We start from the raw sequence: 55,209 nt of genomic DNA, 5'->3' as shown, positions 1-55,209 counted from the left end.
AGCCACAGGGCGACCTTCTCCTGGCCGTCCTCGATCATGAATTCCCCGCCGAAGCCGTCGCGCTGCACTGCGTCACTGTGTTCCATGTCGTCTCCTCCGGCCTGCATCAGCCACTCGATCACCCGCGCCTTCAGAAAGCGCCACTCCCGCCCGACCTTGCGTCCGGGCACCGCTCCGCCGCGCACCAGCTGGTACGCGGTGGTCTCGCTGACCTTCAGGAAGGCCGCCAGTTCCTCCAGCGTGAACACTTCATCCATCCGATCCTCCCTGATGTCAGGTGCGGCTATCTTGCGGCAAATGATACCAGATGTCAATAGATAGTGGTGGTTGGTGCCAGATGTTTTGTTGCAAACCGCGAGGGCAGAGGCGGAGGTCAGCCCTCGGCTCTCTGCCCTCCGCTGTCCGCTCCCTCAGTACAGCTTGTCCAGCACGTCGTCCTTCATCACGAAGGAATTCTCCCGCGTGGGGAAAGCCCGGGCCCGCACGTCGGCGGCGTACTGCTCGATGGCCTCACGCGAGAGTTTCCCGATCTCGGCGTAGCGCCGGGCGATCTTCTTGTCCTCGCCCTCGTACACGCCCAGCAGGTCATGCGTCACGAGCACCTGCCCGTCGCAGTTCACCCCCGCGCCGATGCCGATGGTCGGGACGTGCAGGCGGTCACTGATCAGCTTCGCCAGCCGGGCTGGAATCGCCTCCAGCACCACCGCGAAGGCCCCAGCCGCTTCGAGCGCCACGGCCCCCTCCAGGGTGCGGCGGGCGGTGTCGTCGTCCTTGCCCTGCACGCGCAGTCCGCCCTGTGCGGTCGCGGTCTGCGGCATCAGGCCCACGTGGCCCATCACGGGAATGCCGTTGCGGGTCAGGTTGTCCACGACCTGAAGGATCTCGGTGGTCGCGCCCTCCATCTTCACGGCGTCCGCGCCCGTCTCCTGGATGACCTTCACGGCCGCCCGCATCGCGTCCTGGGTACCCGTGTGGTACGTCCCGAACGGCAGATCCACCACCATGAAGGTGTCCGGTGCCCCCCGGCGCACGGCGCGGGCGTGGTGGATCATGTCGCCCAGCGTGACCGGCGCGGTGCTGTCGTAGCCCAGCACCACGTTGCCCAAGGAGTCGCCCACCAGGATCAGGTCAACGCCCGCCGCCTGCGCGTGCCTCCCGCCGGGATAGTCGTAGGCGGTGACCATGACCAGCGCCTGCTCGGAGTGCTGCAACTCCGGAATGCTGCGTTTCATGAGGGGAGGGTAGCAGAGGGGGAGGGGAGAGCCGGTTGGGGGCGGGGGCGATGAAGCGACCATCCAAAGAGCGGGAGTCGAGCCGACGCCGCTTGATGGCACAATCAGAGGATGCCACCGGCGCTTCACGAGTTGCTGCTCAGTCTCGACGATCCAAAAGCCTGGGAAGCGCCGCTAGACTTCGACCGTGACGCCGGATTGAGGCGAGTCAAGGTCTTGTCTGATAGCGTCCGAGAGACCCTCAAACTGCACTTCACGCTTGACGAGCAGGTACAGGATGCTTCCTTCTTCGCTGACCTCTGGACAGAGCGGCCCGGTCAGAGAGCGGTGGGCCTACGGTTCTCAAGCTTTGGCATGATGGTTCTTGGTTTCACGGACAACGTACGAGCACTCACCAGCCAAAGTTTTCCGCCTGAATTGCTCACTCTGTTGCGCGAACATAACTACGTCGCATTACATCCGGAACAGGTGGATCATCCCTATGATGGAATCAACAGTCACTTACGAGGCTGGGCAGATACCACATGGTTTCAACGGTATTTCGACTACTTGTGAAAGCAAAATCAGATCGTATGCGAAGCTTGGAAGTGCAGCTGGGCCGCGTGCCAACCCCTCCGCCCCTCCGGGGCACCTCCCCTTAAGGGGAGGCAAGGAAATAGCGCTGCCACGCCTTCTTGGCTCCCCTTGAGGGAAGCTGGCACCGAAGGTGACTGAGGAATTCTACGTCGCCCCGCCTCAGTCCTCCGCCACATCCGTCAGATCCATGGCCCGCAGTTCCGGGGCCAGATACGCGGTTACGCCGACGACGATCAGGGTGACGATCCCGCCCAGCCATACGCTGCGGGCGGTGCCCAGGAGTTTCGCGGCGATCCCGCTCTCGAAGGCCCCCAGTTCGTTGCTGGCCCCGATGAACATGCCACTCACGGCGTTTACGCGCCCGCGCATGTGATCCGGGGCTTTCAGTTGCAACGTGGCGCTGCGGATGACCATGCTGATGCCGTCGAACACGCCGGCAAAGATCAGGGCCGCCACACTCAGGGCAAAATTGCGCGACAGGCCGAAGGTGACCATGCACACGCCGAAGCCGGCGACGGCCAGCAGCAGCGTGCGGCCCGCGTTCCGGCCCGGTGGATGCTTCGTGGCGTACAGCATGATGACCAGCGCCCCGACGCTGGGGGCCGCGACCAGCACGCCCAGCCCGACCGGGCCGACCGCCAGGATGTCCGACGCGAAGATGGGCAGCAGGGCGACCGCACCGCCGAACAGCACCGAGAACAGATCCAGCGCCATGCTGCCGACCAGCACCTGCCGCTGCACCACGAAGGCCAGTCCGACCTTCACGCTGTCCCACACGGGCTCACCGGGCGTGAACTTCGGCCGGGGCTTGGGCTTCACGGTCATCACGGCGGCCAGCGACACCAGAAACAGCACGAAGGCGAAGACGTAGGCCCCGGCCGCGCCGACAGACGCATACAGCACGCCGCCCAGCGCCGGCCCGATGATCGCGGCGGCCTGCCACGCACTGGATCGCCACGCGCTGGCCCGCAGCAGCAGCTCGCGCGGCACGACCTGAGCCTGGAACGCGGGAAGGGCCGGGTCGGAAAAGCCGCGAGCGACCCCCAGCGTGAAGATCAGGGCCAGGATCGGCCAGATGCCGAGCTGCGCGGCATGCGGCGCATACAGCGCGAAGCCGCCCGCGCACAGGATCTCGACCGTGATCGTGGCGAGTAGGATCCGGCGGCGGTCGTTCCGGTCGGCCACCACGCCCCCCAGCAGCGCGAGGCTCAGGGCCGGGATCGCCTCGACCAGCCCCAGCACCCCCAGCGTCAGCGGGTCTTTGGTGATCTGGTACAGCTGATACGCGACCGTCAGGGCGACCGCACGCCCGGCCAGGGTGCTGGTCACGGCGGCCAGCAGCATGGCGCGGAATTCGGGAAGTTGCAGGACAGCGCGGCTGGACGTATCAGGCAGGGGGGACGCGCTCACCGGCGCAGTCTAGGCCCGTGCTGCGGGCACCCCGCCCTTCCTGAATGCCCGCTCAACAGCCCCGTGGCGCTCCCCAGGCCTCATCCCTGTCCCTACCCGTTCTTGATCACTTCGCCCCAGCGGCCCAGCAGGAGGTAGATGATCCACCCGGTTACGGCCACGTACAGCCACACGGGCACCGTCCAGCGCACCCACGCCCGGTGTTTGTTGAAGTAGCCACGCGCGGCCGGCAGGTCGATGTTGCCCAGGTTCCCGGCGGCCTTCAGGCCCTTGTAGGCGTTGAACAGAGCTCCCAGCGCGAGCGGCAGGTTCGCGGCGGCCAGGATGATGTGGCTGATCAGCAGCGCGAAGTACGCGCCCCGGTTCGGACCGATGTACTTCTTCTCGTAGCCCAGGCCCAGCCGGGTCAGGTACAGCACCAGAAAGATGGTGGCGAGACTGGACGCCACGATCATGGCCCGCATGTGCGCCTCGCGGTTGCCGTGGCGGATGAAGTAGACCCCGGTGAGCAGGGCCACCCCACTGAGGATGATGGTGATGACTGCCCACTGGTTGACCGTTTCCGCCATATCCCGCGCAGTCTATGGGGACAGGTACGGGGCAGGTGTCCACGCCGGACGCGGGCCGCCCGAGGGGACAATCGGCCGGAGGTGGTGCCTACAATGGCGGAGGTAGACCGGTGCCGCCCGCCCTCCGTCTGGTGACGGAGGGCGTGACGCGGGGGCGGGCAGGGGGGCGGTGGATGATGAGTGGAACGCTGACGGTTTCCCGCGCGGGTGCGGGCCTGTGGCTGCCACGGCTGGCGTGGGCCGCCCTGGCGTACAACGTGCTGGTGATCCTGTGGGGCGCGGTCGTGCGCCTGACCGGGGCCGGGGCCGGCTGCGGCGAGCACTGGCCGCTGTGCAACGGTGTCGTGGTGCCGCAGAGCCCCACGCTGCACACGGTCATTGAGTTCAGCCACCGGCTGACCAGTGGGCTCTCGGGGCTGCTGGCGATCGCGCTGGTGGCGCTGGCCTTCCGCGTGACCCACCGGGGCCACCCGGCCCGGCTGGGCGCTCTGCTGAGCCTGGGCCTGATCATTCTGGAGGGGCTGGTGGGCGGCGTGCAGGTGCTGCTGGGCCTGACCGCCGACAGCACCGATCCGGCACGCGGTTTCGTGCAGGGCGTGCACCTTGCCAACACCTTCTTACTGCTGGGGGCGCTGCTGCTCACGGCGCTGTGGGCGTCCGGGTCACCGCGCCTGCGCCTGGGCGGGCAGGGCGCGGTCGGCGGGTGGAGTGCGCTGGCGCTGGGGCTGCTGCTGGTGCTGGGCATGGCGGGGGCGGTCACGGCCCTGGGCGACCTGCTGTTCCTGCCCGCCGACGGCACGCCCATCGACACCGTGAAACGGGATTTCGGGGCCACCGCCAGCGTGATCGAGAACCTTCGTGTGATCCACCCCATGCTGGCGATCGTGGTCAGCGCCTTCCTGGTGTGGCTGGGCGTCTTCTTTCGCCGCGAGCGGCCGGGCACGGACGTGACCCGCTGGAGCGCGGTGGTCTGGGGCCTGATCGCGGCCCAGATGGTGCTGGGCTTCCTGAACGTGGCCCTGAAGGCCCCGGCGTGGCTGCAACTGTCGCACCTGCTGCTGGCGTGTGCGCTGTGGCTGGCGACCGTGCGTGTGGTGTACGCCGCGCTGATCAGCCTGCGTGTGACGGCTCCGGCCAGGGCGCGGAGCGTGGGCGCATGACGGCCTCTGATAGCGTGACGCCCATGTTGCCCGCTGCCCCCGTCCGGGCCACCTGGCGCGATTACCTGGCGCTCACCAAGCCCAAGGTCATCAGTCTGCTGCTGTGGACGACCGTGACCGCCATGTTCATGGCGCAGCGGGGCTGGCCTGGGCTGTGGCTGCTGATCGTGGTCAGCGTGGCCGGATATGCCTCGGCAGGTTCGGCGGGCGTGTTCAACATGATCATCGACCGGGACATCGACCTGAAGATGGCCCGCACCGCGAAGCGCCCCACCTCCAGCGGCCTGATTCCCCTGCGCGACGCCGCCGCGTTCGGCGCGGCGCTGCAGGTGCTGTCCTTCGCGGCGCTGTGGATCTGGGCCACGCCACTGGCGGCATGGATGAGTCTGGCGGGCTTCGTGACCTACGTGGGGCTGTACACCGCCCTGCTCAAGCGCAACACGTGGCACAACATCGTGCTGGGCGGCGCGGCCGGGTGCTTCCCGCCGCTGGTCGGCTGGGCCGCGGTGACGGGCGACCTGAACCTGTTCGCGTGGTTCCTGTTCGCCATCATCTTCTTCTGGACCCCCGTGCACTTCTGGGCCCTGGCCCTGATGATCAAGGAGGAATACCGCGAGGTCGGCATTCCCATGCTGCCGGTGGTACACGGCGAGAAACTCACCGTGGCGCAGATCGGGCTGTACGCGATCTATACCGTGGTGCTCTCGGTCATGCCGGTCTTCTTCCATGAGGTCGGGGCGCTGTACTTCGTGGCGGCCGCCGCCCTGGGCGCGTGGCTGCTGGTGCTGTCGTGGCGGCTGTACCGGCACGTCGCGGCGGGGCAGGTGGTCGAGCGCCGGGTGGCCGTGCCGCTGTACCTGTACTCCATGCTGTATCTGGCCCTGCTGTTCGTGGCCGGCGCGGCCGACCGGATCCTGTTCGCGGCGCTGGCCTGACGGACGTGCGGGATGGTCTGGCAGGACACTTGCCCGCCCCTCATGGTGTCTCATGGGCATCATGCCTGAACGAGCGGTAGGGATGGAGCACGGTGCTGCGCCGCCAGCCGGGACGCACGCGGCACATCGGCCCGCACGACGCACTAAACTGTGGGCAAGAGGAAAGGAGTGATGTTGAACACCATCCAAGACCGCTCACGCGGCATCCGGGGACGCGCTGGCCGACTGGGTGTCCTGGCCGCCGTGCCCCTGCTGACCCTGCTCAGCGGCTGTCAGCAGACCCGGCAATCGCTCTCGATCGGGGATTTCGCGTCCGCCTACAACCGCGAGATCTGGTGGATGAGCCTGTGGGCCATCGCCCTGTCGATCATCATCTTCATCGGCGTGTCGTACGCGCTGTTCTACACGGTCAACAAGTTCCGTGAGGACAAGCACGACGCCGCGCCCGCGCAGTTCCACGGCAACAACCGACTGGAGGTCGCGCTGGTCGTCGTGCCCGTGCTGATCGTCTTCGGTCTGAGCGTGCTCGCGGTCAAGAGCCTCGCCGTGGTGAATGCCGTGGACGCCCAGGCGCCGAAGATCGATGTCCTGGCGCGGCAGTTCTGGTGGAACTTCTCGTATCCGGCCGCCACCGCTGCGGCGGGCGGCACCGTCACCAACGGCAACGAGATGATCATGCCGGCCAAGCAGGGCGTGACCCTGACGATCACGAGCGGTGACGTGATCCACGGGTTCTGGGCCCCGAACATCGGGGGTCAGCGGGCCGCCATGCCCGCCGTGAACAAGGTCTGGACGGTGGACTCCGACCGGGCCGGCGCGTACCAGGGCAACTGCTCGCAGCTGTGCGGGGCGAGCCACGCCAACATGCGCTACAAGGTCGTCGTGCTGGAACAGGATCGTTACGCCTCCACTGTCAGCGCCATGCAGGCCTACCGTGCGCCCGAACCCGCCCCCGGCAGCGCCGAGGCGCGTGGCTACGCCCTGTTCATGCAGGGCAAGGCCAGCACCCGCGCCCAGGCGTGCGCGGCGTGCCACCGCGTGCAGGGCACGACAGCCGCCGGAGCCGCCGGCCCCGACCTGAGCTTCTTCGGCACCCGCCGCACGCTGGGGGCCGGCATGTGGGAGGCCATGACCGAGGAGCGCTGGGAAGACGAGCAGGCCGCCGAGCAGCTGCACGCGTGGCTCAAGCACGCGCCCGTCGTGAAGCCCGGCGCGCTGATGCCCCGCTATGACGGCGGCGACTACATGATCCAGGGCAAGGTGCAGAAGGGCGGCACGCTCACGGACACCGAGATCGACGACATCGCCGCGTACCTGCGCAGCCTCCGGCTGCCCGAGGCGGCGGACTACTGGAGGGACACGCCTGTGCAGGGTGCGCCCACCGCAGGAGGATCGCAGTGACCATCCAGCACGCTCCTCAGCCCCAGACGGTGGCTCCCCGGCACTCCGTGTGGGAGGTCATCAAGGATTACATGATGACCACCGATCACAAGAAGATCGGCACGCTGTACATCGGCACGTCCATCCTGGGCTTTGCGATCGCCGGGCTGCTCGCCGTGGCGATCCGCCTGCAGCTCGCGGTGCCGGACAACACCTTCCTGGTGGGCAACACCTACAACCAGGTGCTGACCCTGCACGCCGCGCTGATGATCTTCTTCTTCCTGATTCCCATCGGCCTGTTCGGCTTCGGGAACTGGATCCTGCCGCTGCAGCTCGGGGTGCGCGACGTGGCCCTGCCGCGCGTGAACACCTTCGCGGTGTGGCTGTTCATCTTCTCGCTGATCCTGGTGATCCTGGGGCTGGCGAACGGCGGCGCGCCGGGCGTGGGCTGGACGTTCTACTACCCCCTGTCGGTCGACGCCAATCAGACCGGCGTGTCGGTGCTGATGGTCGCGCTGACCCTGAACGGGATCGCGTCGCTGCTGGGCTCGGCGAACTTCGCGGCCACGGTCGTGAACATGCGCGCGCCGGGCATGAGCCTGTGGAAGATGCCGATCTTCGCGTGGAGCATCTTCGCCACCTCGATTCTCCAGCTGATCTCGCTGGGCGGTCTGACCGCCGCCGCGCTGGTCACGTACCTGGAAATCAAGCTGGGCCTGAGCATGTTCAACCCGGGGATCGGCGGCGTGCCGGTCATGTTCCAGCAGTTCTTCTGGTTCTACTCGCACCCGGCCGTGTACGTCATGCTGCTGCCCTACCTGGGCATCGGCGCGGAGATCGCCTCGACCATGGCCCGCAAGCCGCTGTTCGGGTACCGCGTGATGGTGTACTCGATCCTGGGGATCGTGCTGGTGTCGCTGCTGGTGTGGGTGCACCACATGTTCGCCGTGGGCCTGCCCGAGTCGTGGCAGATCGCGTTCATGATCGCCACCCTGATCGTGGCCGTGCCGACCGGCGTGAAGATCTTCAACCTGATCGGCACCCTGTGGGGCGGCCGGATCATGATGCGCACGCCCACGTACTGGCTGGTCGGCTTCATCTTCAACTTCCTGATCGGAGGCATCACCGGCGTGGCGCTGGGCATGATTCCCTTCGACTACCAGGTCACCATGTCGTACTTCGTGGTCGCGCACTTCCACAACGTCATGATGTTCGGCACGGCGTTCCTGGCCATGGGCGGCATCTACTACTGGTGGCCCAAGATGACCGGCCGCTTCCTCAGCGAGAAGCTGGGGCTGTGGCACTTCTGGCTGTTCATGGTGGGCTCGTGGATGACCTTCCTGCCGCAGTACATCCTGGGTCTGCTGGGCATGCCCCGCCGCTATTACACCTACCCCTCCGGCAACTTCGCGTGGACCGAGCTGAACTTCATCTCGACCCTGGGGGCGCTGACCCTGCTGGCCGGCGGCGTGGTGTGGGTCTGGAACATGTGGCAGAGCGTCAAGGTGCCTGCCACCGCGAGCCCGAACCCCTGGGGCGGCTTCACGCTGGAGTGGACGGCCGCGAGCCCGCCCGCCGCGTACAACTTCGCCCATGACTTCCCCCGCACCTTCCCCACCGAACGCCCCCTGTACGACTGGGAAAAGAACGGCGACACCCTGACCCCGGTCGATCCCAAGACCATCCACCTGCCGCAGGACTCGTGGGGCCCGTTCATCACCGCCGTGGGCCTGCTGCTCATGGGCTATGGCCTGAGCTTCGGGTGGTTCACCAACTACACGCCGGCGAATGGCCTGCAGCCGTTCTTCAATGCAGCCCCCGGCCACGTGTTCGCCTCGATCGTGCTGTACCTGAGCATCCCGCTGTTCCTGTACGGGCTGTTCAAGTGGGCCGGCACCCCCGAATACAAGGAGCCGACCGAGCACCACTTCCTGACCAAGTACGACAACGGCTTCCTGGGCATGGCGTGGTTCATCATCTCGGAAGTGGGTCTGTTCGGCGTGCTGATCGCCGGGTACGTCTACCTGCGCGTGACCGGGCTGGCCGAGCCGCCTGCCCTGCGCCCGAACATCTGGCTGGCAGCGCTGAACACCCTGATCCTGGTCAGCAGCTCCTTCGTGATCCACCGCGCCGAGCAGGACAACCACCACGGCAAGCTCACCCGCTTCCGCATCGGCCTGTTCGTGACCCTGGTGCTGGGCGCCCTGTTCATGCTCTTCCAGGTGTACGAGTTCGCGCTGTTCGGGGCCGAGAGTGACTGGAAGCAGAACCTGTGGCAGTCGTGCTTCTTCACCATCGTCGGCCTGCACGGTCTGCACATCCTGATCGGCGGTACGGGCGTGGCCCTGCCATACTTCCAGGCCATGACCGGCAAGATGGACAAGCACAACCACGGCTCGATCACCCCCGCCAGCCTGTACTGGCACCTGGTGGACGTGGTCTGGCTGCTGATCGTGGCGATCTTCTACGCCTGGTAACCCTGCCTTCCCGGTGCGGGAGTAGACCCGGCGTCAACGGGCCGGCCGCCCGGCCCGGCGGAGTCTGACAACGATACGAGCAGAGAGCAGAGGGCCACTCCCTCTGCTCTTCTCTTTTGCTGTTGGCTCAATGCTCTCTGCCCTCTGCCTCTCGCAGGGACACCCCGCCCCCGCCCGCGCCCTAGCCTGGGCGCATGAAAGTGCTGACTGCCGCGCTGCTCGCCGTGGCCGCGATCCTGGGGGGACTGCTGCTGTACCGGCAGGCGAACCCCGGGCTGACGGGCGGGGACGCGCTGGACGTTCCGAAACCGCTGCCGGCGGTCGCCCTGCTCGACGACCGCGGGCAGGCGACCACCCTGGCTGCCGGGGACGGCCGGATGCGACTGGTCTTCTACGGGTTCGTTCGCTGCCCGGACGTGTGCCCGGCCACGCTTGCCAGTCTGAAGAACACCTACGCGGCCCTGTCGCCTGAGCAGCGGCAGCGGGTACAGGTGCAACTGGTGTCGGTCGATCCGGCGTATGATCGGCCGGCCGTGCTGCGCGGGTACCTCGACCGCTTCGAGCCGGCGTTCACGGGCCTGACCGGCACCACGGAGGCCGTGAATCAGGCGGCGCTCGCCATGTTCGTCAGCGTGGTCACGCCGGTGCCGGACGAGGGCCACGGCGCAGGGACACACGGCGACCACGGTGCCACTCCGGTCGCCCAGTCGGCGGCGACCGCCGCGACCCTGCACGGCGATCAGGTCAGCGTGGTCGACGGTCAGGGGCGCTTCGTGCGGGTATACGGCAACGGGGCCGTGATCGACGGCACGCTGCAGCGCGACCTGCCGGGCCTGATCCGCCAGTACGGCAGCTGAGGCCACGCGTCAGGTCAGGCCGGGAGCTGCACCACGCTGAACACCGCGCCGCCCGGATCGTTCAATACGGCGATGGTGCCGTAAGGTGTCTCGAAGGGTGGCACGCTGACCGTGCCGCCGCTGGTGGGCACGAGCTGCACTGTGGCGTGCACGTCGCTGACTGCGAAGTAGGGCATCCAGTGGGCCGGGATGGATGCGGGCCAGTGCGCGTCGTCCATCTGCATGATGCCGACGACATTCGTGCCGCTGCGCTGGAGCATGTGGTACGTGACGTCCCCCGGTACCTGTTCGCTCTGGAGGTTCAGCAGGCCTGTGTAGAAGTCCAGCGCCCGGCCGCTGTCGCGCGTCACGATTTCCTGCCACGTGGGTGCGCCGTGCTCATCGGCCACGGTGAAGCCGTGGAAGTCCAGCGGCTGCCACATCCCGAAGACTGCACCGGTCGGGTCAGCCGCGACCAGCATGTGCCCCAGTTCCATGACCTGCATGGGCTCCACCATGACGCTGCCGCCCCGTTCCCGGATGTGCCCGGCGTCGGCCTGCGCGTCGTCGGAGCTGAAGTAGACCGTCCACGCGCTGGGCATACCGGGCGACGCGGGGACGAGCCCCGCCACCTCCTGACCGTCCTTGCGGGCACGGTGGTAGTGGCCCAGCGCAGGGCCGTAATCCTCGAAGGCCCAGCCGAACAGCGCCGTGTAGAAGGCCTTGGTTGCCTCCGGGGCGGTGGTGGTCAGGTCGTACCACGTGGGTGTGCCGGCAGGGTGGGCCTGGACGACTGGCATGGGAAACCTCCTTCTGCGGATGGCAGGGCATGCGGCGGCCTTCCCGCGTGGCGGGCGGGGGCAGGGACGGCGGATCACCGGGGCCAGAGCGTCTGTTTCCTTACACTTCCACTGTACGGCGGCTGTCGTCTGCTGTCAAATTCTCGCCACCCGGTTCCGCTCACAGCGAAATTGCGCTACACTTCCGGCATGACCGATGCTGCCCCCGGACTCGACGCCGCGCTGCGGCCCAAGACCCTGGCCGAATACGTCGGGCAGGAGCGGCTCAAGGACAAGATGGGCGTGTACCTCCAGGCCGCCCGTGGCCGCCGCGAGGCCCTCGACCACACCCTGCTCTTCGGCCCGCCCGGCCTGGGCAAGACCACCCTGGCGCACATCATCGCCGCGGAACTCGGCGTGAACATCCGCGTGACCAGTGGCCCCGCCATCGAGAAGCCCGGCGACCTCGCCGCCATCCTCACGAACTCGCTGGAGGAGGGGGACGTGCTGTTCATCGACGAGATCCACCGCCTGGGCCGCGTGGCGGAGGAGCACCTGTACCCCGCCATGGAGGACTTCAAGCTCGACATCGTGCTCGGGCAGGGGCCCGCGGCGCGCACCATCGAGCTGCCCCTGCCGCGCTTCACGCTGGTCGGCGCGACCACCCGCCCGGGCCTGATCACCGCCCCCATGCGCAGCCGCTTCGGGATCATCGAGCACCTCGAGTACTACACGCCCGAGGAGATCGCCACGAACCTCCTGCGCGACGCCCGCCTGCTCGGCTTCGGGCTGGACGAGACGGCGGCGCTGGAGGTCGGCGCGCGCTCGCGCGGCACCATGCGCATCGCCAAGCGGCTGCTGCGTCGCGTGCGCGACTACGCCGAGGTGGCCGGCGAGAGCACCATCAGTATCGAGCGGGCGTACAGCGCCCTGGACAAGCTGGGCCTGGACTCCGCGGGCCTCGACGACCGCGACAAGAAGTACCTGGAGACCCTGATCCACCGCTTCGCGGGCGGCCCGGTCGGCGTGGACACCCTGGCGACTGCCATTTCCGAGGACGCCCTGACGCTGGAGGACGTGTACGAGCCGTACCTGATCCAGCTGGGCTTCATCAAGCGCACGCCGCGCGGCCGGGTCGCCACGGCGCACGCCTACGACCACCTCGGCCTGCCCGTGGGCGGCGGGGACGGCGATCTCGGGCTGTACGTGAACTGACGCGGGGCGACCTGCGGCGGGCCGGGCCACCTCGACGTGGGGCCCGGCCCGCCCTGTCCGGTCAGCGGGCCTCCGCTTCCAGCGCCAGCAGCTGCGCCTTGCGCTCCGGGCCCCAGCGGTAGCCGCCCTGCCCGCCGCCTCTGGGGACGATGCGGTGGCACGGCACGACCACGCCGACCGGGTTCGTGGCGCACGCCCGCGCCACTGCCCGCACCGCCGACGGCTGCCCGATCATCTCGGCCAGCTGCGCATACGTGCGCGTCTCGCCGCGCGCAATGGTCTGGAGGGCCGCCCACACGCGCCGCTGGAAGTCGGTGCCCGGCACGTCCGTGGCCAGCGGCCGGGCGCGGCCCGCGAGGTGGGCGTGGACGCCCGCGATGGACGGCGCGAGCACCGCGGCGTCCTCGACCAGTTCAGCCCGCGGGTACTCGGCCCGCAGTTCCATGACCAGCGCGCCGGGCTCGCCGAAGCGCACCGCGCACAGGCCGCGCGGCGTGGCGGCCACCAGCATCGGCCCCAGGACGCTGTCCGTGACGGCGTAGTGGATGGTCTGCCCCTGCCCGCCACGGCGGTACGCGCCGGGGGTCATACCCAGCTGGTCGGTGGCAGGCGCATACACGGTGGCGGGCGAGTCGTGTCCCGCGGCGTACAGGGCGGTCGTGACGGTGGGGGTCATGGTCAGTGCCTCCTTGAGGCGCTCCGTGCGCCGCCGCAGCGCGTACTGCTTGGGGCTCACACCCACGCGCGCCGTGAACACGCGCTGCAGATGAAAGGGGCTCAGGCCGGTGGCAGCAGCCAGGTCGGCCAGCGTCGGCGCGGTCTCGGCGGTGTCGAGCAGGTGCTGGCCCTGTGCCACCGCGCGCGCCGCGGCGTCCACGCGCTCCGGCGTGCAGCGCTTACAGGCCCGGAACCCGGCGGCCTGCGCCGCGTCCGGCGAGGCGTGGAAGCTGACGTGCTCGCGCCTCGGGCGACGCGACGGGCAGCCGGGCCGGCAGTAGATCCCGGTGGACGTCACGCCGTACCAGAACGCGCCATCCGCCCGCGCGTCGTGCGCGAGGACAGCGTGCCAGCGCTCATCGTCGGTCGTCGGTGCGTGTGTCATGTCCGCAGGCTACGCGCCGTGCGGCGGGGCCGTGACCGGATTCTTGCGGCCAAATTCCCACGCCCGTGCCCGCTACACTTCCCCCATGTCCGACCTTCAGGTGCAGGTGTTCGGCACGCGCAAGAGCAGGGAGACCCGCGCGGCCGAGCGCTTCTTCAAGGAACGCAAGGTGAAGATCCATTTCGTGGATCTGCACGAGCGGCCGATCGCCCGGGGCGAGCTGACCCGCTTCGTGCAGAAGTTCGGCCTGACCGCCCTGCTCGATCTGGAGGGCAAGGCCTACGAGCGCAGCAACCTCGCGTACCTGCGCACCACCGAGGACGGGATCATCGCCAAAGTCATCGAGACGCCGGAACTGCTGAGGCTGCCACTGGTGCGTGGTGGCAAGGTGCTCACCGTGGGCGAGGACGTGGACGGCTGGAAGGAGATGGTGACGGGCTGAGCGCGCCGGGCCCCCACGTCACGGAAGCGCCGCCACGAAGCCGGCGATCAGGGCCACGATCCGCTCCGGGTCTTCGCGGTGCGGGACGTGGTGGGCCCCCTCGATGATCTCGACCTGAACCGGGCCACGGCACAGGGCCGCGATCAGCTCCGGATGACGGCGCGAGCCGAACTCGTCGTCCGAGCCGTGGATGGCCAGCACCGGGCAGCCCACCTGCGGCAGCACGGAGGCCAGCGACCACGACGCGAATGCCGGGTCCAGCCACGTGCGGATCCAGGCGTCCAGCACCCAGTCGGCCCGGTCGCCGTGGTAGCGCGCGAGGCGCTCACGCTGCCCGGCCTGCCGGAACTGCTGCTGCGCGTGGCGGATCCCATCCAGCGTCTGTTCCTCGGCAACGACCTGCGCCGACTCCGTGACGAGTCCCACGCACGCCTGCGGCCACTGCGCGGCGCAGTGCACGGCCATGCCGCCCCCCACGCTATGGCCCAGCGCGATCAGGGTCTCCAGGCCCAGCTGGGCCCGCAGCAGCGGCACGGTCGTCCGGGCCTCGTCGGCGATGAAATCGGGGGGCAGGGGGCCCTGCCGGGGGCTGGAGCGGCCGAACCCCAGCCGGTCGTAGGCGATGACCCGACGGCCGGTTGCCGCACACAGCGCCTCTGGAAAGTCACGCCACAGCTCGACGGAACCCAGGGAGTCGTGAACCAGCAGGATGGGCGCCGGGGTGCCCAGGGTGGCACCGGCCGGAGTCCAGCTGCGGGTGTACAGGCGGCCCTGGGGATGCTCGACCCAGACCTCCTGCACGGTGGGGGACGGCCCGGACACCGATGCTACGGCGTGCGGTGGGGCGTGGTCGCGCCTGGAGTCAGCTGCGTGGCCCGTACGCGGCTCAGGAAGTCCAGCATCGGATCGACCAGCGCCGGGCCGAAGTGGGTGCCGCCCAGGTGGGGCCCGGCCAGCCGCAGCAGACGGCTCTCGGGCGACGTGTTCGCGGCGTACAGCGCCATGCCATTGCGGGCGAACGACACGGCCGAGTCGGCGTCGCTGCCCGCCACCAGCACCGGCAGGGCCGATCCGGCCCCGGGATAGTCGCGGGCCGGATCCCGGCCGGGGGGCAGCGGATCGGCCGGCCTCAGGCCATGCGCGGCGGCGATGTCGGCCATGAAGGTGGCGTTACCGCCGCGCCACACGTCGTGGAGATCCACCTGGGCGTCGAGCAGCATCACGCCGGAGACCGGGTACACGCCGGCATACGCCGTGAGCAGGGCGGGCAGCCCCCCCATGGAGTACCCGAAGTTGAAGGTGTGCCCGTCGAAGGGAAACAGGCGGGTGGCGCGGGCATGCATGTCGCCCAAATACGTCAGGGCCTGTGGGGCGCCCCACGTGGTCGGCCCGGCATCGTTGCTGACCAGCACCGCATATCCGGCGTTCTGGAGGCGGGCATACAGGGCCATCAGGTGGGGCCGGGTCAGGCTCAGGTCGGCCGTCATACCGCGCGAGTGCGACACGACCACCAGCGGGCACGTCGGCGTACACGCGACCGGCGGGAGCAGGAAGGCGTCTCCCAGGGGGTGCGGCAGCCGGATGGGGGCGGCCGGGTCAGGCACTGGACTCACCAGGGAGGGCGGCACCGGCGCACTCTCGGGTGGCGTGGTGGGGGAGATGGGCAGCGCGGTCAGGGCCGCAGGAGACACCAGCACAGCTCCCAGCAGGAGCGGAAAGACCACGCGCTTCATTCCCCTGAGCGTAGCAGAGCCCGCCTGTCACGGAGCTAACGGCCAAACAGCCAGCGGGACACCGCGGTGCCGGCCAGCGCCCGCGCGATCAGCACCGGGATCACCAGTGCAGCCACCCCGTAAGCAAGCAGCGTCAGCGTGAACAGCGCCGGGTGCCCGGGAAAGCCCCACTGCTCCATGAGGTACAGCAGCGCCGGGTGCAGCAGGTAGACCTGCAGGCTGATGGCGCCCAGGGCCGTCAGTGCCGGCACCGCCCGGCCGCCCACGCCGGCCAGCGCCAGCGACGCGCCGAACAGCGCCAGCACCGCCGCGGCCGTGTAGACCCAGTTCGCCGCACTGAAGGCCAGCGTGTTCACCGGTTCCTCCTGCAGCGCGGCCAGCGACAGTGGCAGGAACCACGCCAGCCCCAGCACCGCCGCGCCCACGATCCAGCCGCGCCCACGCGCCCACAGCGTTTCGAACATCCCGTCGTTCGCACCGAAGTACATGCCCAGGGTCAGTGCCGGGATGTACCACACGGCCATGGTGGCCGGGAACGCGAAGTCCAGCACGCCCACGCGGTTCAGGCCGTACACCGCGAGTTGCAGCGCAGCGGCCGCCGCCACCACGCCCCACAGCGGCCAGCGCCGCCGCCACAGCGGCAGCAGCAGCGGCAGCACCACATAGAACTGCAGCACCACCAGCAGGAAGTACAGGTGGTAATAGCCCTTGCCGTACTGCACCCAGGTGACCCAGCGAGCCGGGTCGCTCCACTCGGCGGCGTCCTCCTGTCCGGTGGCAAAGCGGAACAGCACATACAGCACCGTCCACAGCAGGTATGGCAGCAGCGCCGTCTTCGCGCGGGCCCGGTAGTAGCGCCCCGCGTCGAAGTGACGCAGCGCCGAGCGGGTCAGCACCAGCGCCGTCATGAACACGAAGGCGGGCACCACGAACAGCAGGGAGCGGTTCAGGATCGCCAGCGCGGTCGCCACGGCGCTCCCCTCGGGCGCGTAGCGCACACCCATGCCGGCCAGATGGTGAACCACGACGGCCAGGATCGCCAGTCCACGGAACACATCGATCGCCACCACACGCGCGGCAGGAGCCGGCACGGCCGCCGGGGTGGGCGCAGGGGTGGAGCGGTCGGTGGCGGTCACGGTCATCCGGCGTCCACGGTAGGTCGGGGCGGCCCGGTGCGGGAATGACCGGACTCAAGGCCCGTTAACGTCCGCCGCTCACGTCCAGCAGCGTGCCCGTCACATACGACGCCCCCGGCGACAGCAGCCACACGATCGCCTCCGCCACCTCATGCGCCGTGCCGCCCCGCCCCAGGGGAATGCCCGGGGCCACGCGCGTCACCCGCCCCGGCTCGCCGCCCAGCGCGTGGATGTCCGTGTCGATCACGCCCGGCCGAACCCCGCACACACGGATGCCCTCCGCCGCCACCTCCCGCGCCAGCCCCACCGTCAGCGTGTCCACCGCGCCCTTCGACGCCGCGTAATCCACGTACTCCCCGCCCGACCCCAGCACCGCCGCCCGCGACGACACGTTCACGATCACGCCCCCCGCCCCGCCATACCGCATCGACATGGCCCGCACCGCCGCGCCCGCGCACAGGAACGACCCGATCACGTTCGTCGTCAGGATGCGCGTCAGGCGGGCCGCGTCCAGCTCGTCCACACGCCCCTGTCTCTCCAGCGTCCCCGCGTTGTTCACCAGCGCCGACAGCGGGCCCAGCTCCACCCGCACCGCCTCGAACAGCCGCGCCACATCCGCCTCCACGCCCACGTCCGCCCGCACCGCCAGCGCCCGGCCGCCCACCGCCTCGATCCCGCGCACCACCTCGGCCGCCGCGGCCGCATCCCGGCGGTAGGAGAGGGCCACCGCGTAGCCCGCCTGGGCTGCGAGGGTGGCGGTCGCCGCACCGATGCCTCGGCTGCCGCCGGTGACGAGGAGGGTCTTGGTCATGAAGGGAGGCTAGCGTGATGGGGTGCGCCTGCGGCGGGCTTCCCCACTCCCCAGCCCCCTACCCCGGACTCGTAGAGCTGCGCAGCAGAGGGGCAGGGGGAGCGGCGCTGCGCTGGGCAAAGTGCGCGGCGAGGTTCGCTGGTGGCCTTGTTCTCGGAGCTGCGGAGGCGGCGTACCTGCCCTGGGCGTTTACGCCGTCACCGCCCGCGCGCTTCGCGCCCATGAGCGGATAAGTCTACGTTGACGGAGCAAGAGGAGCGAAGGGCCGCCCCTGAGCGGATGGGGCCACATGCGATGGCATTCGGTTCGGGGCAGGGTGGATGCTTCGGCTTTTTTCCCTCTCCCCTTGCGGGAGAGGGAGGAGCCGCGCAGCGGCGGGGGGTGAGGGGGCCATGCGTAGACGCCATCGTCACCCGGTTGTCCTGCCCTCCCAGTACACATGGGCCGCGAGCCGGCCCCATGGATTTGCTCCAGGCGTAAAATGTGGATATCATTTCAGTGGAGGCCGACTTCATGACGTCACCCAAAGCGCTGGAATCTCCGCTCTCCCTGCATGACCTCGCCCGGCTGCGGCGGGTGCGGGATCGGATCGACCGGGAGTACGCGCGGCCGCTGGACGTGGAGGCGCTCGCCGCCGGGGTGAACATGTCGGCCGGGCACCTGAGCCGGCTGTTCCGCCGGGCGTACGGCGAGCCCCCGTACGCGTACCTCATGACGCGGCGCATCGAGCGGGCCATGGCCCTGCTGCGCCGGGGCGACCGCAGCGTCACGGACGTGTGCTTCGACGTCGGATGCGCGTCACTGGGCACCTTTAGCACGCGCTTTACGGAACTCGTCGGCGTGAGCCCCAGCGCGTACCGTGCCCTGCACGCCGGCTCGCCCTCGGGCCTGCCCGCGTGCGTGGAGCGGCAGGTCACGCGGCCCGTCAGGAATCGAGAAGCGCCCGCCCCCGCCCGTGGTGAACACTGACGGCATGACCCTCTCCATCCACTCCAGCTTTCTGCCGCACACCGACCCCGCCGCCACCCTGGCGTTCTACCGCGACACCCTGGGCTTCGAGGTGCGCAGCGACGTCGAGTACGGCGGCCGGCACTGGATCACCGTCGGCCCCGCCGGGCAGCCCGGCACCAGCGTCGTCCTGTACCCGCCCGACGCCACGCCCGGCCTGAGCGACACGGAGCGCCGCACGGTCGCCGAGATGATGGCCAAGGGTACCTACGCCACGCTGCTCCTCGCCACACCCGACCTCGACGCCACCTTCGAGCGGGTGCAGACCGGCACGGTGGACGTCGTGCAGGAGCCCATGGATCAGCCGTACGGCGTCCGCGACTGCGCCGTGCGCGACCCCGCCGGGAACCTCATCCGCATTCAGGAGGTGCGGTCGTGACCCGCAAGGCCGCCACCCCCGCCTTCAGCGCCGAGGAACGCGCCGCCATGAGGGAACGCGCCCGCGAGGCGAAGGCCGAGGCGAAACACGCCGCCACCCGCGAGGAGGGCGAGCAGGCCGTCCTGGCCCGGCTGGCCAAGATGACCGGGCCCGACCGCGCGCTGGGCGAGGCGCTGCACCGCATCATCACCGCCGCCGCGCCCGGGCTGGTGCCCCGGCTGTGGTACGGCATGCCTGCGTACGCGCAGGACGGCAAGGTCGTGTGCTTCTACCAGGACGCGAAGAAATTCGGCGCGCGGTACGCCACGCTGGGCTTCAGCGACCAGGCGAAACTGGACGACGGGCTGATGTGGCCCACGTCCTACGCGCTGACGGAACTGAGCGCGGACGGGGAGCAGAGGATCACGGAGCTGGTGAGACGGGCGGTGGGGTAGGGTCTAAATCCTCAGCTTCACCTCCTTAATTAAGGTCATGAAGTTGATACAGTTAACCCCAATGTCTTGGCAGACGTTGGGAATTTTTACTCGTTTTCCATCCAAAGAGAGTTGCTCTTCGCTGACCACTGTCAAATCATGCGCCTTACTTGTGGCTATTACTATCGGGTCTGCTCCATTTCTGATGCCCCTACTTTCTACAAATTTAGGGTAGTCTGCCAATATGATTCTTAATTGGTTCTGAACTTCTCCATCTAAATCTAGCATTTGAGACTCGGTGAGGTTTTGTTTGAGCCAATCGTGGAGACCATCATCTTTCTTTTCCAACTCTAGGAGTACGTCTCTACATACAAAAATCAACCCTGAATCTATACCATTTTTAATGTTAGCCCATAAACTAGGGAAATGCTCAATCGGGTATGTCCGGCTCCATGCGTGTATTAGAGAACTGCTGTCCAAGCAGTAAGCCATTATGACGCCACCTGGGTCATTCTATCCATCAACGCGTCGGAAAGTTTATCGAAGTGCTTAGTTTTTAGTCTTAATAATCCAGAAGCCGTGCTAGCTGATATAACTGATTCATTCAACGCCTCCAAGACTACGCGAGTATAAGTTATCCCCAGGTCGCGTAAGGTCATATAATGAGGCGGAGCAGCCCCTGGAGAGCTCTTAGATTTTTCTATCTTGGCTAATCTGATCGCTTCATATTCTTTGTCAAGAGAGTTTTTTAGCTCTAAGTACTTATCGAAAGTGATGTAATGGTGCCTTCTTAGTCTTAGAAGAACCATATCCCTACTCACCGAAAAATGCCGCGCTATAGTAGATATAAAAGCTAGATCAATTGTCTGTCTAGAATCTGAAATGTATTTTGCAAACATTTCTTGCGGAAGAATGATTTCACTTGCTACGTTATCACAGAATTCTTCTATTTTTTTATCCTGTGTCTTGCCCTTGTTTCCATCTTGGTTAACATATTCAATGATGTTTCTATTATCCTTAACCAAGGATAAATGAACTAATTCATGTATAAGTGTGAATATCTTTCCAGCAGGAGCATCTTTTCCGTTAAGGAGAATTATTGGTAGAATCTCATTAAAGATTGAAAATCCTCGTGCCTCTCGTACATCGAACTTGCTCGATTGGAAAACTAAAACATCAAGATTTTCAACCGAATTAATCCAATGTCGCAAAGCAATATCTGTTGACTTCCAATTTATCTGCTCAGATCTGCTGATTCCCATTTGAGATCTTATTTTGACGGCTGTATCTACAATACTATGATCCAAATTGGATGTTAGCTTAAATGGTAAAAACTCATCTCCTTTCTCATCGGCGATATCTATGAGATTATCTCTAGTTTCTTGCGCTGATTGCAATTCAAGAGATAGAGCTTTTGAGGCCGATTCATTCTCACTGAGCCGGTGAACTCTATATTCCTCAATAACTGAAAAATCTTTCGGTGGAGATGACAAGAAAAAGACAGCAACAGGTCTTTTGTATATTTCGGCTAATTTACGGGCCTGCGGCACTGTAGGTCGAGATGACCCGTTTTCCCACTGTTCAACCAAATTAGCATCGACGCGTAGGAGATGCGCGACGGCTTCTACATCAAGGCGTGACCGCTCACGTGCCCAGATCAAAACGTCTGGGGTCACATTTGCAGTCTGTCCTCGCTGTAGCTTCGGCATCTTGTGTGTTGATGTTACGCGAATGTACGTATCGGTATTGCCAAATCTGCCCATGCAACATTGGGGCTTGACACGAAAAACGCCGACCTGGAAAGATAAAAATGCGTTTAGGTCTTCGGCTCCACCCGTATCCGCGTGTTGTGGAACGTGCTCCCGCCGCCCAGGTCGGTCAGGGTCTGGGCGGTGATGGCGTTGATGCTCTCGCCGTCGGGGGCGCTGAGGCCCCACCACGTCCCTTCCAGCACGGCCACGCCGGGCTGCACCGCATCGGTCACGCGGACGCGGCGCTGCACGGTGCCGATCTCGCTGGTCAGGGTGGCGTGGGCTCCGTCCTCCAGGGCGTAGGCGGCGGCGTCGGCGGGGTGGATCATGACGTGCGGTTCGGTGCCCTCGGCGCGGTTCAGGTTGTCCAGGGTGCCGTAGGTGCTGTTCAGGAAGTGGTGCGCGGGCGGCGTGAGCAGCCGGATGGGGTATTCGGCGTTCAGCGTGGCAACGGGCGGGACGTACGTGGGCGCGGGCGAGAGCTGCACCTTCCCGCTGGGCGTCTCCGCGCCGTGCGCGTACGGCTGGAAGTCGTCCGGGAGGGTGAGCGGCACGCTGCCCTCGGCCTTCAGGCGTTCGGGCGTGATGCCGTGCAGGTGCGGGTGGTCGGTATTCAGCAGCTCGGCCATCAGCTCGTCCACCGTCCAGTACACGCTGGGGTCGGTGACGCCCAGGCGGCGCGCGAGCTGCTGGAACACCCACGAGTTCGGGCGGGTCTCGCCGGGCGCGTCGATGGCCTGGGGGTTGTGGCCCAGCCAGTGGTGTCCGTAGCTGGTGTACAGGTCGGGGTGCTCGGCGAAGGTGGTGGCGGGCAGCACGTAGTCGGCGAGGCGGGCGGTGTCGGTCATGGCCTGTTCCAGCACGACCACCAGCAGGTCTTGGCGCTGGAGGCCGGCGCGGACGCGGGCGCTGTCGGGCGCGACGACGGCGGGGTTGCAGTTGTACAGGAACGCCGCGCCAAAATCCCCCTCGGGGCGCAGGGCGGTCGCCAGTTCGTTCATGTTCACGTGCGGCACGTCTGCGGGCAGGAGGTGCTGCGCGCCCAGCCGCGTGCGGTTGAGCTTGAACGCCCCGCTGGTGCTCAGGGTGCAGCCGCCGCCCCGGTGTCGCCAGTCGCCGGTCAGGGCGGGAATCAGCGTGACGGCGCGCAGATTCGTGCCGCCCGTCTCGTGCCGCGTCATGCCGTACCCCACGCGGATGTAGGTGGGCCGCGTGGTGCCGATGGCGCGGGCGAACGCGCGGACGGTCTCGGCGTCCAGGCCGGTGACGGACGCGGTGCGTTCGGGCGTCCATTCGGCGGCGGCCTGCCGCAGTTCCTCGACGCCCTGCGTGGCCTCCGCGATGTAGGCCACGTCCGTCCAGCCGTGCGCGAACAGCTCGTGCATCACGCCCAGCGCGAGGGCCGCGTCCGTGCCGGGCACGATCTTCAGGTGCTCGTCCGCGAACGCCGCCGTGCGGTTGCGGTACGGGTCGACGCAGACGATCCGCGCGCCGGCCTTCCGCGCCGCCGTCAGGTGCGGCGTCAGGTGGCTGTTGGTGCTGAGGGAATTGATGCCCCACAGCACGATCAGCCGCGCGTGCGCCACGTCGTGCGGGTCGACGCCGTAGCGGGTGCCGTAGCCCATCGTCCACGCGGCCGTGCCCGCCGACGCGCAGATCGTCTCGTCGAGTTCCGGCGTGCCCAGCGCGCGGAACAGGGCGTGCGCGTGGTGCCCCTCCATCAGGCCCATGGTGCCCGCGTACGTGTAGCGCAGGATGCTTGAAGGGCCGCGCGTGTCCAGCAGCGTCCGCAGGCGGGCGGCGATGTCGTCCAGGGCGGCGTCCCACGTCACGCGCTCCCACACCGGCTCGGCGTCCGTCTTGGGGTTCACGCGCCGCAGGGGGAACAGGGGCCGCTCGGGGTGGTTGGCGCGGGCGGGGTAGTGCACGGTCTTCACGCACGCGAAGCCCCTCGTGACCGGGTGCGCGGCGTCCCCCGTGACCTTCAGCATCCGCTCGGGGCCGTCCGGCGTGTCACGGCCCACCGTGACCTTCAGGCGGCACGCGTCCGGGCAGTCGAGCGGGCAGGTGAGCAGCACGTCGCGGGTCGGGGAGGCCGTCATGCGCGGAGTGTACGCGCGTGGGCCCGGCGGGGCGAGGGCCACTTGCCCGCGCGCCGGGCGGGCCGGTCAGCGCCAGGAGTGGGGCGGCGCGTAGGTGTGCAGGTACGCCCACGCGCCGCCCTGCCGCGCCACCCGTTCCAGGCCTGCGCTGCGCGCCCACGCGTCCACCGTGCCCGCCCGCACGTACTCCGGCGCGAACAGTTCCTCGCCCACCACGATGCGCCCGCCGGGCCGCAGCACGCGCGCGCACTCGCGCAGGGCGTCCACCGGGCGCGGCACCTCCGTCAGCACCGACACGAGCACGACCACGTCCACGCTCGCGTCCGGCAGGGGCAGCGCGGCGAGGTCGCCGTGCACGGCGGTCACGTTCGCCGCGCCGGCCGTCCGGCGCGCCGCGTGCGCCAAATAGCGCGGGTCGGCGTCCAGGGCGGTCACGTGCCCGGCGCGGGCCGCCAGGGCGGGCGTGAACAGCCCCGAGCCGCAGCCGGCCTCCAGCACGCGGTCGGCGGGCTTCAGGGCGCACGCGTCCGCGAGCCGCCCAGGGTCGCGGTAGCGCCGCCGCCACGGGTTCTCCAGCAGCCACGCCCAGCCGTACGGGATCGGGCGGGGCCGGGCGCGCACCCACACGCGCAGGGCCACATGCGCCAGCGTCAGTCCCGCCAGCACCACCCGGGCCGCGCGGGGAAGGAGGGGGCGGGCGGCGGGCGCTGCGGTCATGGCAACCTCCAGGTGGCGCAGGCGTGCTGTGGGGAGGGGACGAAAAAACCGCCCTCTCAGGCGGTGATTGGAACACTCTAGCGCGGTATGCACGGGGCGTCAAGCCTATCCGGGGTGTGCCGGGCGTTCAGGGGGCTGCGTGCGGCGCGTGCGCGTCCAGCCACGCGCTCAGGGCGTCGATGGGCAGATCCCGGGCGAAATGCCAGCCCTGCAGCAGGGTCATGCCCATGCCGCGCAGCAGTTCCGTCTGCTCGCGCGTCTCCACGCCCTCCGCCGTGAGTTCCAGGTCGAGCCCCCGGCACAGGTGTGCCACGGACTGCATGATGTGCGCGTCCACGCCCTGCGGGTGCTGCCGCAGCTGCTCCACGAAGGTTCGGTCGATCTTCAGGCTGTTCAGGGGCAGGTTCTTCAGGTAGTGCAGGCTGGAGAAGCCCGTGCCGAAATCGTCGATGGCCACCCGCACACCCAGGGCGCGCAGCTCGCAGATACGCCGCACGGACTCCACCTGATCCATCATGACCCCCTCGGTGATCTCCAGCGTCAGCTGCCCGGGCGGCAGGTCGTGGTCGCGCAGGGCGGCGCGCACCATCCCGACGAGGTCCGGGTGCTGGAACTGTTTCGGGCTGACGTTCACCGCCACGCGCAGGCCCGGGTGCGTGCGCTGCAGCCGCGCGACGTCGTGGCACGCCTGGCGCAGCATCCACTGGCCGAGCGTGACGATCTGGGCCGTGTCCTCTGCGACGGGAATGAACTCGGCGGGACTGACGGGCCCGTGGTCGCGGCTGTGCCAGCGCATGAGCGCCTCGACCTCCACGGCCTGCCCGGTGCGGGCGTCCACGATCGGCTGGTAGTGCGCGCGCAGCTCGTCGCGTTCCAGGGCGTGGTGCAGCGCGACCTCCAGCTGCACGCGCCGCCGCGCGGAGGCCCGCCCGCCGGAGCGCATGGCGGCCCACCCCAGATCCCGGCGCTTGGCGTGGTACATGGCGATGTCGGCCAGCCGCAGCAGCTCGTCGGGCGTGTGCGCGTCGTCGGGGTACAGGGCGATCCCCACGCTGCTGCGCATGAACACCTCCTGACCGGCCAGGTCGAAGGACGCATCGAAGGCCCCCAGGACGCGCTGCGCGTACGGCTGGAGATCCGCGGCGCACGCCAGGACGGCCAGGAACGTGAACTCGTCGCCGCCCATGCGGGCCACCTGTCCGTCGCGGCCCAGCGCGCCCTGCAGTCGGGCGGCCACCTGCCGCAGCAGGTCGTCGCCGAGCGCGTGCCCGAACGAGTCGTTCACGTTCTTGAACCGGTCCACGTCGAGCAGGCCCACGGCGACCAGCGTGCCGGGCCGGTGTGCGTGGATGGCCTGCCGGACGAGATCCGTGAACGACCGGCGGTTCGGCAGATCCGTGAGCGGGTCGTACAGCGCGAGGCGGCGGGTGTCCTCCTGCGCCCGGTAGCGGGCCACGATCACGGCGGTCAGGCGGGCCGTGTCCTCCAGCACGGCCAGTTCCCACGGGCTCGGCGCGCGCGGCTGCCGGGCGTACACCGCGAAGGTGCCCAGCACGGTGTTCTCCCCGCTCAGGATGGGCGTGCTCCAGCACGAGCGCACGTCCAGGCTGCGGGCCAGCTGCTGCATGTGCGCCCACTGGGGGTCGTTCAGGAGGTCGGCGGCGATCACGGTGCGGGCGTGGTGCACGGCCTGACCGCAGGGCGTGCCGTGCGGGCCGGGCTCCAGGCCGGTCACGGCGTCCCGCAGCCCGCGCGGCAGACCGTCGTCGGTCGCGGGCGACAGCCGCCCGTCCTGGAGCAGCAGCACGCTGGGCAGCACGTCCGGCATCTGGTGCCGCACCTTGTCCAGCAGCGCGCCCAGCACCTCCGGCAGCGGACGGTCCCGCGTGACACGTTCCAGCACCTCGCGGCGGTCGCGGTTGAGCAGGTCCTGCTGGCGGTCGCGCGTCACGTCCCGCATCACGCTCACCCAGTGCGAGTGCCACCCGGCGGTGTCCTTCACGGGCGTCATGGACATCTGCACCCAGTACGGCTGGCCGCCTTTGGCGTAGTGCAGGATGGTCTCGTCCATGGACACCCACCGCCGGCCGCCGTCCACGATGCGCCGCACGGTGTCCGGATCGGTGTCCGGGCCGTGCAGGATCGTGGGTGACCTCCCGACGATGTCCTCCGGGGCGTAGCCGCTCAGGCGGGTGAAGGCCTCGTTCACGAACACCACGCGCGGCCCGGGGCCGTCCACGGACGCGGCCGTCGTGATGATCAGGCCCTGCCGGGACGCGAGCACCGCGGATTCCAGCAGCCGCAGGCGTTCCTCGTTCACGAGGCGTTCGGTCACGTCGCGGCTGACCATCAGGATGTGCTGCAGGTGCCCACCGGCGTCCGTGATGGGCGCCAGCATGGATTCCATGGACCGCCACGACCCGTCCAGCGTGCGTTGCCGCCACGTGACGCGGTGGGGCGCGCCGTCCGGGTGCGGGTGCGTGAAGGCATGCCGCACGCGGTGGTGGTCGTCCGGGTGGATGATCTCGAAGCCGTTGCGACCCACGAGCGTTTCGGGGGTCAGGCCGGTGCGGTGCGCGTCGGTGCGGTTCACGTACAGCACCGTGCCGTCGGGCGCGTGCAGGCTCAGGGTCTCCTCCGCGTGTCCGAGCAGCTGTTCCTTGAGCGTCTCGGCCCGCCGCTGCTGCGTGACGTCCCGCACCAGCAGGACGTGCCCGCGCGGCTGGCCCTCCCGGTCGAAGGTGGGACTCACGCGGAGCTCCACCTGCATGACCTGACCGTCGTGCCGGGTGTGCAGGGCGTCACCGATCCACGGCTGCCCGTCGCGCATGGCGGCCTCGCAGCGCGCCCTGTCCGTGGCGTTCAGGAACGCCGCATGTGCCAGGGCCGTGAACAGCTCGCCCCGGGGGTCGGCCTGCACGCGGTACAGGTGCCGGGCGGCCCCGTTCAGGAACAGGATGCGGCGGTCGGCGTCCACGGCCACGATCGCCAGGTCGTGGGCCTCGAGGGCGTCCAGCGCGTCGAGGCGCGTCATGGCCTCCGGGCGGGCCGCGAGGCTGTGGCTCACCAGATCCGCGTAGGCGCGCAGGTCGCGCAGGTCCTCGTCCGTGAAGGTGCGCGGCCGCCGGTCCAGGACGCACACGGTGCCCACCGCATGCCCGGACGCGGTGACGACCGGCACCCCGGCGTAGAAGCGGATGCCGGCCGGTCCGGTCACGGCGTCGAGGTGCCGGAAGCGGGGGTCGAGCGTGGTGTCGGGCGCGACCACGGGCGTGTTCTCCCTCACGGTGACGGCGCACCCGCTCTGGTCGAGGGGGAGCGGGCCGAGGTCGATCCCCACCTGCGCCTTGGTCCACTGCCGGTCGGCGTCGATAAAATTCACCAGGGCGATCGGCACGTCGAAACGCCGCGCGACGAGGCGCACCACGTCCTCGTACGGGGCTTCCGGCGGGGTGTCGAGGATCCGCAGATGCCGCAGCGCCTCCACCCGTGGGTCAGGCGGAGGTGTGTCCATGACCCAGCCGCGAGGGGAGTGGGCGATACCACATGCCTCATGGTGACACACCGTTCAGTTGGGCGGTGTCGGTTTCCCGGCAACCCCACCGGCGGGGGAACGTCACCCCCCGTCCACGCCCACAGCGACGACCGCCCGGTTCGTTCCTGCCCCAGCCGGGCCGGCAGGAGCATCCCGCCGCGTCACTCCTGGGACGGCAGTCAGATCTCGAAGTCCACGCCCGTCAGTTCCTCGGACGCGGCCCACAGCCGCCGGGCGTCCTGCCCGCTGTGCGACTGCTCGCTGGAGGACACGCGTTCCGGGTTCCCGCCGAGTTCCAGCAGGCCGCTGGGGCCGTAGTACGCGCCGCCCACGGCGTCCGGACTGGTCGCGGCGTACAGGCTGGGCAGCGCGCCCATCGCCTGCGGCTGCGCGAACAGGCGGTTGGCGAGGGTCGAGCCGCCGCTGCCGCCCTGCAACCCCGTGGACGCCCAGCCGGGGTGTGCGGCGAGGGCCAGCACATCCTTCCCGGCGGCGCTCAGGCGGCGCTGCAGTTCGTACGTGAACAGCAGGTTCGACAACTTGCTCTGCCCGTAGGCGGGCATGGGCACGTACCGGCGCGCGCGCCAGTTCAGGTCGCCGAAATCCATGCGCCCGAAGCGGTGCGCGATGGAGCTGACCGTCACGACCCGCGCGCCGGGCGTGCGCTGCAGCACGGGCATGAGGCCGGCGGTCAGGGCGAAGTGACCCAGGTGGTTCACGCCGAACTGCGTCTCGAAGCCCTGCGCGGTGCGGCCCAGCGGCGGCACCATGATTCCCGCGTTGTTCACCAGGACGTCCAGCCGGTCATACTTCGCCCGGAACGCCGCCACGAACGCCTGCACGGACTCCAGGTCATTCAGGTCGAGGGTCATCAGGACGACCTGGCCACGGGGCTTCAGGGCGCGGATGGCGGCAGCGGCCTTCTCCGCCTTCTGCGCACTCCGGCACGCCATGACCACGGTCGCGCCGCGCTGCGCGAGCACACGGGCTGTCTCCAATCCCAGGCCGCTGTTCGCGCCGGTCACAACGGCGACCCGGCCGGTCTGATCCGGCACGTCCGCTTCTGTCCACGTGCTGCCTCTCCGGCCTGTCAGGAGGTAGGCGAGCGGCCCCAGGGTGTTCACGAACAGCCCCGCCCGCCACGCGGTCTTGCTCCCGTTCACGGCCTCCGGGCGGCGGCCGCTGAGGTCGGCCCACGCGGCAGCGAACAGGCCGAGCTGCGCGAGTCCGGCGGTCAGCAGGGCGGTCTTGTGCAATGGACTCAGGTCAGTGGTGGTCTTACTCTTCATGGGTCTCCGGGGGAATCAGCCGAACGTGACGGGCAGGGACTTCACGCCGTACACGATCTGGCTGGGAATGGGTTCCAGTGGGGTGTCTGCGACCCGCAGGTTCGGGAGCCTGTCCAGCACGGCCCCCAGGGCTACACTCGCCTCCAGGCGGGCCAGCGGGGCACCCAGGCAGAAGTGGATGCCGTTCCCGAAGGCCAGATGCCGGTTGGGGGTGCGGGCCGGGTCGAAGGTGTCGGCGTCCGGGAACTGGGCCGGGTCGCGGTTGGCCGCGCCGATCCACGCGAGCACGGGGCTGCCCTCGGGGATCAGCTGGCCGCCCAGGTCCACGTCCTGCGCGGCCACGCGGAACATGGACTGCACGGGCGAGCGGAACCGCAGCGCTTCCTCGATGGTGCCGGGCAGCAGGGCGCGGTCGGCCCGCACACGGTCGTAGGCGTCCGGGGCGTCCTGCCAGCACAGCAGGGTGTTCGCCAGCAGGTTCGTGGTCGTCTCGTTCCCGGCGACCAGCAGCAGGATGCAGAAGCCCAGCAGTTCCTGCGTGTCCAGGTGCTCGCCGTCCAGCTGCGCGGCGATCAGTCCCGAGATCAGGTCGTCGCCCGGTTCTGCGCGGCGCTGTTCGATCAGGCGGGCGAAATACGCGCCCATCTCGCGGCTGCCGCTGGGGTCGCCCGTCACGACGGCGTCCGACCAGCGCTTGAAGTCGCCCCGGTCACTGGCGGGAATGCCCAGGATCTCTGCGATCACGATGACCGGCAGCGGATACGCGAAGTCCCGGATGAAGTCCATGCGCCCCGTGCCTTGTACCGCCGAGAGCAGGTCGTCGACCAGTTCGGCGATGCGGGGTTCCAGCGCCCGCACCTGTCTGGGCGTGAAGGCCTGCTCGACCAGCGAGCGCAGCTGCCGGTGCCGGGGCGGATCGGTGGAGATCAGGCTGGCCGACAGCGCGTTCTGCGCGTCCTCGCCACGCGGGCGGCCCCGCTGCGACGAGAACGCCTTCCAGTCCGAGAGCGTGCGTTGCACGTCGTCGTAGCCGAAGACCATCCACATGCCGGACTGCGGATCGCGCGTCACGGGCGACTGCGCCCGCAGGGCGTCGTACCACGGAAAGGGGTTCTGGAGGGAGTAGGTGGGATGGGATGTGGTCATGGCGTGTCCTCTGGAGGCGGTGGGGAGAAGGGGGGGCGGCCGTGAACTGGGGGCGATGATCTGTCCGGAACGAGAGGGGACGGTGTGGAGGGCGTGAATGGGTGGGTGAGGATGGGAGACCCCTCACCCCAACCCTCTCCCCTGGGGAGAGGGAGGGAGCCGCAACGAGGCGGAAGGGTGAGGGGTTTTCTCCCTCACACCTCGATGGAGCGCAGTTCGTCCTCGGCGACCTGCTGCGGCGTGACCGCGCCGGGACGCGTCTCGGGCAGCAGCACGCTGACCAGCAGGGCCAGCACCGTGACGCCCAGGCCCACGCGGTACAGCAGCGACACGGCGTCGGTGAAGGCATGCTTGACCCCCGCGCCGATCTGGTCGATGACGGGCAGCACCGTGGCGCGGGTGTCGTCCAGGCCGGTCAGTACCCTCTGGAGGGTGGCCTGCGGCTGCGTGGCGAGCGTCTGTGCTTCCCGGGCGTCCAGGCCCGCCAGGACCTGCTTCAGCGCTCCGCGGGACACGCTGGCCGGCACGAGACCGCTGGCCCCGTCACGGGCGAGCTCCCTGACAGCCTGGGGAAGCTGCGGGGTCGCGGTCACGGTCTGGATGGCCGCCGGGTCGTGGGCGATCAGCGCGCGCTCCAGCACGGCCCGCTGCTGGTCGAAGCCCGCCCGGATGGTGGCCTCGATGCCGCCCTGTTGCAGCACGCTGCGCAGCTGGGCGTCGGTACTCGGGTCGTTCACGAGCGCCTGCACCGCCGCCGGGTCATGGTCGCGCAGGGCCGCCACATAGCGGGCGCGGGTCTGGTCAAGCGTGTGCTCCACCTGGGCCCGGACGTGCTGGGCATCGAAGTTCTGGGCACTGCCGCCGGACGATCCGGAGGCGCTGAACTGGGTGCGCAGCGCGGCCGGGAGCTGCTGGCTGGCGGCGGCCACGGTGCCCTGGATGTCGGTCTTGAGGGTGCTGGCGAACAGGGTGCCCAGCACGGCCACGCCGATGGTGCTGCCCAGCGAGCGCAGGAAGTTGTTGGTGCCGGTCGCGGCCCCGATGTCGCGCGGGCTGACGGCCCCCTGGATGGCGATGGTCAGCATGGGCAGGATCGGCCCCAGGCCCAGGCCCACGACGATCATCTTCCACGTCAGCTCGACCTGCGTGCTGTCCACGCGCAGGGTGTAGCCCATCAGGACGAAGCTGAGCATCAGCATCACCCCGCCCGCGTAGATGATGGGTTTCATGCGACCGGACTTCGAGAAGACCTGCCCCGCCACGATGCTGCTGACCACCAGCCCGAGGGTGAGGGGAAAGGTCGTGAGGCCCGCCCGGGTGGCGCTCAGACCGACCACGTTCACCATGTACAGCGGCAGGAAGACGGTCGCCGCGAAGAACACCACGCCCAGCAGGAACGTGACGATGTTCGCCACCGCGAAGGTGCGGTTGCTGAAGAGTCTCACGTCGATGATCGGATCTGCGGCCCGCCGCTCCACCTGCACGAAGGCGATCAGGGACACCACAGCCGCCGCGAACAGCGCCAGGATCTGCCACGAGCCCCACAGGAACCCGCTCTCGCCCGGGGCCACGGAGGTCTTGCCGAGCGACAGGGCCAGCAGCAGCGTCACGCTGAAGAGGCTCAGCAGGCCAGCGCCCGGGACATCCAGGGGGGCACGTTCCCGTTCCTGTTTCAGGGCAGGCATGAACAGCATGGTCACCACGGCGGCGATCCCCAGCGGCACGCTGATGAAGAAGACGTTGTGCCAGCCGAAGGTGTCGGTCACGTACCCGCCGATCACGCTGCCCAGCACCGTGGACAGGCTGAACACGGCCCCGATCAGCCCGATGTAGCGGCTGCGCTCCTCCGGGGCGTACAGATCGGCGATCACGGCGTACATCAGGCCGATCAATGCGGCTCCGCCCAGCCCCTGCACGGCGCGGCCCGCGATCAGCATGCCCACGCCGGCCGCCGTGCCGCACAGCACCGACCCCACGATGAACACCACCGTGCCGAACAGCAGGATGACCCGGCGCCCGTACAGGTCGCTGAGCTTGCCGTAGATGGGCACCAGGGTGGTGCTGGCCAGCAGGTACGCCGTGGTGATCCACGAGTACAGGCTGTTCTCGATGTGCAGCGCCGTCTGGATGGCGGGGCCGGCGGTCGTGACGATGGTCTGGTTCATGCTCGCCAGCAGCACCGCCAGCAGGATCGCCACGAGCGAGATGGTCTTCTGGCTGGGCGTGAGTCCGGTATCAGGCGCGGGAGCGGTCAGCGTGGTCATGCCCGGCTCCCGAAGGCCGCGTGGGCCGCCTGGGCGAGCGTCTGGACGGCAACCAGCACCCCGGCCCGCTGCTCCGCCGGGATGTGTTCGAACATCTGGCGGATGGTGGCGTCCACCGTCGTCCGGGCATCCTGGAGCAGCGTCAGTCCGGCGGGGCTCATGCTCAGGCGGGTGCGGCGCGAGTCGTGCGGGTCGATGCTGCGCTCGATCAGCCCCTTGCCGAGCAGGTCGTCCAGCACCCGGCTGGTCATGTGCTTGGGGATCTGCAGTTCGCAGGCCAGTTCGGTGGGGTACTGCACGCCGGATCGGATGTGCCCCAGCACCATCAGATCCTTCAGGCTGACGCCGTGTTCCCGCTCGATCAGGGGCATCAGGTGGCGGCCCAGCGCCTGGTTGAACTTCCACTGGCTGGCCAGGAAGTGCTCGGTGTCCGTGACCGGGACGGGAGGAGGGCCGGGTGGTTGCGACATGCAACTATCCTAGACGGAACTGGTTGCATAGCGCAATAGAATGTAGGTGCAATCAATTCGGCAGGGGGCGGGCTCCCGTGGATCCGGGGGGCTTCAGCGCGGGTGGGTCTGACCTCCCGCTGCGAACATCATGCCCCGCTCCTGCATGGCCTCCCGCAGCAGGCCCAGCGCCTTCGGCCCCATGCCGTGCAGTCCCGCCACCTCCTGTTCGGTGCAGCGCGTCAGGTCAGCCAGCGTGGTGATGCCGGCGGTTGCCAGGGCGCGGCGGGCGGGGGCCGCCATACGGGGCAGGTCGTCCGTCGGCGCGGTCGGCACCTGGGCCACCCACTGCCGGATGATGTGGTGCATGGCGTCTACAGGGATGTCTGTGTCGGCCAGGGTCACCACAGCCCGGTCCGGTGTGACCCATGCCAGCAGGCCCGCCGGGTCGTCGATGTGCATGGCCACGGGCTCCGGGTGCTTCCTCGCGCCGGTGTGCAGCACGAGTTGAACCCGGTGTCCGGGATGCAGCCTGAAGGTCGCAAAATGATCCGCCAGCCGGAAACTCGGCGCATTCCACTTCACCTCGTCCCGGATGGCCGGATCGGCGGCCAGGATCAGGGCACGCACCTCCTCGACCTGGGCGCGGCGCGGATGCTCCAGCGCGTCCAGGAACGCCGTCACGGCCGGATTCATCCGCCCTGTCCGGTGATGGCTGGCGCGAGGCGACCCACATCCCACACGTTCAGCACGTTCCCGGAGCCGGGATAGGTCTGCGTGCGGATCAGCCGGAACGGCACCGGCGGTCGGCCCGTGAACAGCGGCGTGCCGCCCGGCCCGGCCAGCAACGGGAAGGTCGTGAGGTGCAGTTCGTCCACCAGGCCGCGCGCCAGCAGGTCGTTCCACAGCAGCCGGCTCAGCAGGATCAGGAGGGGCGGGCCGTCCCCGGCCTTCAGGGTGCGCACGGTCGCCTCGGCGTCCGCGACCGTCACGGCGCGGGCGTTCGGGAACGCGGTCAGGTCGTCGGGCGTCAGGTGGTCCGACACGATCACCACCTCGATCTGCGCGATGCGGCGCGCGAAGGCCCGGCGCACGTCGGTCGCGTCCGGGTCGGTCAGCACGCCCTGCCAGTAGCGCAGGTTGTTCAGCGCCGACACGTGCCCGGCGAGCAGCAGCGTCCCGGCGGCCTCCAGGAGCTCCAGGGTGTGGTGGTCGAAGTGGTCGTCGCCGCGGTAGTCCGGGTGCTGGTACTCGAACAGGGGCACCAGCGTGCGGCTGGCGTCCTCGTAACAGCCGTCCAGCGTGACGAAGTTACAGACGATCAGGCGTCTCACGCGGAGGTCCGCCGGGTCAGCACGACGCGCGCCATACCGCCGTCATACACCCGGTGTGACGTCAGCGTGAAGGCGTCCAGTGTCCGCGAGAGGGGCAGGGCCGGTCCCTCGCCCCGCAGGAGCGGGTGAACCGACAGGTGCAGTTCATCCACCAGTCCGGCGTCCAGCAGCCCCCGCAGGAGGGTCAGGCTGCCCAGCAGCACGAGATCCGGCCCGGCCGACGCCTTGAGGTCGTGCACGCGGCGCCGCGGGTCGCCGGACAGGAGGGCGGTGTTGTTCCACGCCGGCAGCGTCTGGGTGCCCGACACGACGTACTTGCGGGCGCGGGTCATGACCTCGCTGATCGGCGTCGGGGGACTCTGGTTGGCCCACGCCGCGTGCATCAGTTCGTAGGTCACACGCCCGAACAGCAGTTCGGCCTCGCCCGCCAGAGCGGCGGATCCCTCGGCCACGTAGTCCGGTGTCTGGTGGTTCGGCCACAGGTGGGGATCTCCAGCCATGCCGTTCAGGGTGACTTCCTCGTTGGCGATCAGTCGGCGCATGTGCGGCTCCTGGCGGAGGTCACGGCACCCCGCGTCCCGGTCATGCGGGCACGTTCAGCTGCCACGACACGCCGTAGCGGTCGTTCAGCCACGCGAAGCGCGGGCTGAAGCCGTAGTCGTCCGGCGGCATGAGGATCTCGCCGCCGTCCGACAGGCCCGCGTACAGCGCGTCGAACTCGGCCGCGTCGGTGCAGTCCACGAACAGCGACGTGGACGGCGTGAACGTGAAGGCGTGCACCGGCGGGCTGTCCGACACGCGCACGCTCAGCACGGGTGTCAGGTGCAGCGTCGCGCCGCGCACGGTGCCGTCCCCGGCATGCTGAAGGCCCTCCACGCGGGCGTCCGGGAACACGCGGGTGTACAGGGCCAGGGCGTCCGAGCACGCGCCCTGGAACATCAGGGCGGGGGTGATGGCGTGGGGCATCAGCGAACCTCCGCGGGGACGTTCAGCAGCCAGTGCAGGCCGTACCGATCCGTGAACTCGCCGAACTGCCCGCCCCAGAACGACGGCCCGAGCGGCTGCGTGACCGTGCCGCCCTGCGAGAGCGCGTCGAAGACCGTGCGGGCCTGAGCGGCGTCGGCACACTGGAGGGCCAGCGAGACGCTGTGGGTGCGCGTGGTGTCCTCCCGCATGTCCGACGCGTTCAGGACGAGCGGCCCGCTGGTGAGCGTGCCGTGCAGCACGTGCTCCTGCGCGTCCGGGGGGAAGTGCGCAGCGACGGGGGAGTCGGCGACCGTCATGAGCTCCACAGTGCCGCCCAGGCACGACTGGTAGAAGTTCAGGGCCTCACGGGACTGCCCGCTGAATCCCAGGTACGGTTGCACGGTGAGCATGGGTGACCTCCCGGCGGGTACGCCCCGCGCGAATGTGGGATCGGGAACGATCCATCGGTTAGCTTAGAACAGAATTTATGGTGAAACAAGGGGTGTCGGCGGAATGCCGGAGGGCGCTCAGGGGCGGGCGCTGATCTGCTGCACCGCCCACCCGTTGCCGTCCGGGTCGCGCAGGAACAGGAACCCGACGTGGTTCAGGTCGTCGTCCGGCGTGGCGGGGCGCGGCGGGCCGCCGAGGATCTGGATCTCCGGGACGTCCACGCCGCGGGCCAGGAGTTCCTCGCGGGCGGCGCGCAGGTCGTTCACCACGAGCTGCACGCCCTGCAACGAGCCGGGCAGCATGTGCGCCGGCTGCGGCCCGAGCACGATGGAGCACCCGGAGCCGGGCGGCGTGAGCTGCACCAGCCGCCGCCCGCCCCCCGTGTGCAGGTCGTGATCCACGTGGAAGCCCAGGCCGTCCGCATAGAACGCCTTCGCCCGGTCGATGTCGGTCACGGGCACCACGACGACCTCCAGCGTCCAGTTCACGCGCCGCCGGACAGCGTCTCGATGGCCTTCGCCACGCGCCGCGCCCGCGTCTCGGGGTTCTTCGTCCCCTCGACCGACAGGGTGTGCTGGCGTCTGCCGCTGTACGACAGTTTCGCGAAGGCCGCCAGGGCCGCCGGGTTCGCGTCCAGCGCCTCCTGGAGGTCGTCCGGCACCACGAGTTCACGCGGGGCCGTGTCGGGTTCCAGCGTGACGGTCACGGTGTCGCCGGCACTCAGGCCCGCGTTGCCCCGGTGCTCGGCACTCACCGGGATCAGCGCGCGGCCCCCCATGATCCCCACCGTGCTGCGGTACGTGTACCCGTTCAGCGTGACGGTCACGGCGGGCTTCTTCCCGCCCCCGAGGGCCGCGATGATCTCCGGCGGCACCTCGATGCCAGTCGCGGTCTTGCCTTCCTGCTTCAGCGGTGCGGTGAATGTGGGCATGGGGCTCCTTGTGGGGATGTCTGAACGGCTGAACGTCTCGATGTCCAAATGGAAGGAAGTCCGAAGTCTTTGAGGTCAGGTCTGAGGCGGCACACTCCTGCGTTCAGACGTTCAGACCTTCCGACAGTTGGACACCTTCTCCGTACTCGTCGTGCCGCCTGATCTTCGTGAAGGTGCCGTCCTGCGGCCAGCCGGGCGGGGAGTCCTCCCAGGTCTCCTGGCGGCCGTACGGCGTGATGTCCAGGTGCCCGGCGATGCTGGACATCAGTTCCACGCCGCGCCCCTCGGTGCGGTACGTCAGGTGGGGCACGCCGCTGTGCAGCAGGTACACGCTGAAGCCGGAGACCTCGCCGCCGCCGGGCCGTGTCCAGCCCCAGTCGTCGCCGAAGGTGGTGCTCCCCGACGACACCCACGGCACCGTCCAGCCCATCCGTGCCGAGTAGGCCGTGAGCTTCTCCACGGGCGCGCGGGAGATCCGCACGAAGCTGATGTCGTACGGCGCGAAGTGCGCGAGGTGCGGCACGGCGTTGTCCGCGTCGTCCGAGCAGAACGCGCAGCCCTGCGCCCAGTGCGGCTCGAACATGAAGTGGTGCAGGATCAGCTGCGAGCGGCCCGCGAACAGCCCCGCCAGCGTGACGGGGCCGTCCCGGCCGGCGAACGTGTAGTTCTCGACGGGCGTCATGGGCAGGCGGCGGCGCTGCGCGGCGATCGCGTCGTGCAGGCGCGTCGCGGCCTTCTCCAGCGGCAGCAGCGTGGCGCGGGCGGCCGTCCACGCGGCCCGGTCGACGACGGGCGGATGGGCGAGGGTGGTGTCGATCACGGCGGAACCTCCGGGGTGGCGGGGAGGGGTGGGGGCGGTGCGCCGCGGGTCAGCCCGTGGCCGGTCTCGGCCGGTACGTCAGGATCGCCACGCCGCTGCGCGAGATGACCGAGTCCGTGAGGGTCAGGCGTTTCAGGGTGCCGCCCTGCGGGAACAGCCGGGTGCCGCGGGCGGCGACCACGTTGTGCACGAACAGCTGCAGCTCGTCCAGCAGGCCCTGTTCGAGCAGCCACGCCACCAGCGTCGGGCTGGCCTCCACGGAGATGTCCCGCCCCGGCTGCCGCCTGAGGGCCGCGAGGGCGTCGGCCAGATCACCGTCCAGCACGGCGATGTTGTCGTACGTGCCCCACTGCACGTCCTTCAGGGTCGTCGAGGCGACGTACTTGGGCGTGCCGTTGATGAAGCTGGCGTAGGGCTCGTGGGTGGCGGTGGGCCAGTACGGGGCCCAGTACTCGTAGGTGCCCCGGCCCATCACGACGGTGTCCGACCGGGCGAGGCGGGCGGCCAGGGCGGCGGCCATGTCCTCATCGAAGGTCTCCTGCCAGTCGCCGGGCTCCTCGGTGACGCCGTCGAGGGTGATGAACAGGGAGGCGATGATGGATCGCATGGGGGCTCCTTGGACTGCGGTCTGAGGGTCGAAGGGTTGGGGGGCTGGGGGTCAGTCGCCGGGCTGCGGGGCCGGGCCGGGCGCGTGGGGGTCGCCGTGGCCGTGCCCGGCCTGCCCGGTGCGTTTCAGGCCCAGCGCGAGCGGGACGGCGAGCACGGCGATCCACGCCGAGACGGTGAAGGCCAGCCCGATGCCGCCCTGCTGCGCGAGGGTGGGGGCGGCCCCCTGCGCGGCCTGGGCGGCGCTGCGGGCGGCGTACAGCGTGACGAGCAGGGCGGTGCCGGCGGCCCCCGCGACCTGTTGCAGGGTGCTGAGGATCGCGCTGCCGTGCGAGTACAGGCGGGGCGGCAGGGGCGAGAGGCTGCTCGTGAACACCGGCGTGAACAGCAGCGCCAGCCCGATGCTCAGGGTCACGTGCAGCGCCACGAGCGCCCACGCGGGGGTGGCGGCCGTCAGGCCCCCGAAACCGAACAGCGCGCCCGCCATGAGCACCGTGCCGGGCAGCGTCAGCGGGCGCGGCCCCACGCGGTCGTACCAGCGGCCGATGGTGGGCGCGAGCAGGCCCATGACCAGCCCGCCGGGCAGCAGCAGCAGGCCGGTCTGGAGGGTGCTCAGGCCGCGCACGCCCTGCACGTACAGCGGCAGCAGGATCGCCCCGCCGAACAGGGCCATCATGGCGATCACCATGACGCCCACGCCCAGCGTGAACTGCGGATAGGCGAAGGCGCGCAGGTCGAGCAGCGGCGCGTCCCGCCGGATCAGGGCGCGCTGCCGCGCGACGAAGACGACCAGGGCCACGAGGGCCACGCCGAGCGGCCACAGCACCGCCGGGCTGCCGAAGCCGCCGGGGCCGCTCGCCTGGTTGAGCGCGTACACGACGCCCCCGAAGCCCACGGCGGACAGCGGAATGGAGACCACATCGAGCGGCGCGGCCTTCCGCTCGCCCACGTTCCCCAGCATGCGCGCGCCGTACGCCAGCGCGGCCAGCGCGATGGGCAGCACGAACACGAACATGAAGCGCCACGAGAACGCCTGCAGGATCAGGCCCGAGATGGTCGGCCCGAGCGCCGGCGCGACCGAGATCACGATGCTGATGTTGCCCATCACGGCACCACGCCCGCGTTCCGGCACGACCGTCAGCACGGTCGTCATCAGAAGGGGCAGCATGATCGCTGTGCCGCTCGCCTGCACGATCCGCGCCAGCAGCAGCGGCACGAAGCCCGGCGCGAGGGCCGCCAGCAGCGTGCCCGCACTGAACAGCCCCATGGCGAGCAGGAACACGGTGCGTGTCGCGAGGCGCTGCAGCAGGAAACCCGTGATGGGAATCACGACGGCCATCGTCAGCATGAACGCCGTGGACAGCCACTGTGCGCGGCCCGCGTCCACGCGCAGGTCGGTCATCAGGACGGGCAGGGCGACGTTCATGATCGTCTCGTTCAGGATGACCACGAAGGTCGCGATCAGCAGGATCACGATCACCGCGCGGTCGCGGGGGGCCAGGGTCTCGGGTGGGGCACTCATGGGATGACCTCCGGGGTCGGTGGATGGGTCGGTGAGCCCGCGTCAGGCCGGCGGGTCGTCGTGCGGGCGCAGGCGGGTCATCTCGGTCGCGTAGCCCCCGCCGGGCCACTGCCAGCCGCCGGTCACGCGCGCGCCGTCGTCGCCGAAGGTGCCGCGGTAGAACGCGGGCGACCCGCGCCCGCCGCTCCAGATGGTCAGGGTGTCGCCGGCCAGCTCGTACACGTAGTCCAGGGTCATGCCGTCGGTGTCGCTGTAGACGCGGCTGTGCAGGTCGGCCGACGGCTCCCCGCCGTAGGGGTGCAGGTGTCCGATGAACTCGGTGCCGCGGATCGGTCGCCCGCCGTGCAGCAGGTCGAAGTGCTGGACGAGGAAGAACCCGCCGGGCATCCAGGCGTACACCACCCGTCCGGTGGCGTCGCCGGACACGGCCCAGGTGCCGACCAGCGGGTTCAGGCTCTGGAGATCCGCGTGGGGAACCGGCGTGGCCCCGGTCACGCGCGCTCCTCCGCTGGTGTTCGGACGCCGTAGCGCAGCATGACCACGCCCGCGCCAAAGGCCTTCGATTCGAGCAGCTCCAGCGTGCCCGCGTGCCCCGGCGCGAACAGGGGGGTGCCGCCACCCAGCGTGACGGGGTTCAGGTAGATCAGGTACTCGTCCACCAGCCCGAGTTCTGCCAGCACGTGTACCAGCCGGGGGCTGCCGAAGACCATCAGCGGCCCGCCCGGCTGCGCCTTGAGGGCCTGCACGCGGGCGGCCACGTCGTCCCGGATGAGGGTCGTGTGGTGCCACTCGGCGCGCTCCAGCGTGCGCGAGATCACGACCTTCGGAATGGCCTCCACCCACGCGGCGTGCGTGCGCTCGTGCTCGGTGCTGTCCGGATTGCCCGGCACGGTGGGCCAGTAGCCGGCCATCATGCCGTACACCTCGCGGCCGTACACGGCGGCCTCCACGGTCTTCAGGCGGGCATCCACGTCGGCCGCGATCTCCGGCTCGACGTTCGCCCAGTGCAGCTCGCCCTGCGGCCCGTTCACGAAGCCGTCGAGGGTCAGGTGCACGAAGGAGATCAGCGTGCGGGTCACAGCGCTCCCTCGTACGCGGCGCGCAGCCACGCCATGACCTCGGCGTCGATCTGGGCGGCGTCGGTGATGCGGACGCGGTGCGTGACCATGCTGTTCCACGTTCCCGCGGCCTCGAAGCGCGCCGTGGCCTCCACGCCCCGGCGCTTGAGGCCGAGGTCGAGGCGCGGCGCGGTGGGTTGCACGATGGCGAACTTCTTCCCGCCGCGCGTGAAGCTCACGTACGTGTCGGTGGGCGCGAGGCCCACGTCGTCGCCGTAGGCCTGGACGGCCGCCCACAGCGCGTCGTAGGCCGGCTTCCACGCGGTCTTCTTCCCGGCGAACACGGCGTCCGCGCGGTCGTCCTTCGGGGCGCTGAACTGCTCGGCCTTCAGCAGGGCGGCGGCAATGGCATTCGCGTGGCCGTGGCCCAGGCTGTAGTCACGCTTCAGCCACGCCACGATCTCGCCGTGCTTCGCCAGGCCCTGCGCCTCGCTCTCGGTGCGGAAGTCCGCCACGGTCTTGCCGGTCTTTTCCTTCACGGTGTCCAGATACGCCTGAAATGACATGGGTCTCCTTAGAGGGTAGGGGCCGGGGCGTACTGGAGGAGCATCACGCCGCCGCCCATCGGCCGGGACGCGGTGAGGGTCAGGGCCGAGGCGGGCCCGCTGCTCTGGGCAAACAGGCGCTTGCCCTCGCCGAGCACGACCGGGTACACGAGCAGGTTCAGCGCGTCCACCAGCCCGTGGGCGGACAGGAAGCGGAACAGCTCGCCGCTGCCGTACACCAACACGTCGCCGTCCGTGCGCTCTTTCAGCGCCTGCACCTCCTGTACGACGTGCTCGCGGATGATGGTCGAGTTGTTCCACGTCGCCTCGCGCAGCGTGGTGGACACGACGAACTTGGGAATCGAGTTCATGATCGCCGCGCCGGGATCGTCGTCGCCGCGCTCCGGCCATGCGGCGGCCATGCCGTCGTAGGTCACGCGGCCCTGGAGCAGCGCGCGGGCCGCGCCCATCTCCTCGCCCTTGAAGGCAGCGATGTCGTCGTTCCAGTAGGGGGCCGTCCACGCGGGCGTGTCGATCACGCCGTCCAGCGAGATGAATTCAGAAATCACGAGTCGTCCCATGTCAGTGCCCTCCGAGGCGGTAGGTGAGGTGCGTGGCGTGCGCGGACTGCACGGTGCGGACGTGCTCCAGACGGGCGGGCGGCGCGCTGCCGAACAGCCGCAGGCCGCCGCCGAGCAGGACGGGCGCAACGTGAAGCTGTAGCTCGTCGATGAGGCCCGCGTCCAGACACTGCCGCGCCACGTCCGCGCCGCCGGCCACGCACACGTCGCGCTCGCCGGCGGCGGCGCGGGCCCGCGCCAGGGCGGATTCCAGGCCCTCCGTGACGAAGTGGAAGCTCGCCCCGCCGCGCTGCACGCTGGGCCTCGGCGTGTGCGTCAGGATGAAGTGCGGCACGTGGTACTCGGTGTCGAAGCCGTCGGGGGCCGTGCCGAAGGCCGTGTGGCCCAGGACGATCGCCCCGATGCGCGACAGGAGCTCGGCCTTGATGTCCTCGGCGGCGTCCGGCGCGAAGTACCAGTCGTGCAGACCGCCGTCGCCGCCGTCGGGAGCGGCGATGAAGCCGTCGACGGACACGGCGAGGTCGAGGAACACGCGCGGCATCAGCGGAAGAACTCCGCGAGGACTGGGGCCAGCACCGGTGCGGCCACGTTGTGGTTCTGACTGCTCAGGGTGCGGCGCTGCCCCCGGGGGAGCAGGGCGGCGGCGGCGTCGGCGGAGGCGTGCATGAAGGCAGCGCTGTCCGCCCCGTCGATGACCAGCGTCGGAACCTGGGTGGCCCGCAGGCGTTCTTCCGGGAGCGAGTAATCGCCCAAGATGGTCACGTCGTATTCCAGCGTGTGGGCCAGGGCCTCCTGCGCAGCCCACCATGGCTGGGTGCGCGCGTGGGCCACGAATTCCGGGGGCAGGCCGACCACCCTCGCCATGAAGTACTCGGCCGCGTCGCCGCGCCGGTCTGCCGCCACGAGGTCGTGAACGGTCTGGGCGGCGTCGGCCGGGGGGCGGGCGGCCGGGTCGAGGATGAACGGCGGTTCCCACAGCGCCAGCCGGGTGATCCCCGGCAGTGTGGCGGCCATGAGGGCCAGCGCCGCGCCAGACGAGGAGCCGTACAGGAACGCCGAGCCGCCCGCCGCGTCCACGACAGCGGCGATGTCCTCGACCTCGCGCTGGGGAGCGTAGGGCTGGGTATCGCCGCTGGGGCCGCGACCGCGCCGGTCGTAGTTGTACACGGTGAACTGTGCGGCCAGCAGGTCGGCCAGCGGCGCGTTCGACGACCGGCTCACCGAACCGCCGCTGACCAGGATCACGGCCGGCCCGTCACCGCTCTGCTCAAAGGCAATGGCCGTACCATCCGCTGAGGCAATGGTCTTCACTGGGGGTCTCCTTGCGGCGAGGTGTCCACGGAGGGGGAACGGTGGGGTGAGAATCGTACTTCTTCTGGCTGATTTAGCCTAAAGCAGAATAGTACGGAATTGCAACCCCTCACTCCGTTTTCTGGAGTGCACTCGGTACACTGAGGCCATGTCCCCGCCGCGCGAGTCCACGCGCCGCTCCTACGACGACGGCTGCGCCGCCGCGCACGCCCTCGACCTCGTGGGCGAGCGCTGGGCGCTGCTGGTCGTGCGAGAGCTGCTGCTCGGGCCCCGGCGCTTCACCGACCTCAAGACCACCCTGCCGGGCATCAGCGCCACCGTGCTCACACAGCGCCTGAGCGACCTGGAGGGGAGCGGCGTGCTGCGGCGCGAACCGCTGCCCGCGCCGGCCACCGGCCACATGTACGCCCTGACGCCGTGGGGCCGCGAACTGGAGCCCATCCTGATGCAGCTCGGCCGCTGGGGGGCGCAGTCGCCGTTCAAAGGGCCCGCACCGATCAGCCTCGCCACGCTGGTCACCGCGCAGAAGACCATGTTCAGTGCGGCGGCGGCGGGTGACCTGAACGCCACCGTGCACCTGCACGTGGGCCGCGAGCGCTTCACGGCGCGCATCGGGGGCGGCACCCTCGACCTCCAGTCCGGTCTGCACGGCGCGCCCGACGCCACCGTGACCGGCGACGTGCCCACCCTGGGCGGTGTGATCTTCGGCGGCCTGCCCCTGGACGCGGCCGAGGCGGACGGATCGCTGGCGGTGACGGGCGACCACGACCTCGCCGCGCGCTATGTCACGCTGTTCCCGCTGCCACCGACCGTGTGTACGCCGTAGCGCAGGTGGCGGATGCACCTGCGCGGGCCGCCCGCGACACTGGACGCATGCCCGACCTGCCCCCGGTGCCGACCGATCCGCCCCTGACCGATGAGGAGATGCGCGCCGCCTTCGTGGTGCCCCCGCCGCGCCTGACCGGCCCCATCCTGGTCGTGCCGTCCGATCCGCAGTGGCCCGCGCTGTATGCCCGCGAGGCCGCGAGGCTGCGGCGCGTGCTGGGCGCGCGCGCCCTGGCCCTGGAGCACGTCGGCTCGACCAGCGTGCCGGGTCTGAGCGCCAAGCCGATCATCGATCTCGACCTGACTGTCGCGGACAGCGCCGACGAGGCCGCGTACGTCCCGGAACTGGAGGCTGCCGGGTACGTCCTGACCATCCGCGAGCCCGGGTGGCACGAGCACCGCATGTTCGGGGGCCCGGACACGGACATCAACCTGCACGTGTGGTCGCCCGGCAGTCCCGAGGCCATCCGGCACGTGGTCTTCCGCGACTGGCTGCGCGCCCATGACGACGACCGGCACGCGTACGACGCCCTGAAACGCGACCTCGCCACCCGCCCCTACACCTACATGCACGAGTACAACAACGACAAGGCGGCGCTGATCCGCGAGATCTACGCGCGGGCGGTGGCCAGTCAGGCGTGAGGCGCTTTCGGCTCAGCCTCCCGGCCTGGTTCCCGCTGCGGCCCGCTCCAGCGCAAGGAAGCGCTGCACCTCGCCCAGGCCGGTGGGGGCGGCCAGCACCTGACCGCTTGGGCGGTGGAGCAGCGCGGGGGTGGCCCGCAGGCCGTGCGCCCCGGCCAGCGTCTCGAAGGCCGTGGGGTGCTGCTGACGGTGGACGACCTCGATCTGCGCCGCGTACTGGCCGCGCAGAGGCCCGCCCAGCATCCGCTCCAGCCGGTCGCAGGCCGGGCAGTGCTCCTGGGTCAGCAGGGCAAACGGGCGCTCAGTCATGCGTCACCGCCCCCTGGGTCTGCGCCGGAAAGCCGCCCGCCCACAGCGCCTCAATATCGCGGTCGGTCAGCGGCTCCACGCCGATCCGGGCGTAGCTGTTGCCCTTGGCGCTGAAGAAGTCGTGCGTGGTGCCCCCGGTGCGGATGCCGTTGTGGACGACCGGATGGATCTCCTCGTCGGGGAAGGTGCGCTCCAGGCCCAGGTTGTCGGCCAGGACGTTGAAGTTGTAGCGCAGGAAGCGCCGCACCTCGCCCGTGAGGTTCAGGCGGGCGTACAGCACATCGGTGTAGGCCAGCTCGTTGCGGTACAGCGTGTCCAGCGTCTGCGCGTACCACTCGGTGGCGGCGGTCTGCCCGGCGGCGTCCAGGGCGGCGAACTGCTCCTGGGCCAGCAGGGCCACGTACACGCCGTGCAGCGCCTCGTCCAGGATGATCAGGTTGAAGATCTCGCCCGCCGCGACCATGCGGCCCTGCCCGGCCAGATACAGCGGATAGAAGAACCCGCTGTAGAACAGCGCCGTTTCGAGCATGCACGACACGACCAGCTTCTTCCACAGCCCCAGGCGTGACGTGTCGGGGTCGGCGAACACATCCTGGATGAAGTGGATCTTGAACTGGAGCTGCGGCTGGGTTCGCACCCACCCGAAGACCTCGCGCTCCTGGCTGGTGGTCAGGAAGGTCTTGTTCATCAGGCTGTAGCTGCGGGCGTGGATGTCCTCCATCATGCCCTGGAACTGCAGCGTGGCCTTGCGGATGTGGCCGTCCACCAGCCCGCGCAGCGTGGGCATCCCGACCTCGCCCTGCAGGGTGTCCAGCGCGTTCAGGCCCGCCGAGGCGTGGATGTACACCCAGCGTTCGTTGTCTTCCAGGGCCTGCCACACCAGGGCGTCGCTGGTCAGCGGGATCTCGTCCGGGAACCACAGCTGGGACGTGTATTTCTCGTAGAAGGTGGCCGAGAAGTGATCCTCGGGGTCAGACCAGTTGGTCGCAGAGAACGGGGTGTGGGTCATGGGATTCCTTGTGGGGTTGGAGGAGACCGTTGGAGGGGTGGGGGATTGGGTGATGCTGCGGGTAAACCCCTCAGTCACCTTCGATGCCAGCTCCCCTGGGGGGGAGCCAATGATGTGCTCCTTGCCTCCCCTTGAGGGGAGGTGCCCCGGAGGGGCGGAGGGGTTCGCCCACAGCTCATACGCCCAGAGCAGCACCTCCCCCCCCCTCACTGAGCCGGAGTTCAGACCACGCAGCTCAGGCAGTCCTGCACGCTGGTCTTGCGCAGGCGGGTGTAGTACAGGGTCTTGATGCCCAGGCGGTAGGCATACAGGTAGTAGCCCTGGAGGGTGCGCGTGGTCACGGTCGCGGGCACGAACAGCGTGCAGCTGATGCCCTGATCGACGTGCCGCTGGGCCGCCGCCACGGTGTCCAGCACGCGGCGCTGATCCATGTCGTAGGCCTCCTCGTAGTACCACTCGGTGGTCTCGTCGAGGTGCGGCATGGGGTAGATGGTGCGGGCCTTGTTGCTGGTGCGCGTCTCGACCTTCTCGGTGATCGGCATGATGCTGGCGCTGGCGTGCGACACGTAGCTGATGCTGCCGGTGGGGGCCACCGCCATGACGAAGGAGTGCGCCAGACCGTGTGTCCGGATGTCCTGCACCAGCTGTGCCCAGTCCTCGCGGGTGGGCAGGGTGTGGCCCGTGAACAGCGCGGCGACCTCCGGGGTGTGGGGCACGTGGTCGCGTTCCAGATACGGCGCGAAGTGCTCGCCGCTGTGGTAGCGGCTGCCCTGGAAGCCCTCGAAGACGAAGCCGGTGTCCCGCGCGATCTCCATGCTGGTTCTGCGGGCGTGGTAATGCACGGCTGCGAAGTACACGTCCACGAATTCCAGCGCCTCGGGGCTGCCGTAGGTCAGGCCGCTGGCGGCCAGGAACGAGTGCAGGCCCATGGCCCCCAGGCCGACCGAACGCATCTGGTCGTTGGCCTTCTTCACCGCCGGCACCTCGTGAATGCTGGTCGAGCGAGCGACGTTGTCGAGCAGTTTCACGGCCGCCCGCACCGCCCGCCCCAGGTCGCCGCCGCGTATGGTCTGCTCGATCACCAGCGACGCCAGGTTGCACGACACGTCCAGCCCGATCTGGTCGCGGTGTTCCTGCCCGTAGGCGTGGAAGGTGCTGGGGCGCGTGGGTTGCAGGATCTCGCTGCACAGGTTGCTCATGGTGATCCGCCCGACCTCGGGCAGGGGGTTGGCCCGGTTGGCGTTGCCCTCGAACAGCAGGTAGGGGTAGCCGCTCTCGCCCTGCGTGATGGCGATGTCCTCCAGCACCCGCCGCGCCGACACGCGCTTCTTGCGGATACGCGGGTTGTCGGCCAGGGTCTGGTACTCCCGCGTCCAGTCGATGTTCGTGAAATCGCGCCCGGTCTCCTGCCACAGCGAGTGCGGGTAGAACTGGTAGATGTCCTCGCCGGCGCGCACCTTCTCCAGGAAGATGTCGGGTACGGTCGCGCCCATGCTCAGGGTCTTGAGGCGGGCATCCTCGTCGGTGGCGATCTTCTTGGCGTTCAGGGTGTCCTGGAAATCCGCGTGCATGACACTCAGGTAGATGGCCCCGGCTCCCGGCCGCTGCCCCGCCTGATCGGCGTACCGGAGCATGTTGTCCAGCATCTTCGCCACGCCCATCACGCCCTTGGTGACGTTCTGGATACCGCGCAGGCTCTCGCCGCGTGCCCGCAGGTTGCTCACATCGACCCCGATACCGCCGCCGCCCTTGCTCAGTTCGGCCACGAACGACAGCGTCTTGGTGATCGAGTCGAGGTTGTCGGTGCAGTCCTGGAGCAGAAAGCAGCTCACCAGCCGGCCGGTGTTCGCCTTGCCGCTGTTCATCAGCGTGGGCGTGGCCGGTGTGAAGGTCTGCGTGACCAGATGGTGCACGAGTTCCAGCGCGTCGTCGGCGGTGTCGGCCCGCGCCAGCGCGGTGACGGCCATGCGATCCTCGTAGCGCTCCAGCCAGCGCGTTCTGTCCGGCGTCATGGTGGCGTACTCGCTGTAGAACTTGTAGGCCCCCATGAACGACCGGAAGCGGAAGCGGTAGCTGTACGCCTTCTCGAAGACAGCCTTGACCTCCTGCGGCGTATACCGCCCGAAGACCGCCGCGTCCCACACGCCGTGCTCGGTCAGATACCGGATCTTTTCGGTCAGGTCGTGGAAGAACACGGTGTTCGGGTTGACCTTCTGCTGGAAGTACACCTGTAGGGCGTCCACGTCGTGCCGGGTGTTCACCTGCGTGCCCGACAGCACCTTGTTGTTCAGTTCGATCCAGGGTTCCATGGAGCCTCCGCGTAGAAATGGGTGTGATACGGAATTGCGATGATGCGCGAGCATCATCCGAGCGGACTGGTAGAGCTGCGAAGCAGAGCGAGAAGCAACGAGTACGGGGTTGCGGCGATGGACGAGCATCCGGTGTTTTCCCGGATGTTCGGGAATCAAAGCAATTCCGTACGATGGGCCTGTACCCAGCCAGTGATCTGCGCCACGTCGGCGTCGGTGCCGCCCTTGTTGACCTTTGCCACCACGGGCACGTCGTAGCGGACGGCGATCATGTCGGCGGCGCGGGCGAAGTGCGTGCCCCAGTGGTACGACCCGCTGGCGACCACCCCCCGCAGCCGGTGCCCGTGCCGGGCCAGAAAGGCCAGCGTCGTGTCGGGCACCTCGCCCCGGTGGAAGGTGTAGGTCAGCAGCAGGAAGTCCCCGTCGGGCTCGGCGTGGCGCACGTCCAGCGCGGGCGGGGCGTCCAGGCGCTGGGTCACGCGGCCCGCCAGCCGGCGCACGTTGCCGGTCAGGGAATCGAAGATCAGCTGCATGGGCGTCTCCCTTGGTGTGGTGGCAGGTTCGGCACACGTCCAGGGCCGCACGGGCGCAGGGGCCAGTGCCAGAGAAGGGAATAAAAAGACGTGCCCGGATCAGGACACGTTCACCACAGGGTTAGGTTCGCAGCACGGTTCCACCTGCCGCCCCTGACGCGGGGGCACGCGAGAAAGTGGTGATCCGCAGGGCGAGCATTCGGACTGAAACCGTAGCGCGACTGTGCCGGACTGAACCCCCCGTGGGGGCGTGACCGGACTTCCCTCTGTCCTGCGGAGCTTTCAGGGTGAAAGCACCCGCGCATACTAGATGTGGTACGCCGCCGGGTCAAGCGAACCAGAGATTGACCGTGGTCAGGTCAGGGCCAGTCGGGCGACCGCCTCCGTGACGAACGCCGCGTGCCGTTCCCGCATCGTCCGCTCCTGCGCGGGCTCCAGGCCCCAGGTGTGCAGCTTCCCGCAGGGGCGCAGCGCGGCCCGCAGATCCCAGGCAGGGAGGTCGGTCAGGTCAAGACCGGTGCGGGTCGCGTATCCGGCAGTAAAGGTCTGCATGGCCGCCTCACCCTGAAAGAACAGCAGTTCCAGCCGCGTGTTGCCCACATCGGCCAGGGGGTCGCCCAGCGCGGCATCCTCCCAGTCGAGCACGGCGCTCAGCGTCCCGGAGTGCCACAGGGTGTTGCCGGGCCACAGATCCGCGTGCAGTACAGCCGTCCGGCCGGGTAGTGGCGGGTGTGACGCCAGCGCGGCCCGGATCCGCGACTCCGAGAGAGAGTCGTCCGGAGGGCCGGTCTGTGGGGAAACGTCCGGCAGGATCGGCAGCGCGAGGGTGCCCGGAACCAGCCCGTGCAGCCGGGCCAGAAACCGGGCGAGCTGCTCGGGATCGACCTCGACCTCGGCCCCGCTGCGCCCGTCCAGAAAGGTCTGGATCAGCATGCCGGGCGTGTGGGCCAGCGGCTGCGGCACCGGCAGGCCTTGGCCGTGCAGGAACGTCAGCAGCGCGAATTCCTGTGCGGCCACATCCGGCGTCGCGGCGAGGTCGCGTGGCCCGTATTCGCGCACGACCACCCGCCAATCGGTGCCGTCCACCCGGCGCAGCGTGACGGCCGTGACCCGCGCCGACACGCCGCCGGTCAGAGCCTGTGTGGCCACGACGACCTCGTCCGGCCAGTGCTGCCGAACGAGGTCGCGGGCGCGGGTCACGCGGTCAGTCCAGAATGCCGCGGGCCACGAAGGCCTGTTTCACGGTCGCCGCTGCGCCTGCGCCGTACATGCTCTGCGCGGTGTCCACCGTGTGCTGCGCGGCGGCGGCGAAGCTGGTGTCGGGCGCGAACCGGAACTGGGCATTGATGATGATCCGGTCGGCCGTCCGGGCCCCCAGAGCGTTCCAGATGTCCCACAGGGCACGCGACCAGATCATGCCGTCGGCGTGTACCTGTCCCACGGCGTCCTGCGGGTACATCTTCTGGCTGTCGATGCGGCGCAGGCAGTGCGGCGTGGTGGCCGTGTAGCTGGTGGCGTCCCAGTCCATGATGCACGCCAGCGGAGCGCGGCTGGTCACCCCGTGCGCCGTGGCGACCGCGTGCCCGACCGTCATCGCCAGGTAATCCCCGAAGGCTTCCCCGATCGCGCCGGCCTCCACGCTGGCCCCGAAACCCGGCACCTGCGCGGCGTGTACCGCGTGGCCGTACTCGTGCACGATGACCTCGCCGTCCTCGGCGTCGTCCACCCCGCCCTTGCCCAGGCGGATGTAATCGGGTTTGTCGCGCTGGTACGAGTTGTCCAGGCCGTACTGGCTGACCTTGAGCTGCTGCTGACGCTTATTGACGGCTGGCAGCTCGGAGCCGAACCCCAGCGACTGGAGGTACTTCTGCGCCTCCGTGACCCAGTAGTAGGCCATGACCTGCTCGAACTGATCCTGATCGCGGGTGAAGTCGAAGGGGCCGGTGCCATAGACCGGCGTGCCCGTCTCGCTGACGACTTTCGCGTAGTCGCCGCTGAGGTACCCGCTGCCGTCCAGATGCGTCAGGGTGACGCGGTGGTACGCGCTGACCGGCACCGCCGCCGCACTGTCCTTCTGGTCGCTCAGTGACTGGTTGCCGGTCGTCTGGAGGGGGTTGGGCAGGAAGACCCGTGCGGCGGCGGTGGCCTGCCCGGTGGCCGGCTTGCCGCTGCCGCCCTGCGCGGTCAGGGGGCCAGACGTGGCCGGCTGCTGCCCGCACGCGGCGAACAGGGACACGCTGAGGACGGCGGCCAGGGCGATCCGGGAGCTGGGTTTCATGGTGAGGGCATGATACCGGACCCGCGCCGTGCCCGGGCATGCCGCTCTGTCTCCCGCAGGCCTGTCCACCGCTCCAGCCCGGCATGCTCTCGTGTTCGCTGAGCTCGGGTGCGCCTGCGGCTCACTCCGGATCCGTGTGATACGGCGCGGTATCACGCGATGGGCCGGATGGGTCGCCCAGGAAGGCCCCCCAGTGCCACGTCGCGTTCTGGCCTTCCCTGTGGCGCGCGTTCGCTCGGATGGGCACGATCGGCCGGGCTGGTCACCGAGGGGTGTATGGGGCCACGCCGGGCCCAGCCGCGGCCGCTGGGCACGCTACGGCCCGGAAAGCAGAGGCGGCGTCCAGTTCGCACCGGACGCCGCCCCTGGCCTGCGTGTGTTCAGTCCCAGTCGGGCGCGACACTCGCCGGGTTGGCGATGCGCTCCGCGCCGCCCCTGTCCAGCGTGGCGATCTGCGCCATGTCGTCGTCGGACAGGATGAGGTCGAGGGCCTTCAGGTTGCTCTCCAGATTCTCCCGTTTGGTGCTCGACGGAATCACCGAGTAGCCCTGCTGCAGCGCCCACGCGAGCGCCACCTGTGCGGGCGTGGCCCCGTGGGCCTGCGCGATGGCCTGCATCACCCGATCGTCCAGCACCTTGCCCACCGCCAGCGTCATGTACGAGGTCAGGTGCAGGCCCTCGGCGCGCGCATAGTCGGCCAGTGTGCGGTTTTGCAGGTACGGGTGGATCTCGACCTGATTGGTGGCGATGGGCGTGTCGCCCAGGATCTTCTTCGCGTTCTGGAGCAGCGCCACCGTGAAGTTCGACACGCCGATCTCGCGGGTCAGGCCCTGCTGCTGGGCGTCGGCCAGGGCGGTCAGGTATTCCTCGGCGGGCACCGGGCCGTTCGGTGCAGGCCAGTGGATCAGCGTCAAGTCGACCTGATCCACGCCCAGCTTCTCCACGCTCTCGCGCAGGCTGGCGACCAGCTTGTCCCTGCTGTAGTTGTCGGGCTTGATCTTGGTGGTGATGTACAGGTCGCTGCGCGGCACGCCGCTCTGCGCGATCACCTCGCCGATCTCACCCTCGTTGCCGTACCCCTGCGCGGTGTCGATGGCGCGGTAGCCCAGCTCCAGGGCGTTGCGTACCGAGTCCTTCACTACATCGTCTTTCAGGCGGAACGTGCCCAGACCAAAATTAGGAACTGCCATGTCGTACCTCCGTTCGGGGCAGCATGGCGCGGCCTGGGTGCGCGAGGCAAGAGCAGGTTCTTAATACCTCTGGTCTCAGTACATGCCGGTATATCGACCTGGCTTGCGACCAGGGAACTGTACGGCCAGCACCTCGGGCGAGACCATGCTGTAGATCAGTTGGATGTTGTTGGCTCTTGCGGCCTCGTCTACGATCTCCTTGAAGAGCCTCGTCGGGTTCACGCAGAGGCTGCGGTCTGGGGAGACGATACAGATGCCGCCCTCCTCGCCGTCAAAGTGCAGGCGTATCCAGGCCCAGTCGTAGGTTCGGCAGAGCTGCTCGCCCCACAGGTAGCCGAGCTCAAGGATGAAATCGGCGTAGGCATCCTCATCCCGTTCAGCAAGCGTGGCAGCGTCGTGGCGGTGCTCATCCAGATACTCCCGAAGTGCTCTGACCAGTGCTGCGGGTTCTGCGTCCTCTGGCTGGCCGAGGCGAGCTGCTCCCAGTGTCTTGAAGTCGGCAGCACTCCCCATTTCCTCGTCATCCAGCGGAATTTCGGTGACGTTCATACCTTATGAAATCACGTGCTCAGCCCTGTCGAACAGCAGAAGATGATCCGCACGGTGACCGGTCGAAGCAGGTTCTCCGCTGCCTTCCCGTAAGCATCTATCAGGATAGACTTCCCCCATGATTGGAAAAACGTACACGACGATGCTCGGGGACAAGGAACTGAGCATCGAGACCGGCAAGCTGGCCAAGCTGGTCGCCGGCAGCGTGACCGTGCGCTACGGCGACACCATGCTGCTGGTCACCGCCCAGGCCCGCGAGGAGCGCTCCACGCTGGACTTCCTGCCGCTGACCGTGGAATTCGAGGAACGCCACTACGCCGTGGGCAAGATCCCCGGCAGCTTCCACCGCCGCGAGGGCCGCCCCGGCGAGAAGGCCATCCTGGGCGCGCGCATCACGGACCGGCAGATCCGGCCGCTGTTCCCGAAGGGCTACCGCCAGGAGACGCAGGTCATCATCACGGTCATCAGCGCCGACCAGCAGAACCTGCCGGACGTGCTGGGGCCGATCGGGGCGTCGGCGGCGCTGTCGATCAGTGACATTCCGTGGAACGGCCCGACCGCGTGCGTGCGCGTGGCGCAGATCGGCGGCGAGTACGTGATCAACCCGACCGTCGAGCAGCTCTCGCGCAGCACCATGGATCTGGTCGTGGCCGGCACGAAGGACGCCGTGATGATGGTCGAGGCTGGCGCGCACAGCGTCCCGGAGGAGGATCTGGTCGGGGCGATCGAGTTCGCGCACGCGGGCATGCAGGGCGTGATCTCGCTGATCGAGACCATGAAGGCCGAACTGGGGCAGGAGAAGTTCAACTTCCTGGCCCTGGAGGGCAGCGACCTGAGCACGGACCTCGTGCCCGAACTGGCCGAGAAGGCGCACGCGGGCGGCCTGAAGGACGCGCTGCTGACGGCCGGCAAGAAAGACCGTTCGGCCCGCACCAAGGCCCTGCGCGACGGGATCATCGCCGGATACGAGCCGGATCCCGACGCCGAGGGGGCCAAGGAGCGCATCACGGCGCTGAAGAATGCGTTCTACAAGGTCGAGAAGCAGGAACTGCGCCGCCTGATCCTGGAAGACGACCTGCGGGCCGACGGCCGCAACTCGCGCACGGTGCGGCCCATCTGGATCGAGGCGCGGCCCCTGCCGCGTGCCCACGGCAGCGCCATCTTCACGCGCGGCGAGACGCAGGTGCTGGGGGTGGCGACCCTGGGCACCGAACGCGACGAGCTGCTGGTGGACGACCTGACCACCGAGGACAACGACCGCTTCCTGCTGCACTACAACTTCCCGCCGTACTCCACGGGCGAGGTCAAGCGCATGGGCGGGCAGTCCCGCCGCGAGATCGGGCACGGGAACCTCGCCAAGCGGGCCATCCGCGCCGTGCTGCCGCCCTTCGAGGAGTTCCCGTATGTGATCCGCCTCGTGGGCGAGGTGCTGGAATCGAACGGCAGCAGCTCCATGGCGACCGTGTGTGCCGGCACCCTGGCCCTGATGGACGCCGGCGTGCCGATCACGGCCCCGGTGGCCGGCGTGGCGATGGGTCTGGTCATGGAGGGCGAGAAGTACCGCGTGCTGACCGACATCCTGGGTTCCGAGGACGCGCTGGGCGACATGGACTTCAAGGTGTGCGGCACCGCCCAGGGCGTCACGGCGCTCCAGATGGACATCAAGGTCGGCGGCATCACCCCGCAGATCATGCGCGAGGCGCTGGCGCAGGCCCGCGATGGCCGTCTGCACATCCTGGGCAAGATGGCCGAGGTGCTCGCCGCGCCGCGCCCGGAGCTGTCGCCCACCGCGCCGCGCATCGTGAGTATCAGGATCAACCCCGAGCTGATCGGCAAGGTCATCGGGCCGGGCGGCAAGCAGATCCGCGAGCTGGAGGCCATGGGGGCGCAGGTCACGGTCGAGGAGGACGGCACCGTGCGGATCTTCAGCGCCAGCGGCGAGGCCGCGAACGCGGTGCGGGCGAAGATCGAGAGCATCACCCGCGAGGCGAAGGCCGGCGAGGAATTCGACGGCACGGTCGTGAAGACCACGCCGTTCGGGGCCTTCATCAACCTGTACCCCGGCCAGGACGGCATGCTGCACATCTCGCAGATGTCCGAGCAGCGCGTGAACGCGGTCGAGGACGTCCTGAACGTGGGCGACAAGCTGCGCGTCAAGATCGCCGGGATCGACGACCGGGGCAAGATCGACCTGATCCGCCCCGAGCTGGAGGGCAAGATCGCCCCGCGTGAGCCGCGTGCCCCGCGTCCCGGTGGCGACCGGGGTGGACGTCCGCCCCGCCGCGACTGAAGAGCTGAAGGGACGAACGCGGGCCGCTCCATCTGGGGCGGCCCGCGTCGTTGGTCGTGATCTATGGAAAAGGGAGGGGGGACTACCGGATGGTCGCCTGGAAACACGCGGTCACGGTCTCACCGGCGGCCAGGATGCCCAGGTTCACGTCCAGGGTGGTCGCGCTCAGGGTGGCGGTGTCGCTCTTGAGGTAGGTGGCGGGGGCCGTGCCGCGCGTGATCCTGACGCCATAGCCGGTGTCCACGCTGGGTTCGTCGGCGTCGTATGCGGTGAGCAGGGCATCGACGTTCGTGGGCAGGGTGTCC

Annotated in this window: 58 protein-coding genes (2 of these 58 cut by a window edge); 14 read left to right on the top strand and 44 right to left on the bottom strand. The window is 68.9% G+C overall.

Annotated features, from left to right (window positions below; genetic code table 11):
• Positions 1-257 carry the 5' portion of a helix-turn-helix domain-containing protein gene (locus U2P90_RS01100; protein WP_295817132.1) on the bottom strand. The gene continues 109 nt to the left of window position 1, outside the view, so the window shows 257 of its 366 coding nt (coding positions 1-257); the start codon lies at positions 255-257; its stop codon lies off the left edge, out of view.
• Between the two features lie 153 nt (positions 258-410).
• A complete protein-coding gene (gene panB / locus U2P90_RS01095) occupies positions 411-1,232 on the bottom strand; it encodes a 3-methyl-2-oxobutanoate hydroxymethyltransferase (protein ID WP_322473422.1) in 822 nt (273 codons plus the stop codon).
• Between the two features lie 111 nt (positions 1,233-1,343).
• Between panB and U2P90_RS01090 the strand changes: the two genes are divergently transcribed.
• Positions 1,344-1,787: a hypothetical protein gene (locus tag U2P90_RS01090; protein ID WP_322473421.1), complete on the top strand. Its 444-nt coding sequence runs from the start codon at positions 1,344-1,346 to the stop codon at positions 1,785-1,787.
• 180 nt (positions 1,788-1,967) lie between these two features.
• On the opposite strand, the gene U2P90_RS01085 is transcribed toward U2P90_RS01090, so the two are convergent.
• Together U2P90_RS01085 and U2P90_RS01080 are read right to left on the bottom strand one after the other, a co-directional pair.
• Positions 1,968-3,218, bottom strand: a complete 1,251-nt coding sequence (locus U2P90_RS01085; RefSeq protein ID WP_322473420.1) for an MFS transporter — start codon at positions 3,216-3,218, stop codon at positions 1,968-1,970.
• Between the two features lie 92 nt (positions 3,219-3,310).
• Positions 3,311-3,787, bottom strand: a complete 477-nt coding sequence (locus U2P90_RS01080) for a DUF420 domain-containing protein (protein WP_322473419.1) — start codon at positions 3,785-3,787, stop codon at positions 3,311-3,313.
• A 176-nt stretch (positions 3,788-3,963) separates the two neighbouring features.
• Between U2P90_RS01080 and U2P90_RS01075 the strand changes: the two genes are divergently transcribed.
• The 5 genes from U2P90_RS01075 to U2P90_RS01055 all read left to right on the top strand — a co-directional run bounded on the left by U2P90_RS01075 (position 3,964) and on the right by U2P90_RS01055 (position 10,596).
• Positions 3,964-4,947: a COX15/CtaA family protein gene (locus tag U2P90_RS01075; RefSeq protein ID WP_322473418.1), complete on the top strand. Its 984-nt coding sequence runs from the start codon at positions 3,964-3,966 to the stop codon at positions 4,945-4,947.
• Positions 4,944-5,882 (top strand): heme o synthase, encoded by a 939-nt coding sequence (locus U2P90_RS01070; RefSeq protein WP_295817119.1) that lies wholly within the window; start codon positions 4,944-4,946, stop codon positions 5,880-5,882. Before U2P90_RS01075 ends, U2P90_RS01070 begins: the two co-directional genes overlap by 4 nt.
• A gap of 171 nt (positions 5,883-6,053) precedes the next feature.
• Positions 6,054-7,283 carry a cytochrome c oxidase subunit II gene (gene coxB / locus U2P90_RS01065; protein ID WP_322473417.1) on the top strand — a complete coding sequence of 410 codons (1,230 nt, stop codon included), beginning with the start codon at positions 6,054-6,056 and terminating at the stop codon, positions 7,281-7,283.
• On the top strand, positions 7,280-9,739 hold the full coding sequence (locus U2P90_RS01060) for a cbb3-type cytochrome c oxidase subunit I (RefSeq protein ID WP_322473416.1): 2,460 nt from the start codon (positions 7,280-7,282) through the stop codon (positions 9,737-9,739). Before coxB ends, U2P90_RS01060 begins: the two co-directional genes overlap by 4 nt.
• Positions 9,740-9,933: 194 nt before the next feature.
• Positions 9,934-10,596: an SCO family protein gene (locus tag U2P90_RS01055; protein ID WP_322473415.1), complete on the top strand. Its 663-nt coding sequence runs from the start codon at positions 9,934-9,936 to the stop codon at positions 10,594-10,596.
• Positions 10,597-10,610: 14 nt separating this feature from the next.
• On the opposite strand, the gene U2P90_RS01050 is transcribed toward U2P90_RS01055, so the two are convergent.
• Positions 10,611-11,375: a VOC family protein gene (locus U2P90_RS01050; RefSeq protein WP_322473414.1), complete on the bottom strand. Its 765-nt coding sequence runs from the start codon at positions 11,373-11,375 to the stop codon at positions 10,611-10,613.
• 189 nt (positions 11,376-11,564) lie between these two features.
• Between U2P90_RS01050 and ruvB the strand changes: the two genes are divergently transcribed.
• Positions 11,565-12,569 carry a Holliday junction branch migration DNA helicase RuvB gene (ruvB, locus tag U2P90_RS01045; protein WP_322473413.1) on the top strand — a complete coding sequence of 335 codons (1,005 nt, stop codon included), beginning with the start codon at positions 11,565-11,567 and terminating at the stop codon, positions 12,567-12,569.
• A 61-nt stretch (positions 12,570-12,630) separates the two neighbouring features.
• Here ruvB and ada read toward each other — a convergent pair whose 3' ends face one another.
• On the bottom strand, positions 12,631-13,671 hold the full coding sequence (gene ada, locus U2P90_RS01040) for a bifunctional DNA-binding transcriptional regulator/O6-methylguanine-DNA methyltransferase Ada (RefSeq protein ID WP_322473412.1): 1,041 nt from the start codon (positions 13,669-13,671) through the stop codon (positions 12,631-12,633).
• A gap of 85 nt (positions 13,672-13,756) precedes the next feature.
• On the opposite strand from ada, the gene U2P90_RS01035 reads away from it, so the two are divergent.
• Complete coding sequence (locus U2P90_RS01035; RefSeq protein ID WP_367174470.1) at positions 13,757-14,113, top strand: ArsC/Spx/MgsR family protein; 357 nt, start codon at positions 13,757-13,759, stop codon at positions 14,111-14,113.
• Between the two features lie 18 nt (positions 14,114-14,131).
• Here U2P90_RS01035 and U2P90_RS01030 read toward each other — a convergent pair whose 3' ends face one another.
• The 4 genes from U2P90_RS01030 to U2P90_RS01015 are packed head-to-tail and all read right to left on the bottom strand — an operon-like array spanning position 14,132 to position 17,793.
• Positions 14,132-14,935 (bottom strand): alpha/beta fold hydrolase, encoded by an 804-nt coding sequence (locus U2P90_RS01030; RefSeq protein WP_322473410.1) that lies wholly within the window; start codon positions 14,933-14,935, stop codon positions 14,132-14,134.
• A 5-nt stretch (positions 14,936-14,940) separates the two neighbouring features.
• Positions 14,941-15,846, bottom strand: a complete 906-nt coding sequence (locus U2P90_RS01025) for an alpha/beta hydrolase (RefSeq protein ID WP_322473409.1) — start codon at positions 15,844-15,846, stop codon at positions 14,941-14,943.
• 35 nt (positions 15,847-15,881) lie between these two features.
• Entirely contained in the window at positions 15,882-16,988 is a 1,107-nt protein-coding gene (locus U2P90_RS01020) for an acyltransferase (protein ID WP_322473408.1), read from the bottom strand.
• A 58-nt stretch (positions 16,989-17,046) separates the two neighbouring features.
• Positions 17,047-17,793 (bottom strand): SDR family oxidoreductase, encoded by a 747-nt coding sequence (locus tag U2P90_RS01015; protein ID WP_322473407.1) that lies wholly within the window; start codon positions 17,791-17,793, stop codon positions 17,047-17,049.
• A gap of 513 nt (positions 17,794-18,306) precedes the next feature.
• On the opposite strand from U2P90_RS01015, the gene U2P90_RS01010 reads away from it, so the two are divergent.
• The 3 genes from U2P90_RS01010 to U2P90_RS01000 are packed head-to-tail and all read left to right on the top strand — an operon-like array spanning position 18,307 to position 19,614.
• Positions 18,307-18,762, top strand: a complete 456-nt coding sequence (locus U2P90_RS01010; RefSeq protein ID WP_322473406.1) for a helix-turn-helix transcriptional regulator — start codon at positions 18,307-18,309, stop codon at positions 18,760-18,762.
• Between the two features lie 4 nt (positions 18,763-18,766).
• Entirely contained in the window at positions 18,767-19,180 is a 414-nt protein-coding gene (locus U2P90_RS01005) for a VOC family protein (RefSeq protein ID WP_322473405.1), read from the top strand.
• Positions 19,177-19,614 carry an iron chaperone gene (locus tag U2P90_RS01000; RefSeq protein WP_322473404.1) on the top strand — a complete coding sequence of 146 codons (438 nt, stop codon included), beginning with the start codon at positions 19,177-19,179 and terminating at the stop codon, positions 19,612-19,614. Before U2P90_RS01005 ends, U2P90_RS01000 begins: the two co-directional genes overlap by 4 nt.
• 3 nt (positions 19,615-19,617) lie before the next feature.
• On the opposite strand, the gene U2P90_RS00995 is transcribed toward U2P90_RS01000, so the two are convergent.
• From U2P90_RS00995 to U2P90_RS00875, 25 genes are all read right to left on the bottom strand, one after another.
• On the bottom strand, positions 19,618-20,085 hold the full coding sequence (locus U2P90_RS00995; RefSeq protein WP_322473403.1) for a DUF4411 family protein: 468 nt from the start codon (positions 20,083-20,085) through the stop codon (positions 19,618-19,620).
• Positions 20,085-21,269, bottom strand: coding sequence for an XRE family transcriptional regulator (locus tag U2P90_RS00990; protein WP_322473402.1), 1,185 nt, complete (start codon positions 21,267-21,269; stop codon positions 20,085-20,087). The genes U2P90_RS00995 and U2P90_RS00990 overlap by 1 nt, the downstream gene beginning before the upstream one ends.
• Positions 21,270-21,409: 140 nt before the next feature.
• The gene (locus tag U2P90_RS00985; protein WP_322473401.1) at positions 21,410-23,446 is read right to left on the bottom strand and encodes a molybdopterin oxidoreductase family protein; all 2,037 of its coding nucleotides are present in this window, start codon (positions 23,444-23,446) and stop codon (positions 21,410-21,412) included.
• A gap of 66 nt (positions 23,447-23,512) precedes the next feature.
• The gene (locus U2P90_RS00980; RefSeq protein ID WP_322473400.1) at positions 23,513-24,163 is read right to left on the bottom strand and encodes a class I SAM-dependent methyltransferase; all 651 of its coding nucleotides are present in this window, start codon (positions 24,161-24,163) and stop codon (positions 23,513-23,515) included.
• Between the two features lie 127 nt (positions 24,164-24,290).
• A complete protein-coding gene (locus U2P90_RS00975) occupies positions 24,291-27,677 on the bottom strand; it encodes an EAL domain-containing protein (RefSeq protein ID WP_322473399.1) in 3,387 nt (1,128 codons plus the stop codon).
• A 200-nt stretch (positions 27,678-27,877) separates the two neighbouring features.
• A complete protein-coding gene (locus tag U2P90_RS00970) occupies positions 27,878-28,987 on the bottom strand; it encodes an oxidoreductase (RefSeq protein ID WP_322473398.1) in 1,110 nt (369 codons plus the stop codon).
• 15 nt (positions 28,988-29,002) lie between these two features.
• Positions 29,003-30,133: a cytochrome P450 gene (locus U2P90_RS00965; protein ID WP_322473397.1), complete on the bottom strand. Its 1,131-nt coding sequence runs from the start codon at positions 30,131-30,133 to the stop codon at positions 29,003-29,005.
• Positions 30,134-30,327: 194 nt separating this feature from the next.
• Entirely contained in the window at positions 30,328-32,397 is a 2,070-nt protein-coding gene (locus U2P90_RS00960) for an MDR family MFS transporter (protein ID WP_322473396.1), read from the bottom strand.
• Positions 32,394-32,867: a MarR family winged helix-turn-helix transcriptional regulator gene (locus U2P90_RS00955; protein ID WP_322473395.1), complete on the bottom strand. Its 474-nt coding sequence runs from the start codon at positions 32,865-32,867 to the stop codon at positions 32,394-32,396. The genes U2P90_RS00960 and U2P90_RS00955 overlap by 4 nt, the downstream gene beginning before the upstream one ends.
• A gap of 93 nt (positions 32,868-32,960) precedes the next feature.
• Complete coding sequence (locus U2P90_RS00950) at positions 32,961-33,542, bottom strand: DUF1801 domain-containing protein (protein ID WP_322473394.1); 582 nt, start codon at positions 33,540-33,542, stop codon at positions 32,961-32,963.
• Positions 33,539-34,180 (bottom strand): dihydrofolate reductase family protein, encoded by a 642-nt coding sequence (locus tag U2P90_RS00945; protein ID WP_322473393.1) that lies wholly within the window; start codon positions 34,178-34,180, stop codon positions 33,539-33,541. Before U2P90_RS00945 ends, U2P90_RS00950 begins: the two co-directional genes overlap by 4 nt.
• Positions 34,177-34,722, bottom strand: coding sequence for a dihydrofolate reductase family protein (locus tag U2P90_RS00940; protein WP_322473392.1), 546 nt, complete (start codon positions 34,720-34,722; stop codon positions 34,177-34,179). Before U2P90_RS00940 ends, U2P90_RS00945 begins: the two co-directional genes overlap by 4 nt.
• Before the next feature lie 40 nt (positions 34,723-34,762).
• Positions 34,763-35,146 (bottom strand): VOC family protein, encoded by a 384-nt coding sequence (locus tag U2P90_RS00935; protein WP_322473391.1) that lies wholly within the window; start codon positions 35,144-35,146, stop codon positions 34,763-34,765.
• Positions 35,146-35,556, bottom strand: a complete 411-nt coding sequence (locus U2P90_RS00930; protein ID WP_322473390.1) for a VOC family protein — start codon at positions 35,554-35,556, stop codon at positions 35,146-35,148. Before U2P90_RS00930 ends, U2P90_RS00935 begins: the two co-directional genes overlap by 1 nt.
• A gap of 117 nt (positions 35,557-35,673) precedes the next feature.
• Positions 35,674-36,084, bottom strand: coding sequence for a VOC family protein (locus U2P90_RS00925; protein ID WP_322473389.1), 411 nt, complete (start codon positions 36,082-36,084; stop codon positions 35,674-35,676).
• The gene (locus tag U2P90_RS00920; RefSeq protein WP_322473388.1) at positions 36,081-36,527 is read right to left on the bottom strand and encodes a YdeI/OmpD-associated family protein; all 447 of its coding nucleotides are present in this window, start codon (positions 36,525-36,527) and stop codon (positions 36,081-36,083) included. The genes U2P90_RS00925 and U2P90_RS00920 overlap by 4 nt, the downstream gene beginning before the upstream one ends.
• A gap of 103 nt (positions 36,528-36,630) precedes the next feature.
• Positions 36,631-37,347, bottom strand: a complete 717-nt coding sequence (locus U2P90_RS00915; protein WP_295816874.1) for a DUF899 family protein — start codon at positions 37,345-37,347, stop codon at positions 36,631-36,633.
• Positions 37,348-37,396: 49 nt separating this feature from the next.
• Positions 37,397-37,954, bottom strand: a complete 558-nt coding sequence (locus U2P90_RS00910) for a dihydrofolate reductase family protein (RefSeq protein WP_295816876.1) — start codon at positions 37,952-37,954, stop codon at positions 37,397-37,399.
• Between the two features lie 51 nt (positions 37,955-38,005).
• The gene (locus U2P90_RS00905; RefSeq protein WP_322473387.1) at positions 38,006-39,475 is read right to left on the bottom strand and encodes a DHA2 family efflux MFS transporter permease subunit; all 1,470 of its coding nucleotides are present in this window, start codon (positions 39,473-39,475) and stop codon (positions 38,006-38,008) included.
• Positions 39,476-39,517: 42 nt separating this feature from the next.
• On the bottom strand, positions 39,518-39,970 hold the full coding sequence (locus U2P90_RS00900) for a hypothetical protein (protein ID WP_322473386.1): 453 nt from the start codon (positions 39,968-39,970) through the stop codon (positions 39,518-39,520).
• Positions 39,967-40,554 (bottom strand): dihydrofolate reductase family protein, encoded by a 588-nt coding sequence (locus U2P90_RS00895; protein ID WP_322473385.1) that lies wholly within the window; start codon positions 40,552-40,554, stop codon positions 39,967-39,969. The genes U2P90_RS00900 and U2P90_RS00895 overlap by 4 nt, the downstream gene beginning before the upstream one ends.
• On the bottom strand, positions 40,551-41,099 hold the full coding sequence (locus U2P90_RS00890) for a DUF4287 domain-containing protein (RefSeq protein ID WP_322473384.1): 549 nt from the start codon (positions 41,097-41,099) through the stop codon (positions 40,551-40,553). The genes U2P90_RS00895 and U2P90_RS00890 overlap by 4 nt, the downstream gene beginning before the upstream one ends.
• Positions 41,100-41,107: 8 nt before the next feature.
• Positions 41,108-41,659 (bottom strand): dihydrofolate reductase family protein, encoded by a 552-nt coding sequence (locus U2P90_RS00885; protein WP_322473383.1) that lies wholly within the window; start codon positions 41,657-41,659, stop codon positions 41,108-41,110.
• A 1-nt stretch (position 41,660) separates the two neighbouring features.
• Positions 41,661-42,200, bottom strand: coding sequence for a dihydrofolate reductase family protein (locus tag U2P90_RS00880; RefSeq protein WP_322473382.1), 540 nt, complete (start codon positions 42,198-42,200; stop codon positions 41,661-41,663).
• The gene (locus U2P90_RS00875) at positions 42,200-42,970 is read right to left on the bottom strand and encodes an alpha/beta fold hydrolase (RefSeq protein WP_322473381.1); all 771 of its coding nucleotides are present in this window, start codon (positions 42,968-42,970) and stop codon (positions 42,200-42,202) included. The genes U2P90_RS00880 and U2P90_RS00875 overlap by 1 nt, the downstream gene beginning before the upstream one ends.
• A gap of 148 nt (positions 42,971-43,118) precedes the next feature.
• On the opposite strand from U2P90_RS00875, the gene U2P90_RS00870 reads away from it, so the two are divergent.
• Positions 43,119-43,796: a winged helix-turn-helix transcriptional regulator gene (locus tag U2P90_RS00870; protein ID WP_322473380.1), complete on the top strand. Its 678-nt coding sequence runs from the start codon at positions 43,119-43,121 to the stop codon at positions 43,794-43,796.
• A gap of 47 nt (positions 43,797-43,843) precedes the next feature.
• Positions 43,844-44,437, top strand: coding sequence for a GrpB family protein (locus U2P90_RS00865; protein WP_322473379.1), 594 nt, complete (start codon positions 43,844-43,846; stop codon positions 44,435-44,437).
• Positions 44,438-44,449: 12 nt separating this feature from the next.
• On the opposite strand, the gene U2P90_RS00860 is transcribed toward U2P90_RS00865, so the two are convergent.
• From U2P90_RS00860 to U2P90_RS00825, 8 genes are all read right to left on the bottom strand, one after another.
• Entirely contained in the window at positions 44,450-44,746 is a 297-nt protein-coding gene (locus U2P90_RS00860; RefSeq protein ID WP_322473378.1) for a thioredoxin, read from the bottom strand.
• Positions 44,739-45,755, bottom strand: coding sequence for a ribonucleotide-diphosphate reductase subunit beta (locus U2P90_RS00855; protein WP_322473377.1), 1,017 nt, complete (start codon positions 45,753-45,755; stop codon positions 44,739-44,741). The genes U2P90_RS00860 and U2P90_RS00855 overlap by 8 nt, the downstream gene beginning before the upstream one ends.
• Positions 45,756-45,976: 221 nt before the next feature.
• Complete coding sequence (nrdE, locus tag U2P90_RS00850; RefSeq protein ID WP_322473376.1) at positions 45,977-48,064, bottom strand: class 1b ribonucleoside-diphosphate reductase subunit alpha; 2,088 nt, start codon at positions 48,062-48,064, stop codon at positions 45,977-45,979.
• 155 nt (positions 48,065-48,219) lie between these two features.
• A complete protein-coding gene (locus U2P90_RS00845; protein WP_322473375.1) occupies positions 48,220-48,597 on the bottom strand; it encodes a ribonucleotide reductase stimulatory protein in 378 nt (125 codons plus the stop codon).
• Positions 48,598-48,951: 354 nt separating this feature from the next.
• Complete coding sequence (locus U2P90_RS00840) at positions 48,952-49,797, bottom strand: phosphotransferase family protein (protein ID WP_322473374.1); 846 nt, start codon at positions 49,795-49,797, stop codon at positions 48,952-48,954.
• Positions 49,798-49,801: 4 nt separating this feature from the next.
• The gene (locus U2P90_RS00835) at positions 49,802-50,875 is read right to left on the bottom strand and encodes a M4 family metallopeptidase (RefSeq protein WP_322473373.1); all 1,074 of its coding nucleotides are present in this window, start codon (positions 50,873-50,875) and stop codon (positions 49,802-49,804) included.
• A gap of 380 nt (positions 50,876-51,255) precedes the next feature.
• Positions 51,256-52,065: a 2,5-didehydrogluconate reductase DkgB gene (gene dkgB, locus U2P90_RS00830; protein WP_322473372.1), complete on the bottom strand. Its 810-nt coding sequence runs from the start codon at positions 52,063-52,065 to the stop codon at positions 51,256-51,258.
• A gap of 75 nt (positions 52,066-52,140) precedes the next feature.
• On the bottom strand, positions 52,141-52,614 hold the full coding sequence (locus U2P90_RS00825) for a hypothetical protein (RefSeq protein WP_322473371.1): 474 nt from the start codon (positions 52,612-52,614) through the stop codon (positions 52,141-52,143).
• 118 nt (positions 52,615-52,732) lie between these two features.
• Between U2P90_RS00825 and pnp the strand changes: the two genes are divergently transcribed.
• Positions 52,733-54,904 (top strand): polyribonucleotide nucleotidyltransferase, encoded by a 2,172-nt coding sequence (pnp, locus tag U2P90_RS00820; RefSeq protein WP_322473370.1) that lies wholly within the window; start codon positions 52,733-52,735, stop codon positions 54,902-54,904.
• A gap of 82 nt (positions 54,905-54,986) precedes the next feature.
• On the opposite strand, the gene U2P90_RS00815 is transcribed toward pnp, so the two are convergent.
• Positions 54,987-55,209: the 3' portion of a beta strand repeat-containing protein gene (locus U2P90_RS00815; RefSeq protein ID WP_322473369.1), read on the bottom strand. Its footprint extends 5,636 nt past the window's final position; the window shows 223 of its 5,859 coding nt (coding positions 5,637-5,859); its start codon lies off the right edge, out of view; its stop codon occupies positions 54,987-54,989.

It is taken from the genome of Deinococcus sp. AB2017081, assembly GCF_034440735.1.
GTDB lineage: Bacteria > Deinococcota > Deinococci > Deinococcales > Deinococcaceae > Deinococcus > Deinococcus rufus.
Note: the sequence above shows the minus strand (reverse complement) of the source record. Positions and strands in the feature narration are given on the sequence as shown.

Excerpts from the sequence above, each read along its gene's own strand:
- U2P90_RS00855 (WP_322473377.1), bottom strand. The coding sequence starts at position 45,755 with ATGACCCACACCCCGTTCTCTGCGACCAACTGGTCTGACCCCGAGGAT.
- ada (WP_322473412.1), bottom strand. The coding sequence starts at position 13,671 with ATGACACACGCACCGACGACCGACGATGAGCGCTGGCACGCTGTCCTC.
- U2P90_RS00955 (WP_322473395.1), bottom strand. The coding sequence starts at position 32,867 with ATGTCGCAACCACCCGGCCCTCCTCCCGTCCCGGTCACGGACACCGAG.
- U2P90_RS00890 (WP_322473384.1), bottom strand. The coding sequence starts at position 41,099 with ATGTCATTTCAGGCGTATCTGGACACCGTGAAGGAAAAGACCGGCAAG.
- U2P90_RS01025 (WP_322473409.1), bottom strand. The coding sequence starts at position 15,846 with ATGAAGCGCGTGGTCTTTCCGCTCCTGCTGGGAGCTGTGCTGGTGTCT.
- U2P90_RS00950 (WP_322473394.1), bottom strand. The coding sequence starts at position 33,542 with ATGAATCCGGCCGTGACGGCGTTCCTGGACGCGCTGGAGCATCCGCGC.
- U2P90_RS00825 (WP_322473371.1), bottom strand. The coding sequence starts at position 52,614 with ATGAACGTCACCGAAATTCCGCTGGATGACGAGGAAATGGGGAGTGCT.
- U2P90_RS00905 (WP_322473387.1), bottom strand. The coding sequence starts at position 39,475 with ATGAGTGCCCCACCCGAGACCCTGGCCCCCCGCGACCGCGCGGTGATC.
- U2P90_RS01020 (WP_322473408.1), bottom strand. The coding sequence starts at position 16,988 with ATGACCGTGACCGCCACCGACCGCTCCACCCCTGCGCCCACCCCGGCG.
- U2P90_RS00980 (WP_322473400.1), bottom strand. The coding sequence starts at position 24,163 with ATGACCGCAGCGCCCGCCGCCCGCCCCCTCCTTCCCCGCGCGGCCCGG.
- U2P90_RS01005 (WP_322473405.1), top strand. The coding sequence starts at position 18,767 with ATGACCCTCTCCATCCACTCCAGCTTTCTGCCGCACACCGACCCCGCC.
- U2P90_RS00920 (WP_322473388.1), bottom strand. The coding sequence starts at position 36,527 with ATGCCCACATTCACCGCACCGCTGAAGCAGGAAGGCAAGACCGCGACT.
- U2P90_RS01035 (WP_367174470.1), top strand. The coding sequence starts at position 13,757 with ATGTCCGACCTTCAGGTGCAGGTGTTCGGCACGCGCAAGAGCAGGGAG.
- pnp (WP_322473370.1), top strand. The coding sequence starts at position 52,733 with ATGATTGGAAAAACGTACACGACGATGCTCGGGGACAAGGAACTGAGC.
- U2P90_RS00935 (WP_322473391.1), bottom strand. The coding sequence starts at position 35,146 with ATGCCCCACGCCATCACCCCCGCCCTGATGTTCCAGGGCGCGTGCTCG.
- ruvB (WP_322473413.1), top strand. The coding sequence starts at position 11,565 with ATGACCGATGCTGCCCCCGGACTCGACGCCGCGCTGCGGCCCAAGACC.
- U2P90_RS00970 (WP_322473398.1), bottom strand. The coding sequence starts at position 28,987 with ATGAAGAGTAAGACCACCACTGACCTGAGTCCATTGCACAAGACCGCC.
- coxB (WP_322473417.1), top strand. The coding sequence starts at position 6,054 with ATGTTGAACACCATCCAAGACCGCTCACGCGGCATCCGGGGACGCGCT.
- U2P90_RS00870 (WP_322473380.1), top strand. The coding sequence starts at position 43,119 with ATGTCCCCGCCGCGCGAGTCCACGCGCCGCTCCTACGACGACGGCTGC.
- U2P90_RS00985 (WP_322473401.1), bottom strand. The coding sequence starts at position 23,446 with ATGACGGCCTCCCCGACCCGCGACGTGCTGCTCACCTGCCCGCTCGAC.
- U2P90_RS01070 (WP_295817119.1), top strand. The coding sequence starts at position 4,944 with ATGACGGCCTCTGATAGCGTGACGCCCATGTTGCCCGCTGCCCCCGTC.
- U2P90_RS00865 (WP_322473379.1), top strand. The coding sequence starts at position 43,844 with ATGCCCGACCTGCCCCCGGTGCCGACCGATCCGCCCCTGACCGATGAG.
- U2P90_RS00995 (WP_322473403.1), bottom strand. The coding sequence starts at position 20,085 with ATGGCTTACTGCTTGGACAGCAGTTCTCTAATACACGCATGGAGCCGG.
- nrdE (WP_322473376.1), bottom strand. The coding sequence starts at position 48,064 with ATGGAACCCTGGATCGAACTGAACAACAAGGTGCTGTCGGGCACGCAG.
- U2P90_RS01090 (WP_322473421.1), top strand. The coding sequence starts at position 1,344 with ATGCCACCGGCGCTTCACGAGTTGCTGCTCAGTCTCGACGATCCAAAA.
- U2P90_RS00835 (WP_322473373.1), bottom strand. The coding sequence starts at position 50,875 with ATGAAACCCAGCTCCCGGATCGCCCTGGCCGCCGTCCTCAGCGTGTCC.
- U2P90_RS00965 (WP_322473397.1), bottom strand. The coding sequence starts at position 30,133 with ATGACCACATCCCATCCCACCTACTCCCTCCAGAACCCCTTTCCGTGG.
- U2P90_RS01050 (WP_322473414.1), bottom strand. The coding sequence starts at position 11,375 with ATGCCAGTCGTCCAGGCCCACCCTGCCGGCACACCCACGTGGTACGAC.
- U2P90_RS01055 (WP_322473415.1), top strand. The coding sequence starts at position 9,934 with ATGAAAGTGCTGACTGCCGCGCTGCTCGCCGTGGCCGCGATCCTGGGG.
- dkgB (WP_322473372.1), bottom strand. The coding sequence starts at position 52,065 with ATGGCAGTTCCTAATTTTGGTCTGGGCACGTTCCGCCTGAAAGACGAT.
- U2P90_RS01015 (WP_322473407.1), bottom strand. The coding sequence starts at position 17,793 with ATGACCAAGACCCTCCTCGTCACCGGCGGCAGCCGAGGCATCGGTGCG.
- U2P90_RS00910 (WP_295816876.1), bottom strand. The coding sequence starts at position 37,954 with ATGCGATCCATCATCGCCTCCCTGTTCATCACCCTCGACGGCGTCACC.
- U2P90_RS00885 (WP_322473383.1), bottom strand. The coding sequence starts at position 41,659 with ATGGGACGACTCGTGATTTCTGAATTCATCTCGCTGGACGGCGTGATC.
- U2P90_RS00960 (WP_322473396.1), bottom strand. The coding sequence starts at position 32,397 with ATGACCACGCTGACCGCTCCCGCGCCTGATACCGGACTCACGCCCAGC.
- U2P90_RS01075 (WP_322473418.1), top strand. The coding sequence starts at position 3,964 with ATGAGTGGAACGCTGACGGTTTCCCGCGCGGGTGCGGGCCTGTGGCTG.
- U2P90_RS00880 (WP_322473382.1), bottom strand. The coding sequence starts at position 42,200 with ATGCCGCGCGTGTTCCTCGACCTCGCCGTGTCCGTCGACGGCTTCATC.
- U2P90_RS00930 (WP_322473390.1), bottom strand. The coding sequence starts at position 35,556 with ATGCTCACCGTGCAACCGTACCTGGGATTCAGCGGGCAGTCCCGTGAG.
- panB (WP_322473422.1), bottom strand. The coding sequence starts at position 1,232 with ATGAAACGCAGCATTCCGGAGTTGCAGCACTCCGAGCAGGCGCTGGTC.
- U2P90_RS01010 (WP_322473406.1), top strand. The coding sequence starts at position 18,307 with ATGACGTCACCCAAAGCGCTGGAATCTCCGCTCTCCCTGCATGACCTC.
- U2P90_RS00860 (WP_322473378.1), bottom strand. The coding sequence starts at position 44,746 with ATGACTGAGCGCCCGTTTGCCCTGCTGACCCAGGAGCACTGCCCGGCC.
- U2P90_RS00975 (WP_322473399.1), bottom strand. The coding sequence starts at position 27,677 with ATGGACACACCTCCGCCTGACCCACGGGTGGAGGCGCTGCGGCATCTG.
- U2P90_RS00940 (WP_322473392.1), bottom strand. The coding sequence starts at position 34,722 with ATGCGCCGACTGATCGCCAACGAGGAAGTCACCCTGAACGGCATGGCT.
- U2P90_RS00845 (WP_322473375.1), bottom strand. The coding sequence starts at position 48,597 with ATGCAGCTGATCTTCGATTCCCTGACCGGCAACGTGCGCCGGCTGGCG.
- U2P90_RS01080 (WP_322473419.1), bottom strand. The coding sequence starts at position 3,787 with ATGGCGGAAACGGTCAACCAGTGGGCAGTCATCACCATCATCCTCAGT.